We start from the raw sequence: 57,671 nt of genomic DNA, 5'->3' as shown, positions 1-57,671 counted from the left end.
TCCCTACACGGGAGAGACCGTCAAGGAATATCCGACGGCCACCGACGAACAGATTCGCGAGAGCGTTGCTCGGGCGGATGCCGCGTACGAACCCTGGGCCAGCCGCCCGCTCTCCGAACGCGTTGAAATTCTGCAGAAAGCGGCGAAGGCATTCATCGACCGCAAGCAAGAGCTCGCGGAAATCATCCAGATCGAAATGGGTAAGCCGCTGGAGCAGGGCCTGTTCGAAGCCGAATTCTCCGGTGAGATCATCGGTTATTACGCCGACAACGCCGAGCAGTTCCTGGCGGACGAAGTTCTGGAGAACCGCGCCGGAGTCGACGCGCGCGTTCGCAAGGAGGCCCAGGGCGTCATCCTCGGCATCATGCCGTGGAACTTCCCCTACTATCAGGTAGCCAGGTTCGCTATGCCGAACCTCGTCCTCGGCAATACGGTCGTGTTGAAGCACGCTCCGCAGTGCCCATGGTCGGCAAGCATGATCGCGGAGATTCTGGAAGAGGCCGGTCTGCCGCAGGGTGCGTACGAGAATGTCTTCGCTACGAACGAGCAGATCGCCGACATCGTCATTCCCTCGCCAGCGGTGCGTGGAGTATCGCTGACCGGCTCCGAGCGGGCCGGTGCTGCGGTGGCGGAGGTAGCAGGGCGCAATCTGAAGAAGGTCGTGCTGGAGCTCGGTGGCTCCGACCCCTTCCTCGTGCTCGGTGCCTCGGATCTCGACGCCGTCGTCGAAGCGGCGATCGAGGGCCGTATGGAGAACTCGGGGCAGGCGTGCAACGCTTCCAAACGATTCATCGTCGTCGACGAGCAGTACGACGAGTTCGTCGAAAAGGTGTCGGCAGCGCTTTCCGAGATGAAGGTGGGAGAGCCGGAGGACGGCGAAGCGCTCGTCGGCCCGCTCTCATCGCAGGCAGCTGCCGACAATCTGCGCACACAGGTGGGAGCAGCCGTCGCGGACGGTGCGCAGGTGCTCGCCGGTGACGTTGCGGATTCAGGCGACACAAGGGTTGCCCCCGCTCTGCTCGGCGGCATCACGGAGACCATGGCGGCATACGGCCAGGAGCTGTTCGGGCCCATAGGCCAGGTCTACAGGGCGAAGGACGTGGACGACGCGGTTCGCATCGCGAACGCGACACCGTACGGCCTCGGATCACGGATCTGGGCCGACGACCTCGACGTTGCCAGGTCTGTCGCGGCGAGGCTCGACGTGGGCATGGTGTCGATCAACGGCGCGAACGGTGAGGACTACGACATGCCGTTCGGTGGCGTCAAGCGCTCCGGATTCGGGCGTGAGCTCGGGCCCCGCGGCATGGAGGAATTCATGAACAGGAAGCTCGTCGTCGAGCCCTGAACCAACACGAGTGGTCAGGTACCCGGCCGGTCGCGTTATCCGCGGTCGGCCGGGTATCCCGCTTCTAGCCACGCATTCGTGCCACCCGTGACGTTCATGGTCACGATGCCGAGCGACTGCTCCAGGTACTCGACGACGCGCGCGCTGCGGCCACCGGACGCGCAGATGATAGCGGCGCCATCCGGAATCTCCGGGTATCGAACGGGTACCTGCGCCATCGGCATGTGCTCGGCTCGCGGTACCCTGCCGGCTTGCCACTCGTCGAGCTCCCGCACGTCGACGACAGGAACATTCGGGTCGGCGTGAAGCTCTTGTACGGTGATCTCGCGCATGGCTGCAGACTATCCGTCCATCGCGGCGAGTAGTTCGGCGTGCAGTAGTCCGTTGCTCGCAACGGCACTGCCGTGCCACGGACCTTCGCTGCCGTCGGCAGCGGTGAACGTGCCGCCCGCCTCCTGCACGATCGGAACGAGTGCGGCCATATCGTACGGCTGGAGATCGAACTCCGCGACGGCATCGATCTGGCCCTCCGCGAGCAGCATGTAACTCCAAGCGTCACCGTAGGAGCGTGCTCGCCAGACACGTCTTTGCAGCGCGATGAGCTGATCGAGTCGGCCCGCTCCGTCCCACCCTTGGATCGCATTGTAGGAGAAGGCGGCGTGCTCGAGGGTGTCCGTTCCCGAAACTCGGATGCGTCTCGGGTCGCCAGGGTTGGTCCAGGCACCTTCGCCCACGGACGCCCACCAACGCTGGCCGAACGCCGGTGCTGAACATACACCGACAACGGGCTTGTCATCCACGGCCAACGCGATCAGTGTTGCCCACACGGGCGCACCGCGCATGAAATGAGCGGTTCCGTCGATGGGGTCGATGATCCACTGCCGTGCTCCACTTCCTTCGGTTCCGAATTCCTCACCGAGGACGCTGTCTTCCGGCCGCTCTGAGTGCAACCGGTCGCGAATCGCGAGTTCAACGGCTCTGTCTCCTGCCGTAACGAAGGTGCGATCCGGCTTCGTCCAGGTCTCGAGATCCTGGCTGCGGAAGTGCTGCATCGAGATCTCGTCAGCGATGTCGGCCAGACGAAGAGCGAGCGATAAATCTTCAGCGTGCATGTTTCTACGCTACAGCTCGGAGAAGCGTTCAGGCGTACCCCACAAGCGAACTCCGCCGAGCGAACAAGCGGCACGTGCGGGCACGAAGGATGAGCCTCCAGGCGATAGGCTGACCTACGTCATGCATCGCGGCCTTTCGACCGGATCGCGGTCGTGACGGGTAGCGTGAAGCTGCTACACAGCCCGCTGTCGGCAATTTCGATTACCTTGGCAATACGAACAGCCGGGAAAGGATCATCATGGCACGTCGGATACTCACGCTGGCACTCCTCGCGGGGGTCACAACTGCCACGTTGACGGGCTGTGTATTCCTGGGCCCCTCCGACGACGACGAGCCTATTGAAACCCCTTGCTGCTCCGAGACGGAAAGCCCCGAGCCCACGGAGACCGACGAGGAGACGCTACCGACCGATCCCGTGCCGACTGAACCGGACCCCGATGGGGAAGGGCTTGAGGAGTGGCCCCTGTCGATCCCACAGCCTCCCGGTTCGCCCGTTCCCGGCTTCGATACACCGACCTTTTACATGGTTCCTGCCGACCGTGACGCGTACCTCGAATACCTCGACGAGATTCGAGAACTTCGGGACGCGGAAGAGATTCACAGCTCAACGCAGGAAACCGATGGCGCGGTATTCCGCATCGGCGAATTCGACATGATCATCGTCTTCGCCGAAGAAGGCAGTGACAGCTTCATTACGGTGATGCTTTCCTGATGGGAAGGAGTTCTGCAACACGGATGGGCCGAAGAAACAGGAAGCTGCTGCTCACAGCGTTGTTGACGGCCGTGACGGCTTCAGTATCGGGCTGCATTTTCCTGCCGTCCCTGGCGGGAGGGAACGCGCCTCCTCATGAAGCACCGGGCGAAACGGAAAGCGCCCACGACGGCGATACGCCCTCGGAATTCGAAGGGGCGACGCCCGCGCCACCGCGCGGTACGACGAGCCCCGAAGGGCAGCGGGAAGAAACCACGGCGCCAGACGCTGTCGACGACTGGCCGGAGGAGATTCCAAAGCCTCCCGGCGAGCCCTCTCCATACTCGGATACGGCGGAGTTCTATCTTGTTCCGGCAGACCGAGGGACCTTCGAAGCGTACGTTGAGGAGTTGCTGGCGCTTCCCGATGTCGAAGAGCGTGACACGAGTGACTCGAGCTATGACATCGCATGGCTCTATATAGGCGATTACGACGTCTTCGTCATGTTTCACGACGACTCCGATCAGCTGAGCGTGACGATCACGCCGAGGCGCTGAGCATCCTGCAGACAATGAGGGAGTCTCCAGGCTTCGCCCAGAACCGATCAGTACGCTTTCGTCAGAACCACAACGGCAACGGCAAGTTACTGACGCTGCGTGGTCGACACAATCACAGACGGCCATGAATCTTGATTTCGGAAGGAACGCCATGCCACGTCGAACCCTTGCAATAGCGCTACTGGCGGGGATGGTGACAGCCTCGCTTTCCGGTTGCGTATTCCTCCCGAATCTTCTCGGCGACGATAGGCCGGACGATTCGGAGATCACAGAGACCGACGATCAGAACAACGACGACTCCGACCCGGACGACTCCGAATTCCCCGATGTCGATCTCGTGCCGTCGCCCCCGGACGACGACCGTGACGATAACGACGATCAGACCGACGATGACAACAACGATGACAACAACGCCGACAGCGGGGAGTGGCCGGACGAGATTCCGAAGCCTTCCGGAACCCCCATCGAGGGTGAAGACGGCACCGATTTCTATCTCGTTGACGGTGACCGTGACTTCTACGAGGACTACGTTGACGAACTGCTCGACGTTCCCGGCGCGACCCTCGACTACCAGGATGAGGATGAGCACTTCAGCACTTCGATCACCATCGGAGACTACTGGGTGTTCGTCATGTACCACGAGGACTACGAATGGGTGAGCGTCTCCATCTACTGATGGCCGGGGCGAGGTCAGAGTTCGTAACGCTCTGACCTCGCCTGCACCAGGGTCGCCAGCATCGACTGCATACTGGCGACGAGATTCGCATCCGCTTCGCCACTCGCGGCGGCTTCGGCCATTGCGCAGTCGGGCGCATCCTCAAGGTGAGTGCATCCGCGGGGGCAACGGAGCGCGAGCCCTGCGAGAACTGGGAAGGCTGCGATGACGCTGTCGATGTCGACGTGGCCCAGCCCGAACGAACGCACGCCGGGGGTGTCGATTATCCATCCGTTTCCCAGGCGATAGCTTGCCGTCGAAGACGAAGTATGCCGTCCGCGTCCCGTCACTGCGTTGACGTGTCCGATGGCTCTGTGCGCATCGGGAACCAGCGCGTTGACCAGCGTAGACTTGCCGACCCCCGAGTGGCCGATGGCGACGGAGATGTGGCCGTCGAGTCGTGCTCGGAGCGCCTCAAGAGGAGGGTTGGCTGACGACGACGTGAAGGTCTCGATTTCCAGGCCCTCGAAGTGCGCGAGCAGCGGTGCCGGATCCGCCAGATCGATCTTGGTTACGACGAGCACAGGAGTTATACCTGCGTCGTACGCCGCCACGAGATAACGATGGATCAGTCTGGGGCGAGGAAGGGGATCGGCGGCCGCTGAGACCATGAGCATCGTGTCTGCATTGGCGACGATAACGCGCTCGAAGTCGTCGGCGTCGTCTGCGCTCCTGCGCAGCAGGGTTTCCCTATCCCTGATGCGCACGATTCGGGCGAGAGTTCCGGAGTCTCCGCTCGTGTCGCCGACGACGTCCACCCGGTCGCCTGCCACGATGGCATCGTTACGCAGCTCCCTCGCTCGAGTACAGGTGGTCGTCCGCTCCTTCAGTGTGCCCTCCCGAACCACGACGGTGTAGCGGCCGCGATCGACACTGGTGACGAAGCCGATCTCGGCGTCTTCGTGGTCGGGGCGCTGTTTCGTCCTCGGTCGATTGGCTTTCGGATTCGGGCGCTCTCGCACCATCGACTCGTCGTACTCCTCGTACGGGTCGTCGTAGTCGCTCAGCCAGCTCACCGGACCATGGCCCCCCACAGTTCCGCGAACTCGGGGATCGTCTTCGACGTCGCGTCTATGTCGTCCACTTCGACGTCCCACAGCAAGCCGAGCAGCGCGCCGGACGTCGCGATGCGGTGATCGGCGAAGGCCTCCCACTCCGCTCGGCCGGAGGGGAGACGCTCCATCGGATACACGGTGATCGCATCGTCGGTGACTTCGCACCGTGCACCCATCCGGGTCAGATTGGCTCTGATGGCTTCGAGACGATCGGTCTCGTGGCCGCGCGTGTGACCGATGCCGGTAATCGTCAGAGGTGCATCGCAGATCATGCCGAGCACCGCGATCGTGGGCGATAGCTCGCCGGCGTGACCCATTTCGATCGCTCCGCCTCTGAAGCGTCTTCCTCCGAGTGCGCCGGCGCCGCCCGAGACACTGCATGACGAATCGACGTGGACGTCAGCCCCGAGCCCGCGCAGAAGATCAGGCAGCAACGCTCCCACCTGCGTTGTCTTCTCCGGCCAGTGCCGCACCGAAACGTCACCGCCGGCGACAAGGGCGGCCGCGAGGAATGGCGCAGCATTTGACAGGTCGGGTTCGATGCGAGTGTCGCGTGCCCCGATCGGCCCTGGCTCCACTCTCCACGACATGTCGCCGATTGCGCTCGCGTCGACACCGCGATGACGAAGGGCCTCGAGCGTCATCTCGATGTGGGGGAGCGACGGTAGCCGATCTCCGCTGTGGGTGATGGTGAGCCCGCGTTCGAACCGGGGAGCCGCCAGCAGCAGAGCGGAGACGAACTGGCTGGAGCGGGATGCGTCGATCGTGAGCGAGCCGCCAATGAGCCCTCCCGAACCCTGCACCGAGAAGGGCAGCGCATCGCGGCCCTCGTCTTCGACGATCGCGCCGAGCGCGCGCAGCGATTCGATGGTTTCGCGCATCGGGCGCATGCGAGCGTGCGGGTCGCCATCGAAGTGCACCGTTGCCGACGATAGGGCAGCGACGAACGGCAGGAAACGCATTGCAGTACCCGCTAGCCCGACATCGATCGAGATCGAACCGCCCGCGGCTCCCGGGGTGATGATCAGGTCGCTGCCGTAGGCGCCATCGCCGGCAACCGGCTCGATCATGGAGCCGAGCGCGCGAAGGCCCTCCACCATGAGCTGCGCATCCCGTGAATGCAGGGGGCGCAGGAGGCGGCTGGGGCCGTCGGCAAGAGCTGCCAGCACCAGTTCGCGGTTGGTGAGCGACTTCGAACCTGGCAGGTCGATCTGGGCGTCGAGAGCCGTTGTCGCGCGCGGCGCAGACCAGGCATTTGAGAGCGGAGCATCCATCACTCTCCAATCTAGTCTGGTTCGTGACTTCCTGTTGATGGACTGTGTGCACGGGAATGCCCGCGCGAACTGCGCTGTTGCTCCCAGCAGGAGGGATGCATGACAACACAGCTGCGCGAGAGATCTCTAGACTCGATATCGATGACCAGCGAAGATAAGCGTGCTCGCTTCGTCGACGAGGCACTGCAGTACACGGACGCGCTGTACGCCGCGGGTATGCGCATGACGCGCAATCCGGCGGATGCGGCAGACCTCGTGCAAGAGACGTTTGCGAAAGCCTATGCCGCTTTCGACTCATTCACACAGGGAACGAACCTCAAGGCGTGGCTGTATCGCATACAGACCAACACCTACATCAATCAGTATCGAAAAGCCCAACGAGAACCGAGACAGAACGCGCTCGACGAGATGGAGGACTGGCAGGTCGGGGATTCCGATTCGATAACGGCCTCTCACTCGCGCTCCGCAGAGGCCGAAGCGATCGATCGGATGCCGTCCGGTGTCGTCAAGGATGCGCTCCAGTCGCTTCCGGAAGACCGCAGGATGGTTGTGTATTGGGTGGACGTCGAAGGCCTTTCATACGCAGAGACTGCAGAGATCATGCATACCCCGGTTGGAACGGTAATGAGCCGCCTGCATCGCGGCCGTCGCCAACTACGCGAACTGCTCGCGGACTACGCGAGCCAGCAGGGTATGACTACGAAGGAGACCGCATGACCACCGAGGCCCAGCAGGCGCCAGATCAAGCTTGTGAGAAAGCCCGTCGGGAGCTGGAAGAGTACATGCACGGCGAGCTGTGCGCAGAAGACGCGAGCGACATCAGGGCGCACTTGGACGGCTGCCAGGAGTGCCGGGACGAGCACACGGTTGGAGTGACGCTTTCGAACGCCCTCAAGGGGGCGTGCAAAGAGGCGGCTCCCGAGCAGCTGCGCGACCGCATCCTCGATGCTATTCGTGAGGCGCAGGCCGGCCACAGCTAACGACACTCGCACAATCTCGACAGCGCCTTGCCTCGAGCACCTTTGTGCTCGGACATCTCCGGCGTCCCTCTTCCCGCCCTCTCAGGTAGTAGCACTTCTCGGTCTATGCATGGCGACACGCCGGTATAGCGCGTTCATTCCATGTATAGACCGAGAAGTGTGCTGAGAACAAAGGGGAGGAGGATTGCGTCGCCAGCGAGCTAGGAGAGCGCTTCGTCGAGGATCTGCACCAGCTCTGCTGCCGAGCGTTTCGGTGAACCCGTCGCGGGGCTCGCAGACGGTGCGCGACCGACACCCCGCAGCGTGCGACCGTGGAGGTGCTTCGGCAGGTTGTGGTGAATGAACGGCCACGAACCCTGGTTGAGCGGCTCCTCCTGCACGGCAATCAGCTCCGCGTTCGGGTACTGGTCGAGGATCTCGTTGATGCGTTCGACATCCAGCGGGTAGAGCTGCTCGAGTCGGACGATCGCGACGTCGTCGAGCTCGCGCTTCGCGATCTCCTGACGCAGGTCGTAGACGATCTTTCCACTCGCGATCAGTACGCGACGTATGCGTTCCTTGTCCTGGACACCACTGTCATCGAGAACGGCTTCGAAGCGTCCGGACGTGAACGCGTCAACGGGGCTCACGGCATCCCGCAGTCGCAGCATCGCCTTCGGGGTGAAGATGATGAGCGGTTTGCGAGGACGCGCGTATGCCTGACGACGCAGCAGGTGGAAATAGGATGCGGGCGTCGAGGGGCGCGCGATCGTCATGTTCTGTTGCGCCGCGAGCTGCAGGAAGCGTTCCAGGCGACCCGATGAATGATCGGGGCCGGCGCCCTCGTAGCCATGGGGGAGCAGCAGCGTGAGGCTCGACTCCTGTTCCCATTTCTGCTCGCCGGCGGCGATGAACCCGTCGATGACTATCTGCGCACCGTTCGCGAAGTCTCCGAACTGCGCTTCCCAGAGAACCAGGGCCTCCGCATTTTCTACGGAGTATCCGTATTCGAAAGCCATGGTCGCGTATTCGCTCAAGAACGAATCGTAAATCGAGAGCCGGCCCTGCGATTCACCGATGTTGGCAAGCGGCAACCATTCCTGACCGTTCGCCTTGTCGTGCATGACCGCGTGGCGCTGCACGAATGTTCCACGCCGCGTGTCCTGACCGGACATGCGAACGGGCTTCCCCTCCATCAGGAGGGACCCGAGCGCCAAGAGTTCGCCGTACGCCCAATCGATGTTCCCGTCCGAGCTCATCTGCACGCGTTTCTTCAGCAGCTGTGCGACCTTCGGGTGCACCGTGAAGCCCTCCGGCGGATTCGCGTGGGCCTTGGCGACGGACTCGATCGTCGACACGGAGACGCCCGTGTCGTCGGGTGCTCCAGTCAGCGGCGTTTCCGGTGTGGAGGTGACGACAGGCATGGATCCTGTCGTGGCCTCGTGGGTCTCCTGGAACGCTCGCTCGAGCCGGTCCTGGAAGTCGGCCTGCGCCTGCTCGTACTCTTCCACCGTGATGTCGCCGCGACCGACGAGGTTCTCGGCGTACAGGGTACGGACGGAGCGCTTCGCCTCGATGAGCGAGTACATGAGCGGCTGCGTCATCGTAGGGTCGTCGCCTTCGTTGTGGCCGCGTCGACGGTACGAAATGAGGTCGATGACGATGTCGCGGTTGAACTCCTGGCGGTACTGGAAAGCCAGTTCCGCAACGCGCACGACGGCTTCTGGGTCGTCGCCGTTGACATGGAAGACGGGGGCCTCGATCGCCTTCGCGATATCGCTCGCGTAGGTGGAGGAGCGGCCGTCCTTCGGGGGCGTTGTGAAACCGACCTGGTTGTTCGCGATCAGGTGGATCGTGCCACCCGTGCGGTAGGGACGCAGCTGCGACATCTGCAGCGTCTCGAAGACGACGCCCTGACCGGCCATGGCAGCGTCACCGTGGACCAGGATCGGGAGGACGGAGAACTGCCCGTCGCCGAGGCTGTCCTGCTTCGCTCTGACGATGCCCTCGAGCACGCCGTCGACGGCCTCAAGGTGCGAGGGATTCGCGGCGAGGTAGACGGGAATCTGCGCACCGGATGCACTCGTGAAGGTGCCCTCCGTGCCCAAGTGGTACTTCACGTCACCGGAGCCGTTGTACGAGGCGGCGCCCTCGAACTCCTGGAAGATCTGGGCGTACGTCTTGCCCGCGATGTTCGAGAGTACGTTCAGTCGGCCGCGGTGGGGCATCCCGATCGCGACCGAGTGCAGGCTCTGCTCCGCGGCGCCCGCGAGGACGGCGTCGAGGAAGGCGATCATCGACTCGGTTCCTTCGAGACTGAATCGTTTCTGCCCGACGAACTTGGTCTGCAGGAACGTCTCGAAGGACTCGGCCTGGTTCAGTTTGCCGAGAATCCGCATCTGCTCATCGTGCGTCGGCTTGACATAGGGCACCTCGAGGTGCGCCTGGAACCACTTGCGCTGGGCAGGATCCGAGATGTGCATGTACTCGACACTCGTCGTGCGGCAGTACGTGTCGCGGAGGACACCGAGAACGTCGCGCAGCAGCGCCTGACGCTTACCACCGAACCCGCCGACCACGAACTCACGGTCGAGGTCCCAGAACGAGAGCCCGTGGTGCTCGATTTCGAGGTCGGGGTGGGTGCGTTGCACGTACTCGAGCGGATCGATGTCGGCCATGAGGTGACCGTTGGTGCGGTAGGCGCCGATGAGCTGGCTCACGCGAGTCTGCTTGGAGAGTTCGGTGCTGGGCTCTACGTTGACGTCCGTCGTCCAGCGGATGGGCTCGTAGGGGATGCGCAGGTCGGCGAAGATATCGCGGTAGAAGTCCATCTCACCGATGAGCATTTGGTGGACGATCTTCAGGAACTCGCCGCTGCCGGCTCCCTGGATAACGCGGTGATCGTAGGTGGACGTCAGCGTAATCGTCTTGCCGATACCGGAATCTGCGAGACGCTCTGGCGATGTTCCCTCGAACTCGGCCGGGTAATCGAGAGCACCCGCACCGATTATGCAACCCTGCCCCTTCATGAGCCGAGGAACAGAGTGCACAGTGCCGATTCCACCGGGGTTCGTCAGCGAGATCGTGGTGCCCGCGAAGTCGGCAGCCGACAGCTTGTTGCCGCGAGTGCGCTTGACGACGTCCTCGTACGCGTTCAAGTAGTCCTGGAAGTCCATGGACTGCGTTTTCTTGATGCTGGGCACCAGCAGCGCGCGCGAGCCATCGGGCTTGGGGAGATCGATCGCGATGCCGAGGTTGACATCCTGGTGCTGCACGAGCGTCGGCTTGCCGTCCACAACGTCGTACGAGACGTTCTGGCTCGGGAAGATCTTGAGCGCCTGGATGAGCGCGTAGCCGATGAGGTGCGTGAACGAGACCTTGCCACCGCGAGTGCGGCGCAGATGGTTGTTGATAACAATGCGGTTGTCGATCATCAGTTTCGCGGGAATCGTGCGAACGCTGGTCGCGGTCGGGACCGTAAGCGATTCGTCCATGTTCGCCGCGAGGGTCTTCGGCAGACCTCGCAGGGGAGTGCGAACCGGCTCATTGGCCTGATCGCCGTCCTTCGAAGAGTCCTTCTTCGCCTTCGCCTCGGCCGGGACGGGGGTAGGGCGAGCCGGCTGCTTCGTCGTCTTCGCGGCGATTGTCGATGCGCCCGTGGTCTGTTCGCTGCTCTGCTGCTGCACCGGCTGCTTTTCCTGCTTCGCTGCCGGCTGGGTCGACTTGGCAGGAGCGCTCTCGGCGGGAGGGGACGGCGGTTTCGGGGCGGTAGGGGCGGACTTCGCAGGCGTTGCACCCTTGGATGCGGAAGCGGGCTCGGTCGGCTCGCTCTCGCCTGAACCGCCCGATCGTTCCGCCGCGTATCGTTCGAGAATCGGCCACCAGGACTTGGCAACCTTGTTCTTATCCTGTCGATACAGTTCGTACTGCTCGTCTACGAGCCATTCGTTGGCACCGAACTCGTTCGAGTCTGCGGGGCTAGCCACGTTTCGATCGCCTCTTTCGCGTCGCTGTTGAAGTCATCGCGCGTCTCACGATGTCACAGGCATTAAGCATAACCGCTTTGGGAGACCGTTCGCGGCACGCTTATGCCGAGCTCTTCGAGGTCGACGCCCGCCGCTTCGACGGCGAGCATCATGACCTCGCGACGCCACACGACACGGGGCTCGAACCGTAGCTCCATACCCGCCTCCTTCGGCGTGCGGTTGCCCTTCTTGCCGTTGCATGTCACGCACGCCGTGACGGTGTTGAGCCAGCTGGAGTCGCCGCCCCGGGAAACGGGAAGGACGTGGTCGATCGTGTCTCCCGTTCTGCGGCAGTAGGCGCAGCGGCGGCTGTCACGCTCGAGCACTCCGCGACGCGACCAGGGCATCCTGTCGTACAGGCGTGAGTGCGGGATGGCGACGTACTCGTTGAAGACGACGACACGGGGGACGGGAAGCTCTACGCTGTTCGAACGGATGGTCTCGTCAGCTGCCAGCATGATCTGGGCTCGCTCTTTGAGCACGAATGCGACGGCGCGCTTGAGCGATGCGACACCGATCGGTTCCAGCGTCGCATTGAGCACCACCACTTTGGCCGTCACCGTAGTCTCCCTTCATAGAGGACCACCGCCAACCAGTCTCTCATTACTCCGTGAACGAACGGTGAAGTGTGCGATCGTTGCACAGGCGTGTCGCGCTGTACCGTAGGAATCATGCGCTTTCTTGCCGATCGTCCCGCCCACGATCTGACCTACTCTGACGTCTTCCTGGTGCCGTCGAAATCGGATGTGGGCTCACGGTTCGCCGTCGATCTCGCGCCCGACGACGAGACGGGCGCGACTATCCCGCTCGTGGCCGCAAACATGAACTCGGTGACCGGCCCGAGGCTGGCTGCGACGCTCGCCAGACGAGGCGGTCTGGCGGTCCTGACCCAGGACTACGACGAGTCGGCCACGTTCGACTCGATCTCGTGGGTGAAGGAGCAGCCGATCGGACTCGAGTCCCCCTTCATTGCAACCGCGGACGAGTCCGTGCAGCAGGTGCTGCTGCGCCTTCCAGCCGTCGAAGGACACATCCTCTGCATCGAGGATGCCGAAGGGGGCTTCGTCGGCGCGATTCCCGCCCAGCGACTCGGTCACGCCCTCGCGGACGCACGCGTCGGAGATCTGCTGCACGGGCAGCTGACACCACTCGAAGAATCCGATGTCGCCGATGCACGCTCCACGTTCTCGAAGCTCGATGAACTCGAAATCGACGCGGCTCCCGTGCTGCGAGACGGTGCGCTGGTGGGCGTTGCCTCTCGACGCGGAGCGCTTCGCCGTGACATCTACTCGCCGGCTCTGGATGGCAACGGTCGGCTGCGCACCGCCGTGGCAGTCGGCATCAACCGCGACCCCGGCTCACGCGCTGCGCGACTGGTGGAGGCCGGAGCCGATGTCATCGTCGTCGACACCGCCCACGGGCACCAGGAAGGCATGCTCAGCGCCGTTACGGCAGTTCGCGAATCCGTCGGCGACAGCGTCCCCATCGTCGCGGGCAATGTCGTTTCGTCCTCCGGCGTCACCGACCTCGTCGCAGCGGGCGCGAACATCCTGAAGGTCGGGGTAGGTCCGGGCGCAATGTGCACGACCCGAATGATGACGGCCGTCGGGCGTCCGCAGTTCTCGGCCGTTCTGGAGACCAGCGAGCGAGCGATAGAGCTCGGGGCTCGCGTGTGGGCAGACGGCGGTGTCCGGTACCCGCGCGACGTTGCGCTCGCACTCGCCGCCGGAGCATCCAGCATCATGGTCGGCTCATGGTTCGCAGGAACCATCGAAGCTCCCGGTGTTCTGGAGCGGGATGCGGACGGCAGGCTGTACAAGGAGAGCTGGGGGATGGCCTCGACCAAGGCGGTGCGTGCTCGTTTCGGAGCGCTCGATCCGTTCGAGCTCGCGCGCAAGACGATGTTCGCCGAGGGTATCTCCTCTTCGAGAATTCTGGTCGATCCGCTACGCCCGGGGCTCGAAGACCTGCTGGACATGATCACGACGGGCGTTCGATCTTCCTTCACCTACGCGGGGTCGCAGACGATCCCGGAGTTCCGTGAAAGGGCCATCGTCGGCATCCAGTCGGCTGCCGGCTATGAAGAAGGCAAGGCGCTTCCCGTTTCGTGGTGAAGTGGCGGTAGGATGCTCTTCGTGAACGACTGCCATCATAGTCCTTGGCCAATCGCCGCATGAGCGATTGGCTACTCCTTGGAATCGGCATGCTGTTGTCGCTCGGCACCGGCATCTTCGTGGCGAGTGAATTCGCACTCGTCAACCTCGATCGCAGCGAGCTGGAAACGCGCAGGAAGCGCGGCGAACGCGGGCTGCACCAAACGATCGCCGCCCTCGGTCGAACGTCGACGCACCTTTCCAGCGCCCAGTTGGGGATCACCCTCACGACGCTGCTGACAGGAACCACGTTCACCCCGGCGATCGAGAATCTCGTGGGCCCGATGCTCGTGGACTTCGGGCTTCCGGAAGGCTCGACGCTCATCATCTCGAGCATCCTGGGTGTTGCGCTCGCGACGCTCTTCTCGATGCTGTTCGGTGAACTGCTGCCGAAGAACATGGCGCTCGCGATCCCGCTTGCGACAGCGAAGGTCGTCGCGCCACTGCAGCGCGCGTTCACCTTCGTGTTCAAGCCGGCGATCCTGATGCTCAACGGCTCCGCGAACGCGCTGCTGCGCGCTGTCGGTATCGAGCCGAAGGAGGAACTGTCGAGCGCACGAACCCCGGAGGAACTGGCTTCCCTCGTCCATCGCGCGGCGATGCAGGGGTCCCTCGACGCGAACGCGGCGACGTTGATCTCGCGCACACTCCGGGTGTCCAACCTTTCGGCTGACGAAGTCATGACGCCTCGTTCGCGCATGGAGTCGATCGACCGCGAGTCGACGGTTGCCGATCTGATTGCGCTGGCGCGGACGACCGGGTTCTCCAGGTTTCCGATCATCGACGGCGATCCAGACGAGATCACGGGTATCGCACACCTCAAGAAGGCCGTCGGCGTACCACGCGAGAAGCGTTCCGAGGTGCCGGTCCAGGCGATCGCGACTGAGCCCGTCCGTGTCCCCGAGTCGCTGGAAGTGTCCTCACTGCTCGGAGATCTCAAGGAACGCGGGTACCAGCTCGCGATCGTCATCAACGAGTACGGCGGAACCGCTGGCCTCGTGACGCTGGAGGACTGCGTAGAAGAACTCGTCGGCGAAGTGAGCGACGAACACGACAGGATGCGCTCCGACGTCGTGCACGGGCCTGGCTGGATCACCTTCCCCGGGCTCTTGCGCCCTGACGAGGCGGCCGAACGCGCTGGCGTATTCATCCCGGAAGACTCTGACTACGAGACGGTCGGGGGCTTCATCATGTCCTCGATAGGGGATATTCCCGAAGTCGGCGACTCGGTTGAACTCGAACACGGCACGCTCGTCGTCGACAGGGTCGACGGCCGACGGGTCGACCGCGTGCGCTTCATCGCGCGCCCGATCGAAGAGGAGGCGAAATGAGCGACTGGATGGGTGTCGTCTGGCTCGTAGTCCTGCTCGGCTTCAACGCGTTCTTCGTCGGTGCGGAGTTCGCGGTCATCTCTGCCAGGCGAGCCCAGATCGAGCCTCGCGCGAACAAGGGCAGCAAGGCCGCGAAAATGGCGCTGCAGGCGATGGAGAGCGCCTCGCTCATGCTCGCGATGTGTCAGCTGGGCATCACGGTGTGCTCGCTTCTGATCCTGTATATCTCCGAGCCCAGCATCCACCACCTGCTGGAGGTGCCGCTGTACGCGCTCGGCTTGCCGCCGGAAGTCATCACCGTTGCCGGCTACGTCATAACGCTCGTGCTCGTCACGTACCTGCACGTCGTGTTCGGAGAGATGGTGCCGAAGAACGCGTCGTTTTCGATGCCGACGCGGTTTGTACTGCTGCTGGCACCGCCGCTGCTGTGGATCTCGCGTATCTTCAAGCCGATCATCGGGCTCCTCAACGGCATTACGAACGGCATGCTCAGGCTCATGCGCATCGAACCGAAGTTCGAAGCCAACTCGGCCTTCACGCTCGATCAGGTCGAGACCATTGTCGAGGAGAGCAAGCGAGAGGGTCTGCTGTTCGATCCGACGGGCGCGTTGGCGAAGACGTTCGAATTCACGAGCAGGAAGGTCGCCGACGTCGCGCTGCCGCTAGCCGACATCGTGACGCTGCCACTGGATGCGACAACGGAAGATGTCGAAGCAGCCGTGCGTGAGCGTGGTTTCTCCCGCTACGTGTTCGTCGATGGTGCGGGGGATCCCGTCGGCTACCTCCACATCAAGGACGTGCTCGGGACCAAGGATGAAGCGAGCGGACTGCCCGTGCAGGGCAAGCGCATCCGCCGACTCGCTTCGCTCTTCGAAGAGAGCGAGCTCGAAGATGCCATGCAACTCATGCGCTCCTCCGGTGCTCACGTCGCCAAGGCGTTCAATGCGGAGGGCGAGACGACCGGGCTCCTCTTTCTCGAAGACATTCTCGAGGAGCTGGTCGGTGAGGTGAGAGACGCCACGAGGAGGCTGCGTTGACCGGCGGTGCCTATCGCATCGCCTGGTTCGAGCACGTGCTCATCTGGACGATGTTCGCGGCGACGCACGCGTGGCTCGCGTTCGCGAACCTGGTCGTTCGGCCGGGTACCTTCGCAGATGTCAGTGGTGTCTATCGCTACTGGTTCCAAATGGCCGGCGAGGGGCACGTTGTCGGCATCGACGAATCCTGGGTGTACCCGTTGCTGGCCTGGATTCCCATCGGTTTCGCAGGTGCAGCCGGCGCCGGGCCCTACGGTTTTCTCTGGCTCGCACTGGTCATTCTGCTGAATGCCGTGGCAGTGTTCATGCTGCTGCGTATGAAGAACGGTATGACGCTCGCGTTCCTGTTCATCTGTCTGATGTTCCTCATAGGGCCCGTCGCGGTCGGGAGACTGGACACGATAACGGTTGCGATAGCGGTTGTCGCGATCTGCCAGATCTGGGAGGGCAGAGTCGGGCTCGCGGCTGTTCTGTTCACGGTGGGCGCCTGGATCAAAGTGTGGCCCGGTGTGCTGTTCATCGCGCTCCTGGTGGTTCGCGCGAAGACTGCCTGGAAGAAGATCTTGCTAGCGGGAGCAGTCGTCTCAGCGGCTGTTGTGACCGTTGGTTTAGCACTGGGAAGCGGCGCGAACGTGTTCTCGTTCGTCTCACAGCAGGGCGCTAGGGGGCTGCAGGCGGAGTCCGTCTTTGCGACTCCCTACTTGTGGCTCGTCCCGTCCGGTGCGGCAACGGTCGATTTCGATGACGACATCTTGACCTTCCAGGTGTACGGCCCGGGAGTGGATACCGTCGCGGCGGTCGCGACACCGCTCCTCGTCGTCGCCGTCGCTGCGATCGTGCTGTTGGCATACCGTGCCGTTCGCAGAGGAAGCGATCAGCTCGACGTGTTCGTGCTCGCGTCCTACGCTCTCGTGCTCGCCGTGATCGTCTTCAACAAGGTCGGCTCGCCTCAGTTCTTCACCTGGCTGACTCCGGTCGCCATCCTGTTGGCGCTGCGCAACTTCCGTAGGCACACCGTCGAAATCCTGTTCATCGCTGTTGCAGCCTTCTTGACGCAGCTGGTGTATCCCTGGGCATACGGGTCCGTGCTCGGAGCCGAACCGACGGGCCTTGCGATCATTTCGATCAGGAACCTGATCGAGATCATGCTCATGATCGCCGCTGTCGTAGCGCTTATGAGAATACGGGCAGCAGGCGAAGGGCCTTCGCAACCTCGTCGAGCTCGATCAAGAACGCATCGTGCCCGTACGGAGACTGCAGCAGATACGGTTCCGCACCGGTCACAGACAGAGGCAGCGCCCGAGTGATCGCCCGCTGCCCGGCCAACGGGAAGGTGCGATCGGTGTCGATGCCGAGTACGAGTGTCGGCATATCGAGGACGCTGAGCACCTGCGGCAGCTCATCCCGGTCGCGCGTGACGTCGTGAGAAGACATCGAGTGAACGAGGGTTCGGTAACTTCCCGCGTCGAATCTTCTCGTGAACCTGTTGCCATGGACGTCCAGGTACGACTCGACCTGGAACTTGCCGCCGTGGGCGGGCCGGATGTTCGACTGCAGCGTGCGTCCGAAACGATCATTCACTTCGAGTTCACTGCGATAGCTGAGCATCGCGATGCGCCGAGCGAGCGCCAACCCCCTGTGCGGGCCGTGACCGTCGGGTAGATCGTAGAAGTCACCGCCACGCCAATCCGGGTCGCGTTCGATGGCCTCGATCTGCAACCGGCCGTACGCCACTTGATCTGCTGCCGTGGCGGCCGGGGCAGCAAGAACGGCCAGCGCCCCCGTGCGTTCGGGGGCTGTCACGGCGAACTCGAGTGCGTGCATCCCGCCCATGGAACCGCCGATGACGGCCGCGAATCGGTCGATACCGACTGCGTCCGCGAATGAGAGCTGAGTCGCAACCTGGTCACGGATGCTGAGGTAGGGGAACCGAGACCCGAAAGCGGACCCGTCAGGAGCGAGGGACGCGGGGCCGGTCGATCCCTGACAGCCGCCGAGCACATTGGGCGCTATGACGAAGAATCGGTCGGTGTCGATAGGCAGCCCTGGACCGACGACACCCGGCCACCAGCCCGCAGTCGCGTGCCCGGGGCCGGCATCCCCGATCACGTGCGAGTCGCCCGTGAGCGCGTGGAGAATGAGCACGGCGTTGGACCGCTCTTGATTCAGTGTTCCCCAGGTTTCGTAAGCGATTGTCGTGGCCGGCAGCCGCGCGCCCGATTCGGTTTCGAAGGCGCCGAGGTGAGCGAACTGCCGCGTGCCGACGGGGTCGCCGGGAAGCCACGCACCCGTGGTCGGAATCAGCCCTCGCTCTTCCCGGAAGGCGGGGTCGATAGCCTGCAGCAACTGTGTGTCGTCGCTGCGCTGGAAATCCACGGGTGCGTTCCCTCCTTAGTCGTTCTTCGCCCGCGAGGCTGCTGCGAGCCCCAATTCTAGGTCGGCGATCAGGTCGTCGACGTGCTCGATGCCGACCGAGAGGCGAACGAGCCCCGGAGTCGCGCCCGCAGCGAGTTGCTGCTCCGGCGTCAGCTGACTGTGCGTCGTTGAGGCCGGATGAATGACGAGCGAGCGAACATCGCCGATGTTGGCGAGGTGGCTGAACAGCTCGAGCCCCTCCACGAACGCCTTGCCGGCGGGAACGCCGCCGGACAGTTCGAACGACAGCACTGCACCTGCACCCCTGGGGGCGAGTTGCCGACCCAGGTCGTGCCACGGGCTCGAAGGAAGCCCGGCATAGTTCACACTCTGCACTTCCGGCCGTGCCTCGAGCCACTCGGCAACGCGCTGGGCGTTCTCCACGTGGCGTTCGATGCGGAGCGAGAGCGTCTCGATGCCCTGCAGCAGCTGCCAGGCGGAGTCGGGTGAGATCGCGGCTCCCGTATCGCGCAGCAACTGCACGCGCGCTTTCATGATGTATGCGATCTGGTCGCCGAGTGCTTCTGTGAATACCACCCCGTGGTAACTCGGGTCTGGTTCGTTGAGGCCGGGGAAGCGGTCGGACTTCGACCACTCGAACTTGCCGCCGTCGACGATTGCGCCGCCCAGCACGGCTCCGTGTCCGCCGAGGAACTTCGTCGCCGAATGCACAACGATGTCGGCGCCGTGCTCGATCGGGCGCAGCAGATACGGCGTCGCGATCGTGTTGTCGACGATCAGGGGGAGCCCTGCCGAGTGAGCGACGTCGGAGACGCCCTTGATGTCGAGGAAGTTGACTTTGGGGTTACCGATCGTCTCGGCGAAGAACAGCTTGGTGTTGTCACGCACGGCCGTGCGCCACTGACCGAGATCATCCTGGTCATCGATGAAGGTGACCTCGATGCCGAGCTTCGGAAGCGTGTGAGCGAACAGGTTGTAAGTGCCGCCGTAGATTGCGGCGGAGGAGACGATGTGGTCGCCTGCCTGCGCGATATTCAGAATCGCGTAGGTCTCCGCGGCCTGTCCGGATGCGACCAGCAGGGCTGCCGGGCCTCCTTCGAGTGCTGCGATGCGCTGCTCGACGACGTCCTGGGTCGGATTCATGATGCGCGTGTAGATGTTGCCGACCTCGGCGAGGCCGAACAGGTTCGCCGCATGCTCCGTCGAGCGGAACGTATACGAGTTCGTGCGATACACGGGAGTGATTCGTGCCCCCGTCGTAGGGTCGGAAGTCGCGCCCGCATGAACCTGCAGGGTCTCGAATCTTTGAGCGTTGGCGGTCATAGTGAGCCTTTCTGTTCGGCGTAGCCGTGTGTGACCGAGCGTAGGCTCACCGGTGCGAGTCGGGCAAGGACGACCGACACGTTCCGTAACAATGCGGGTAGCGGAAGCGGCGCATGCGAGGGGGCACAGCGGCGTTGGTTCGTGATTGACTGACTGCATGAGTACATCCATTGTCATAACGGGGGCCTCAAGCGGAATCGGGAAAGCTTGCGCAGTTGCCGCTGCCGACCGCGGCTGGCGAGTTCTCGCTGTCGCGCGAAGGGAAGAACGCTTGCAGTCACTCGCGGAAGCGATCGGCTGCGAGACTTTGGTCGCGGACTTGACGAGAGCCGAAGACGTGTCACGGCTGGCGACCGCCGCAACCGAATTCGGTGCGGATACGCTCGTGAACGTCGCGGGAGGTGCGAAGGGCCTCGACCCCGTCGAGACGACGAGCGACGACGACTGGCGCTGGATGTTCGAAGCGAACGTGCTGGCAACCAAGAACGTTACGGCCGCGCTTCTGCCGCAGCTGCGGCGATCGACGGAGGACGGATCCTACGCAACCGTCATGACGGTGACGAGCATCGCGGCCACGATGCCCTACAGCGGCGGGTCGGGGTACAACGCTGCGAAGGCCGCTGAGAAAGCCATGACGGACGTATTGCGGTTGGAAGTCAGTGGCGAACCCATCCGGGTCATGGAAGTGCGGCCGGGCCTCGTGCAGACAGAGGAGTTCGCGCTCGTCCGTTTCGCAGGCGATCAGGAACGGGCCGCGAAGGTCTACGAGGACGTGCAGGATCCGCTTTCGGCCGAGGATGTTGCCAGGGTCATGACCGATCTGCTCGCGCTTCCCGGCCACGTTTCGGTCGATGAGACGACGATCAAACCCGTTGCGCAGACGCACGCATGGATTCTGCACAAAGGACGGTTGAGGGCCAAGTAACAGGAACCGGGGTCGGGCGGCGTTACACTGGAGTTGTGAGCAAGACGAAACCTTTCGTACTGCAGGTCAGAGACCTCGTCCGTAAGCCCGGTTACTCACGGGAACTCGAGTTGACGGTGCCATTCGGTGAAGTCGTCGGCGAAGGGATGGCGACGGTAAGCGCCACCCGGGATGTCGAAGTTCGAGGGATGCTGGAGAGCGTGCACGAGGGAATCCTCGCCACCGGCTCGGCAACAACCGTCGCCGACGCTGAGTGCTCCCGGTGCCTGGATCCGACGACACTCGACGTGCAAGTCGACTTTACGGAACTCTTCGCGTATGATCGGTCGGAGGATTCCGAGGTGTTCGTTGTCGGCGATTCGATCGATATCGAACAAATCGTGAGGGACGCGGTAGTGCTCGCGCTACCGTTTCAGCCGGTGTGTCGGCCGGATTGCGCAGGGCTCGATCCCGAAACGGGTGAAAAGCTTGTGCCCGGCACAGCGAGGAAGCCCGAGGAGCAGATTGATCCCCGATGGGCCGCCCTGCAGGAATTTCAAGCCCAAGAAGACGTGCCCGCCGATAGCGCGGGAGATGCAACTAAGGAGTAAACATGCCAGTTCCCAAGCGGAAGAAGTCGCGTGCGAACACGCACGCTCGCCGCTCGCAGTGGAAGGCCACGCCTCCCGCACTGGTGAAGACCGTCGAGAACGGCCGCACCGTGTACAGTCTGCCGCACCGCGCGAAGGTCGTCGAGGACTCGGCCGGGACCCCGCTGTTCCTCGAGTACAAGGGCCGCAAAGTCGCAGACGTCTAAGAACAGCGTGACCGACAACAGGTCATTGAACGAGAAGCTCGGGGTGGAAATCGACCCCGAGCTTCTCGCATTGGCGCTCACGCACACTTCGTGGGCGTACGAGAACGGCGGCGCGCATAACGAACGCCTCGAGTTTCTCGGCGACACGATCCTCGGGCAGGCGATCACGATCGAGCTGTTCCGCAGATTCCCGGACCTGGACGAGGGCGAATTGTCGCGGAGGCGGGCGGGAGTCGTGTCCGGGTTCGCGCTTGCGGAAGTGGCGCGCGGTATCCACCTGGGAGCGTATATTCGGCTCGGTAAGGGAGAACTGAAGACCGGTGGCAGTGACCGCGAGTCGATCCTTGCCGACACGATGGAGGCGGTCTTCGGTGCCGCGTACCTCTCCGTCGGTCACGAGCAGGCAGAAGCGCTCGTGCTGCGACTCGTGGGCCCATTACTCGAGGACACCGAACGCTTCGGCGCCGCTCTCGACCCGAAGACTTCGCTGCAGGAACTCGCCGACCGGCTGCACAAGGGCGCTCCCGTCTATACCGTCGAAGCAGAAGGGCCGGACCACGCGCGTCGATTCGGTGCAACTGTGAAGCTCGACGGGGTAGAGGTTGCTTCAGGGGAGGGTTCTTCGAAGCGTCAGGCGGAGATGGCGGCCGCCCTTGAAGCCTGGAAGCGGCTGCGGGCGTCGAATGCCTGAGCTCCCCGAAGTTGAAGTCGTCAGGCTGGGGCTGCTGCCGGCCGTGACCGGTGCTCGCATTCTGTCGATCGAGGTGTTCGACGAGCGATCGATCGGCCGCCACGATGGCGACAGCGCGCACTTCGAGGCCTCCTTGGTCGGCAGGAGGATGCTCGAGCCGCGCAGGCGAGGCAAATTTCTTTGGGTGCCGCTCGAGGGCGCAGAGGCGCTCGTCGTGCACCTCGGCATGAGTGGCCAGGTGCTGGTGCGGGAAGTCGGAGCGATACCTGATCGACACGTACGAATCAGGTTCGTGGTGGAGTCTGCCGATGGTCGTGAGTACGAGATCCGGTTCGCTGACCAGCGGATTTTCGGTTCTATGGCCGTGCGCGCGCTCGACGCCGATGGGGTTCCCGATCAGGTTGCGCACATCGCCCTCGACCCGATCGATGACGCGTTCGACCCGGCATCGGTGGTGGCTGCGCTTCGGAAACGCTCCCAGGGCGTGAAGGCCGCGTTGCTCGACCAGCAGTTGATCAGCGGTATCGGCAACATCTATGCCGACGAAGCGCTGTGGCGAGCGCGCCTCCACTACCTGACACCCGGAAAGCGAGTGTCGAAGCAGCGTGGGCTCGAATTGCTCGCGCACGTGCAAGACGTCCTCGACAGGGCGCTCGTCGAGGGCGGCACGTCGTTCGACACCCAGTACGTGAACGTCAATGGCGAGTCCGGCTACTTCGCGCACTCGCTGAATGCCTACGGTCAGCATGGCAAGCCGTGCTCGCGCTGCGGCGCTCTCATCGTGCGCGAGAAATGGTCGAACCGTTCGAGTCACCGCTGCCCGAAGTGCCAGCGGCCGCGCTGAGAAGGAATCTTAGTGCGAGGCAGGTGGTTCTCAGTTACACTGGAGAAGCGGCGGGCAGTAGCCCTCAGAGCCTGGCAGTCTTCCGGACGGTACGACGAGCCAGGCTCACGCATATCTACAGGCGGAATACACGTTCTCCGATGAGAGGTGCCGTACGGCGAAGCCAGTCGCCACCGTTCGAATAGCTCCACGCGACAGCATCGCTCACCCAGAGCAGTGGTTGCTCTCTTGGTGTCACGTGACTGTATTTGAAGGCTCGCGGTCTCTGTTTTCGCAGAATTCCCGCGATGATTCGTTTGTCCGCGGCAATGAGTGAATCATCTCGTTCGATGTAGAGACTTTCCACCTGGCTGTTCAGGAGCTCGGCCGTCAGCGAAGTAAAGCAAAGAGGGCGGGCTTCTTTGTCCGATAGGCCCTTCGCGATCCACACAGCTGCACGCAGATCGAGCTCGCACATCCGAGACAGAATCTCTTTGCGTCGGCTTTCGCGTTCGCTCTTGAAATGAAGCCGACGTTGCCCCGACTTCAGCAGCGATCGTAACGCCTTCTCCGACCCATGGATCGACGCAGGTGAGGCTGCGGTGGCTGCGACGATGTATCCGCGAGATTTGGACTCGTCGATGAATACACGATCACCAGATGTGAAAATCATGGACGGAACAGGTATCTACTGTTGATCGAGATAATGGGCAAGTTTGAGTTCGAGCTCAATGAGCGAGCCCATCATCGGGCGAGAGATGGTCTGGAGCATGCCGGGAGATGCGCCTGCAGTGTTGGCGTGGGGGCGGCGTTCTCGTCGTTCATGCACTAAACGTACCGCGCACCACCGACGTTAGAGCTCGGATGGGGATCGAACACTTTTGTCGCGCCCGACGGTTAGCGGAAGAGTCGGCGCAGCAGTTTCCTGCGGCCCTCGCTGTGCGGCGGATAGATCAACTGCAGCGTATCCAGCCGCGTTGGCTTGGCGAGCACGCCCTTCTCGTGCGTGAATGCCTCGAACGACTTCCTGCCGTGGTAGGCGCCCATCCCGCTTTCTCCGACGCCTCCGAACGGGAGGGACGGAACTGCGGCGTGCGCGAGCGACACGTTGACACCGAGGGCTCCCGATGTGGTCTCCTGCTGGAATCGGCGAACGACCGCAGTATCCTCCGCATAGACGTAGAGCGCGAGCGGCTTCTCCCGCTCGGTCACGAACGCGATCGCCTCGTCAGCGTCGGCGACATCGACGAGCGGCAGAATGGGGCCGAAGATCTCCTCGGCCATGACGGCGCTCTCAGGGGCGACATCGGTGAGCACGGTCGGTTCGATACGCAACTCGTCACGGTTGATACCGCCGCCGACCCGGCGGGTGCCGGAGCTCATGAGACCCCTGAGTCGATCGAAATGCCGCTCGTTCACGATCGTCGCGTACTCGGCATTCGTTGCGGGCGCAGTGCCGAGCTGCTCGAGCACCGCCTTTCGCAGCTCCTCGACGAATGGCTCTCGTACGGACTCGTGCACGAGCACGTAGTCGGGCGCAATGCACGTCTGACCGGCATTCATCGTCTTCGCCCACGCAAGCCTGCGTGCCGAAACGCGCAGGTTCGCCGAAGCATCGACGTACACGGGGCTCTTGCCGCCCAGCTCCAGCACGGTCGGGGTGAGGTGCTTCGCAGCGGCGGCCGCGACGATGCGGGCAACACGACTGTTGCCGGTGTAGAAGATGAGATCCCAGCGCTGTTCGAGGAGCGCCGTGGTTTCGTCGACAGCACCCTCCACGACCCGCACCGCGCGAGAGTCGAGATAGATAGGAGCCAGCCGGGCGATCAGTTCACTGGTTGCGGGGGCGAGTTCACTCGGCTTCACAACGGCGGAATTGCCGCCCGCGATCGCGCCGACCAGCGGTGCGAGGGCGAGCTGCAGCGGATAGTTCCACGGCGCGATAACCAGAACGGCACCCAGGGGGTCACGTACGGTGTGCGCCCAGGCGGGCTGCAGGGTCGCGGGAACCGGCTTAGGATGCGGCAGCATCCAGTGCCAGAGATTGCGCTTTGCGAGACGGATCTCCTCGAGAACGACCGAAATCTCGGTGATGTGCGCCTCGAGGTCCGACTTGCCGAGATCCTTCGCAAGTGCCTGCTCCCAGAGCGTGATGTTCTGCGACAGCATGCCGGCCAGCCCGTCGAGCTGATCGAGTCGCCAGCGGCGAGAACGCCAGAATCCGGGCGCTCGGCGAGCGCGGAGTTCGTCGGCCAGGGTTCGGAAGTCGGTCGTGGTCATGCATCCATTGTGCCGCGCGTGGCTATGCAACGGCGCAGAAATCCCAGCAGCCGGTCTGGAGTCCGTGACACCCAGAAGCCCGGGATGCGGAAAGAGGGCGAGAGAAGCACATTCGGGACACTCCCAAACGCGCTTCTTTCTCCCCTAAGTCGTGCCGCCGGACACCTGGCTCTCAACGTCGAGCCGCAGCTGCCACACGACGGTCCAGGTGACGACCTCGAACCCGACCGCCTCGTTGACGCGGATCATGTGCCGGTTCTCTTCCGCGTTCATCGTCGTGATGCGGTCTGCGTGCGGCACGTTGTCGCGCAACTGTGCAATGCCCGCCAGCTTCAGCAATTGCCCGAGCCCGTGCCCCCTGTGCTCGCGCAGCACGATCAGATTGTGCTGCCTCGCGCACGGATCACCCGCGATGACCAACTGGGAGTAGCCGACGAGCTGACCGCTTTCTTCGTGCTGCACAGCCGCTGCGAACATCCGACGCTCGGAACCGATCTTGAAGCGTTCGAACTCGGCCAGACGTTCGTCGGACCACGTTTCGGGTTCGAGTTCGAGATCACCGGTAGGAGAGTCGGTCGACATCCGCTCGTGGAGGGTTCGCATGTCGGCACGGTAGGAGGCAGGGGTTTCGCCCTCCCACGTGACGACTCGATACCCGTCTGAACGCTGCTCAGCCTGTCCAAGTCGCGTATCGATATCCGTCAGCGAGTCGAGATCGAGTCGCGAGTAGCGGTACACCTGCGAAAGGGATGCGCCCCGGCGAATCCAGGCCACGGACTCCGGGTCATCGCGCATGACCCCGCCGTATCCGGTTGTCGCCGTGATGTCGCCTTCTCGGACGCCAACACCACCGCCGAAGATCGTTGTTCTTCCGAGCTGACCGGCACGATCCAGTGACGCTTGCACGAGCGCCTCGAACGTTTCCTGTCGAGCTCGCCCCTGCACGTCGGGATGCACGAGCAGGAGAGTATCGACGATGTCGGTTGATTCGCTCGTCGGCAGGAAGAACTCCGCATGGCCCACTAACGCTTCATCACGATAGGCAGAGATCGACTCTACGCGTTCCGAGGCCTGACCCTGCAGAGCGCTCAACACGGTCGCGGGAGTCACCGACTGGTTCCCGGACCCAAGCAACGCGCTGTTCGAGGCATCGATAAGGCGCACGGTCTTGCGGAACTCGTCGCCGCGCCGGCTGTTCTCGTCGGTCGATAGAGGCAACTCGAGCGGTTCTACGCGGATGCTCATCGCGGTGCCCACTCCTCGCGTCGCTGCCACGCGCCCTCGCCCATTACCGCTTCGAAACCGAGCGCTTCGTTGACGGCGAGCATGTGCCGGTTCTCCTCCGCGTTCCAGGTGATCACCCTGCTGCGCTCGGGATAGGTGTCGAGCAGTTGCAGGAGGTTCACGGTCTTGACCAGCATGCCGAGACGGTGCCCGCGGTGCTCGGCATGCACGAGTGTGTCGTCCTGATAGACCTGCTGCCCCGCTTCCGGGACGGCGAGGGTCGAATAGGCAACCGCCACGCCGTCGGCACTATAGGCGACGGCCCGCAACAGGTCGCGTCGCTGCCCCTCGATGACGGAGCTCTCGATTTCCGCGAGCCGTTCCGCGTCCCACGTCTCGGCCACGACGTCGAGTCCGGCAGCCGGGGCGTCCGTCGACATCCGCGCCTGCAGAGCAGCAAGGTTGGCGAGCTGATCGGCAGGAGTGAAGCCGGTCCAGACGCGAACGGTGTAGCCGGATGCGCGCGCGGAGGCTTCCCGGCGCATGCGTTCGAACGCCGAGCGGTCGTCGCTGCCGAACGTCAGAACACTCGTTCTCTCGATCTGTTCGAGTGAGAACCCGGCACGGTGCAGGAAGCGCACCTCGTCACTGTTCGCGGGAATCTCACCCGCTCCGTTCGGCGGGGAAATCTGAGGGCCCGACGCAGGTCGATGCAGCTTCCACGTCTGTGTCGTCGCGCGGCCCTCCTCGCGCAGAAGCTCGTTCACGCGCTGCAGCAACGCTGTTCCAACGCCATTTCTGCGGTGGGGTTCGTCGGTGTAGATGTCGGCGTACGCGGGTGCATCCAGTTCGTGCAGACTGACGTCGACACGTGCGAAACCGGCGATGCGGCCTTCGAGCAGCGCAACATGAATGTGCTGGCGCTCTTCTTTGTTTCGCCTAATGTAGCCGTGTGCGGCGGCGTACGTGACGTCGAAGTCCCTCGAGCCGTTCCAGGTAGTGCGAAAGACCGAGTTGCGCACATCAATGTACTCGCGGAAGCGTTCGGCGGCCGCGGAACCGTCGTCGATGCCCTCTGGAATCTCGAGGGGGACGATGTCAATGTTCATCATTCTCCGCCGCTCTCGACCACGATCTGTGTTCGGGCAGCCTTGCAGAATACACGCCAAACGACGTCTCCGGGGTAGATTCGTACAGGAAGTCGCTAGTGGCGAGGAGTGTCGTGTACCTGAAATCCCTGACCGTAAAGGGCTTCAAGTCGTTTGCGCGCGCGACCACCTTCCAGTTCGAACCGGGTGTCACCGCAGTCGTCGGCCCCAACGGGTCGGGGAAGTCGAACGTCGTCGATGCGCTCGCATGGGTCATGGGCGAGCAGGGAGCCAAGACACTGCGCGGCGGGAAGATGGAAGATGTCATCTTCGCGGGCACCGCAACGCAGGGGCCGCTGTCGCGCGCTCACGTCGAGCTGACGATCGACAACTCCGACGGCGCATTGCCGATCGAGTACAGCGAAGTGCAGATTTCTCGAACCCTCTTCCGGAACGGAGGCAGCGAATACGCCATCAACGGCGAGGGCGCCAGGCTGCTCGACGTGCAGGAGCTGCTGAGCGACTCCGGCCTTGGTCGCGAAATGCACGTCATCGTCGGCCAGGGGCAGCTCGACAACGTGCTGCAGGCGACCCCGCAGGATCGCAGGGGGTTCATAGAAGAGGCGGCGGGCATCCTGAAGCATCGCCGTCGTAAAGAGAAGACGCTGCGGAAGCTCGACGCGATGCAGCAGAACCTGACGAGGCTGCAGGATCTCATAGGGGAGATCAGACGCCAACTGAAGCCACTCGGGGCGCAGGCGGAAATCGCGCGAGAAGCGCAGACGGTGCAGGCGGAGGTCCGCGACGCGAAGGCCAAGCTCTATGCAGACGAGGTGCTGCGGTTGCGTACGACACTGGAATCGGCATCGAAGACGGAATCGCAGCGCAAGAACGAGCGACTGGTGCTCCAGGAGCAGCTCGACCGCGCGCAGCTGCGAGCATCGCGCATCGAGGAGTCGATGGTCGGTGACGAAGTGGATGCGGCACGCAAGATCTCGCACGCGTTGGAAAGCGTCCGCACGCGGCTGCAGTCACTCGACACCCTCGCGCACCAGCAGCTCGCCCTGCTCGCCGAGCCGGATGCGGAAGAGCAGGACGAAGATCGCATAACGCAAGACGCCGTCGATGCGGCGTTGCAGGAAGCTCGTGACCTTGCCGAGCAGGTGACGTCTGCGCAGCAGGAAGTCGCTGCGCAGGCGACGACGGTGGCGAAGGCGAAGGCGAGCCTCGACGCGCTCGACGAAGAGATCGCCCAGCAGTCTGCGCTCGTCTCGAAGCACGATCTCGCGCTCGCGGCGAAGCGCTCCGCCGTCGAAGTGGCCGAATCGTCGCTGCTGGCGCGCAAAAACGACAGGGAACGGCGGGAACAAGCCTGGCAGAACGCGACCGAGAGGCTCCGGGAAGCGAGGGAGGCACTCGATTCACTCGGAGACGACGAGACGGAACAGCAGGACACCGATGCGCTCTCGCTCGCATACCGGGAGGCCGACGAGGAGGCCGTGCGCTTGCAGACAGAACTCGACCGGCTGCGAGAGGCGCTCCACGGCAAGGAACGTGAGCGCGACTCCCTCGCGGCGAGAGCGCAAGCACTTTCGCACGCTCTCGATGCGAAGAGCGCGGCCTCGAGCATCCTCGAAGCGGAGCTGCCGGGGGTCGACGGCATTGTGTCCGAGCGCATCAGCGTCAAGAAGGGGTTCGAGGCCGCCGTCGCAGCAGCCCTTGGCTCGCTCGCGGAGGCGGTGCTCGTCGACACACGGGAGAACGCGATTCGCGTCGCAGAGTCGGCTGCCGGCGAAGATCTCGGAAGAGCGCAACTCGTGATTGCGGGAGCGCCGTCCATGCTGAGCACAGCGCCGAAGACCGTGCTCAAGCACGCCTACGATGTCTGCGACGCCCCCGAGGGGATCCGCGGGTTGCTCGCCTTCACCTTCATCGCCGACGATCTGCGGCAAGCAGCCGAGGCAGGGCCGGAACTCACGAGGCTCGAACTCGGCGGGCCCATCACGATCGTGACACGCGCGGGCGAGGTGTTGACCGAGCATACCCTCACGGGTGGTTCCGGTGAGGACACGTCACGTATCGAGCTCGCTGCCGATCGCGACGAAGCGCAGCACAAGCTCGACGCGATCGCGGTCGAGATCGAAACCGATGCGGGAGAGGTCGACGACGTGCGACACGCGCTGCAGAACGCCAAGCGTTCCGCGCAGGATGCGTTGGAGTCGCTGCGAGCGCACGATGCGGAAAGCGCGGCAAGGGGGCAGGAACGCAGCAGGATCCGCGCTCGGCACGAGTCTGCGGCCGCCGAGTCGGAGCGCGCGGAGGCGGCCCTGGAGGAATCCGCGTCGAGGGTGACGTCGGCGGAACGAGAGGTCGAGCGTGCCAAGCGAGAGTTCGACGAGTTCGACAGGGCACCGCGGCCGATGCTCGATGCGTCGGCGCGGGATGGCATGCTCGTAGAGCTCGAGGAAGCCAGGGCGGACGAAACCGAGCTGCGCATCCGGTTGGAGACGGCGCGTGAACGAGTGAGGGCTGAGCGCGATCGCGCGACATCACTCGAGCGAGAGATGCAAGCGCAGCGAGCGAGGGCGGATGAACGCGCTCGCAGGGCCGTCATCCGGAGTCGGCGACGCGAACGTGCAGAGCGCGTAACGCGAGCACTTCCGGCCGTGTTGAGCTCGATCGACGAGTCGCTTTCGGAGGCACGTCTCGATCTTGCGCACAAGGAGACGGCGAGAAGGCAGAACTCGGAGGCGCTCGGCAAGCTCCGGCAGGAGCAGACGGAGCTGACGGAGCGGATTCGCGAGCTCACGGATCGCGTGCACGACATCGAAATGCAGAGCTACGAGCAGAAGCTGCAACTCTCGAACCTCATCGAACGTTCCGCGAGCGAACTAGGCCTCGACGAGCAGGAGCTGCTGGCCGAGTACGAACCGGGCGAGGACTTCGATCGCGACGCCGAGCGCGCTCGGCTGAAAGACGCGGACAGAAAGCTCGCGAAACTCGGCAGGGTGAATCCGCTCGCGCTGGAAGAGTTCGCTGCCCTCGAGCAACGGCACACTTTCCTGAACGAGCAGCTGCACGACCTGACACAGACGCGCGCCGACCTCGAGCAGATCATCGCGGATCTGGACGTCACGATGCAAGACATCTTCGCGACCGCGTTCGAAGACACGAAAGCGGCGTTCGACGAGGTGTTCCCGAAGCTCTTCCCCGGTGGAAGGGGCTCGCTTGCGCTCACCGACCCCGAAAACCTGCTCGAGACCGGCATCGAGGTTGCCGTGCGCCCCGCCGGGAAGAAGATCGATCGACTCTCCCTTCTTTCCGGCGGTGAGCGTTCGCTCGCAGCGGTCGCGTTCATGGTGGCGATCTTCCAAGCCCGGCCCAGCCCGTTCTACATCATGGACGAGGTCGAAGCCGCACTCGACGACGCGAACCTCGGCCGGCTCCTCACGGTCTTCGAGCAGTTGCGCGAGACGAGTCAGCTGATCGTCATAACGCACCAGAAGCGGACGATGGAGATCGCGGATGTCCTCTATGGCGTTTCGATGCGAGAGGACGGGGTCACCCAGGTGGTCGGGCAGCGCACGAAGCGCGAAGAAGAGCCGGCCTGAGCCCGCGGATGATCGACTTCGGCAGGCTCCGTCGCGCACCGGACATCGAAGCCTCGAACCTGGCGGCGTACGATGCGACCGACACCTACCTGCTCGACTTCGCGGCGGAGCGAGGGTTGCTGAGCGGCGCGATCACCGCACTCGGCGATCGGCACGGCGCGCTCACCCTCGGTGCACTGAGCGGGGGAGCGGAGCACGTGCGCTCGCATCAGGACTCGATCGTGCACGAGCGTGCGTTGCAGGGCAATGCGGTCACGGTGGGCTTCTCGAGCGATGCGTTCGACCAGTTGCCGCTCTCACCCGAAGTCGTGCGCGACGCCCGCACGGTGCTGATGCAGCTGCCGCGAGGGCTCGATGCTCTCGATGAGCTGGCCGCGACCGTCGCGGTTGGCGCGCATCCCGACACGGTGCTGATCGCCGGCGGACGGGTCAAGCACATGACGCACGCGATGAACGATGTGCTGCTGCGCTATTTCGACACTGTCGAACCGCAGCACGCTCGGCGGAAGTCCAGGCTGCTGGTCGCGATGGGACCCAAGCGCGATGCGGCGGTGCAGTGGCCGAAGCGACAGCACCACGCACGGTTCGATGTCACGCTCGTGGCCCACGGCGCTGTGTTCGGCGGTGCAGCGCTCGATCCGGGCGCAGCGACGCTGCTTGATCACATCGACGAGTTCCCCGACACTCCCACCGCGATTGACCTCGGGTGCGGCAACGGCATCCTCTCGGTCGTGCTGGCGAAACGTCGGCCCGATGTGCATGTCCTCGCAACGGATGTCTCGAGCGCGGCCACTACATCCGCGAGGCTCACCGCCGTCGAAAACGGTATGCAAGATCGCGTGGATGTGCGCCGAGCCGACGGGCTCGAAGGCATACCCGTTGGCAGCGCACCGCTCATCATGCTGAACCCGCCGTTCCACCTCGGCGCAGCCGTGCACAAGGGGATGGCCGAGCGGCTGATCGAGGACGCCGGGCGAGCACTCGCCCCGGGAGGTGAACTGCTGTGCGTGTGGAACTCGCACTTGCGCTACCGACCCCTGCTCGAGCGCATCGGCCGAACGCGGCAGATCGCGAGGAACTCGACCTTCACCGTGACTGCGACGCGAGCATGACGGATACGTCCAGCACGAATCCTCGTCGGCCGGAATTCACGACCGTAGAGCTCGCCATCGACAGCTGGGCGCACGCTCGACTCCGTGGTCGTGGGCGCTCGCGGTTTCGTCGGGTCGTGATCGAACTCAGCGTGTTCACGCTGAAGCAGGCGTGGGCGTGCGTTTTCGGAGCACTTTTGCTGCTCGGTATCGTCACGGTTCGCGCCTTCTGGCCGAACGACGCGCCGGTCGCGAGCAACGACGTCCTGACGCTGTACGCGATTGCGCTGCAGATCGCCATGCTGGCGTTCAAGCTCGAGACGCTACGCGAACTCTGGGTCGTGCTCCTGTTCCACGTCACAGGCACTGTCATGGAACTGTTCAAGACGGCAATGGGGTCATGGATCTACGATCCGGAAGGGCTGCTGAGGGTAGGAGGAGTGCCGCTGTTCACGGGATTCATGTATGCGGCTGTCGGCTCGTACATGGTCCGCACAATGCGCATGTTCGATCTGCGCTTCTTCCGCTATCCGCCCAGAACCCTCACCGTCGTCGTCGCCGTCCTCATCTACTCGAACTTCTTCACGCACCACTTCGCGTTCGACTTCCGGTGGATTCTCCTGGCGGCAGTACTCCTGATCTGGGGCCGGTGCACGATGTACTTCAGAATTCACAGACGACGTTTCCCCATGCCGATTCTCGTCGCTTTCGGGCTCGTCGCCGTCTTCATCTGGATCGCGGAGAACCTCGGCACTTTCGCCGGTGCGTGGCTGTATCCGAGTCAGCTGGACGGCTGGGAACCGGTGTCCCTCCAGAAAGTCACCAGCTGGTTCCTGCTGATGATCATCTCCGTCGTGCTCGTCACATTCGTCCACCGGCCCCGAGAGCCAGACTCATAATCCCGACTCCCAGCATTAACCTCGCTGAACACTTCTCGGTCCATGCATGGAACGAACGCTCCATATCGGCGTGTCGCCATGTATAGACCGAGAAGTGTTACGTAGGAACTAGGGTCGATCGGTCTCGTCGAGATCTTGGCGGATGATTCGATTCGATTCCCGATCGAGGTCGGCGTCCAACGCATTGAGCAATTCGTCGCGATTGAACTCCTCCGGGTCGGCCGTGTTGCCTGCCGAGTCGACGATCTTGACGTCATCGCCCGTGCGGTCGAGCTGCAGGGGGCGCGCAAAGGACGTTCCGCGCGCCGTCACCAGCTGGTAGTGACCCGACTCGTCGAGTTCCGCCTCCACCGGGCCCACGACGGGCAGCTCTGAGCGCTTGCCCTTCATACGGTCTCGCAGCGTCTTCAACAGCGAGGCCACGACCGACACCACCATGGCGACCAGAATGACCACGAGCGAGTGCCAGGTCTCGATGTGCGGGACCCAGCCGATGGGCTCGCCACCATTGAGGAAGAACAGGTCGTTCGCCTCCATTGCGTGGAAGACGAGCTTGACGCCGATGAAGCCCAGAATGGCGGCAATGCCGTAGTGCAGGTACACGAGCCGATCGAGCAGACCACCGAGCAGGAAGTACAGCTGCCGCAGCCCCATGAGCGCGAAGATGTTACATGCGAAGACGAGGAACGGATCCGTCGTCACCGAGAAGATCGCCGGGATCGAATCGATCGCGAACAGCAGATCCGTCGTGCCCAGTGCGATGATCACCATGAGCATCGGCGTGAAGTAGCGGTGCCCCTCGTACTCGATGCGCATCTTGCCGCCACGCCACTCGTCGGTCAGGCGAATGCGCTTCCTGAGCATCCTGGTGAAGAGATTGTCCTTCTGGCCATCCTCATCGTCGCTGCCGAACGCCTGCTTCCAAGCGGTGTAGATCAGCCATGCCCCGAAGATGTAGAACACCCACGAGAGGCGCTCAACCAGCTGGACACCGACCAGGATGAAGATACCGCGCAGCACGATCGCGATCATGATGCCGATCATCAGCACGCGTTGCTGCATTTCACGAGGAACGGAGAACCTGGCCAAGATGATGATGAACACGAACAGGTTGTCGATCGAGAGCGAATACTCGAGCGCCCAGCCCGTTATGAACTGGAAGCTCCGCTCCGTATCGCCCATGAGGAACAGCACTCCGGCGAAGAGCAGCGCCAGCGATACGTAAAAGACGACCCAGCCGGTCGCCTCCTTCATGGAGGGAACGTGCGGTCGCTTGACCACAAGAAGAAGATCAAAGATCAGAATGCCTACGAGAATCGTCATGGAGACGATCTCGAAGATCACGTATGAGTCCACAGGTGTCCTTTACGAGTTGAGAGGTTGACGGTACTCGACCGTCTCTCCCGCAAGACACAGCTTGCCGCAACATCCGGCCAGGCCTCGACGCCGTGCGTGATGACGAATGTTGCGAATGGGATACTCCCCGTCGCGAAGTCGAGTGTAGCGGATCACAGCGGGTAAAACACTCACCTACGATGGATCCATGGCACAAAAGTGGTCACTCACCGGCGCACTGCGCGGAATGTTCGTTCGCGAAACCATCACGGAAGAAACCTGGGACGACCTGGAAACCGCACTGATCACGGCAGATTTCGGCCCGGACATCACCGAGTCGCTCATCGACGATCTGCGCGAGGATGTCGAGCGCTACCGGACCGAGGACCCGAAGGATCTCCAGCGGATGCTGCGGGAACGACTCGAGGAGCGCTTCGCCCAGTACGACCCGACCCTGAACTTGAAGGAGCGCCCCGCCGTCATCCTGGTCGTGGGTGTCAACGGAGTGGGCAAGACGACGACCATCGGGAAGTTCGCGAAATTCCTCACGGGGCACGGCCAGTCGGTCATCGTCGGCGCTGCCGACACGTTCCGCGCGGCAGCCGTCGAACAACTCGCGACGTGGGCGGAACGAGGCGGCGCCGACATCATCAGACCGGAACGCGAGGGCCAGGATCCTGCGTCCGTCGCCTTTCAAACCGTCGATGCAGCGAAAGAGCGCGGCATCGCCATGTGCCTCATCGACACCGCCGGAAGGTTGCAGACCAAGGGCGGCCTGATGGACGAACTCGGCAAAATCCGTCGTGTCGTCGAGAAACAGGCGCCGGTCTCCGAGGTTCTCCTCGTGCTCGACGCGACAACGGGCCAGAACGGCGTCTCCCAGGCAGAGGCCTTCATTCAGCACGCAGGCGTAACAGGGCTCGTGATCACCAAGCTGGATGGCAGCGCGAAGGGCGGCTTCATCCTCGCCGTCCAGGAGCGCACGGGGATTCCCATCAAGCTCATCGGCCAGGGAGAGGGCATCAACGACATGACCGGCTTCACGCCGCATGTGTTCGTCCAACAGCTCGTCGGCTGACGCCGACTCGCGTCGGTAGCCGCGTCCGAGACGGACGCGGCGCTGGCGTCGCTGAGGCAGTCCGAAAGGACTGCCTTTTTTGGCGCTCCAGCGCGGGCAGTCGCACGGACGCTTTGCGTCCGTAAGGAGCTCCAGCGCGTACCCGGAGCCGCCTCGTTGGGCGACTTCCGGTCACCGAGACGGTGACGAGCGCTGGGTGCGAGTGGCAACCAGAAATGATTGCCACGACGGACGCACCGCGCTAGCGTCGCGCGAACGCGTTGCGTTCCCTTTGGAGCTCCAGCGCGTCCAACAGCTCGTCGGCTAGCGCCGACTCGCGTCGGTAGCCGCGTTCGAGATGTGGCTACGCGCTAGCGTGCGTCGGTGCTGTCTACGTAGATGAGCCGATGCCGGATGCGACCGAAGTCGCCGGTGATGACCGTGCGGTTACCGCCCCGCACCCAGATTCGACCCTCCGCGTTCGCCCACACGGGCGAGCCGACGATGCCGATCTCGACGCCCGGCAGCGGCTTACCGACCGTGCCTGGATGCCGCAGCACCTGTTCGGGCGTCGCGAGCGCCACCGTGCCGGTCTCGGTCATGCCGTAGGAATTCATGATGACGGGGCCCCAGAGCTTGTTCATCCGCTCGACGAGTTCGGGCTCGAGCGGCTCGGAACTGCAGACGATGCGGCGAAGCGGCGGCGCGGGTCGTTGGCTCTCCTCGAGCAGGGAAGCCATGTGCTCGAACTTCGAGGGCTTTCCCGAGGCAACCGTGATGCGCTCGTTCAGCATGAGGTCGAGCAGCTCGGAGGCATCGCTCGACGGTGCGTAGACGAGTTTCGCACCGGTCAGCAGACAGGAGGCAAGGAGCTGGAGCCCGTGTCCGTGCTGCAGGGGAGTGCACGCCAGCACACGGTCGCGCTCGCTGATGCCGATCCGGCGGTGCAGGGCGGTGAGCTGTACGACCCCGCCGAATCCGATCGGTTTCGTAACATGGGCCCGTGGAACACCGGAGCGACCGCTCGAGAGCAGAATGATTCTCGAACGACGCTTGGTTCTTCCGAGATTCGTTCCAGATGCTTCAGCGAGCTCCGAGAGTCGTGCCGTAGAAACGGCCGGCCCGCGATGCCAGTCGGGCTTGTCCTGCTCGTGCACGAGCAGTGCGTCGGCGGGAACCGAGCGTCGTAGCACTTCCGGGTCGGCACCCGGGTCGACCGGCATGACGTCCAGGCCGAGCCGGTGGGCCGCGAGCAGGGTGATCACCATGTCTTCGCCTTCTCCGACGACCACGATCATGCGCGGTCTGCGGCCAAGAACGTGCAGATACAGCCCTGCCGCGGCAGCTTCGGCAGTGCGCCACAACTGCTGGAACGTGTAACGACGATTGGCCGTCACGAGCGCGGTGCGGGAGGAGAAGCGCTTACTGGAGGCTTCCGCGAGGGTCGCGATGGACAGGCCGTGTCGACCGACGGCCGACGCTAAGTGACGGAGGCTCTGCAGGGTCATCTCAAGCACACAGAACAGCGTATCGGGCGGAGTCCGGGACGCGGTATTACGCTGAACCCGTGGATACTGCCGTTGTCGTCGCGATCATTATCGTGACCGTGCTCACCGGCACAGTGCTGCAAAGGCTCTCCGGAACCGGCGTCGGTCTCGTCGTCGCCCCGGTGCTAGCGCTGTTACTCGGGCCGGCATTCGGCGTATTCATGACCAATGTGACGACGGTCATCTCCGGGTTGTTGATCATGTTCGCGGTGTGGCGCTTCATCAATTGGCGTGCGTACCTCCTGATCGCACCCGCAGCGGCCGTTGGCGCCTGGCCCGCTGCTTGGCTCGTCGGTGCCCTGCCGACAGCCTGGCTGTCGATTCTGCTCGGTAGCCTTGTCGTCAGCGCGCTACTGCTCACGGTGTTCGCGCGCAGGATTCCGGAATGGAAATCACCGGGGGCTGCGGTGGCGGCGGGGTTCTTGGGCGGTTTTTTCAACACCACCTCGGGTGTCGCTGCCCCGGTCATGGTGATCTACTCGCGGCTCTCCAGGTGGGAGCAAGTGGGTTTCTCGGCGACCCTCCAGCCGGTGTTCATGACGATGGGCATCGCCTCCGTCGTGTCCAAGCTGGTCATGGGGGCAGTAGAGCCGGGACCAGTGGGATCATTGCATTTCGGACTACTGCTTCTGATCATTCCCTGCAGCGTTGGCCTCGGACTCCTGATCGCAACGCCACTGACGCGGGTCGTGACAGCGGCCCTCGCTCGCCGTCTAGCCATGGTGCTCGCCGCCGTCGGAGGTGTCGCAGCCATCGTTCGCGGAGCGTTCGAACTGATTGCGTAGGACACGGCAGGGAGATCGGCGGGAATTTTCACTCGCATCAGGTATGTTGGTGCGCGCATTCGATCGCATGACGGATTCAAAGGAGAACCCATGGCGAAGTCGCGCCCGGCCGGAGAACACGCGGAACATTTCTCTCCGCTACCCGAGGTCGATACCGAAGTTGATAGACGATCGCCGGGGGAGATGGCAGCAGCCTTCACAAGACGCACGGTGCGGGTCCGGTGGATAGGCCTCGCGGGAGGTCTTGCGCTGGCACTCCTGCTGTACACGGCAATGCCGGGTGAGGTCGCACACGATGCACGACTGACCGCTGCGATTGCGGGACTCATGGCTGTGTGGTGGATGACGGAGGCTCTGCCCATCCCAGCGACCGCGATCGTGCCGCTTATCGTGTTCCCTCTTCTTTCGCAGGGAACCGAAGATGCCCCCGTGACAGTGGATTCGGTTGGCGCCAGCTATGGCAACAACATCATCTTCCTGTTCATGGGCGGCTTCCTCATCGCTCTTGCCATGCAACGTTGGAACCTGCACAGGCGCATAGCGTTGCTCGTGCTGCGCGCTATGGGGGAGCGAACGGGTGCGCTCTTGGCCGGCTTCATGATCGCCACCGGCTTCATTTCCATGTGGGTCTCGAATACCGCCACCGCGGTGATGATGCTGCCCATCGGTCTCTCTGTGCTGGAACTCGTGAGCGAAGCGATGGAGCGAAAGGGTGTCATCGAGAAGGGTTCCGGAGCAGCTGGAGCCCTGAAGACGAAGTTCGGCGCCGGTCTCATGCTGAGTATCGCGTATGCGGCTTCTATCGGTTCGTTGGGGACGCTGATCGGAACTCCTCCGAACGCGCTCCTCGCTGCGTACCTCAGCCAAGAGCATGATATTGAAATCGGCTTTGGGCAGTGGATGATCGTCGGCTTCCCGCTCTCGGTGGTCATGCTCGCCTTCACCTGGTGGATGCTCGCCAAAGTACTGTTCAAGCCCGAAGTGAAAACCATCCCCGGCGGACGCGCTCTCATCAACGAGGAGGTGAAGAAGCTCGGCCCGGTTTCCATGGGAGAGATCCTTGTGCTGGTCGTGTTCTCCCTTGCAGCCGTGAGCTGGATCGCGGTTCCGCTCATTTGGGAGGACCCTCCCATCAGCGACGCCGGTATTGCATTGACAGCCGGTATTCTGCTGTTCTTCATTCCCGCCGGCGCGCAGCGGGGTGTTCGTCTGCTCGACTGGGAATCCGCGGTCAAGCTCCCGTGGGGTGTGCTGCTGCTCTTCGGAGGAGGGCTTGCGCTGTCTGCGCAGTTCTCGTCCTCGGGTCTGACGGAATGGATCGGCGATGTGTCGGCCGCGATCGGCGGTCTCCCCGTTGTACTGATGGTGGTCATACTTGCCGCTGCGATTCTCTTTCTGACCGAGATCACGTCGAACACCGCGACGGCTGCGACGTTCCTCCCCATTGCAGGAGGTATCGCGATCGGCATCGGTGTGGACCCGATGCTGCTGACGATCCCCGTGGCGCTCGCGGCCACCTGCGCCTTCATGCTGCCCGTCGCGACGCCACCCAACGCGGTTGTGTATGGAACGGGCTACGTGACGATTCCGCAGATGGTGAAAGCCGGTCTCTGGATCAACCTTTTCGGCATCGTGACGATCAGCCTCGTAACCATGACCCTTGCAGTGTGGGTCTTCAGCATCGTCTACTAGGCAATCGCATCTGCACTGATTCTCGCCTGAAGCATGTCAGACGAGAATCAACGCACTGACGAAGTCGTCCACGATTTCATCGGTAGAGGTTTCAGGGTCGATGGAGGATGTGAGTCGGTCGAACACGAGCCCCTCGATGGCGTAGTGGAGCAGCGCAATCTCGCGGCGTCCGCCCGGAAGCCCGGCAGCCTCATTGAAGGTTATGTCCGCCTCGAAGCCTGCCCTTTGCCAGGCTGCGAGCGGCGCTGCGAGGTTCGGTTGCCTTACCGCGGCTAAACGTAACTCGTACAGTGCGAGCGTCACCTCTCGGTTCTCCAGAAGACGACGAACGATGTCACGGATGTACGCGGCGAAGAGAGTTCGATTAGGAGGGATGCCGCTGCGGGCTGCCAGGTCTTCCTCGGTCGGCGCGAGGCGCTGTCCGATCCTGTCGAAGATGCCTTGGATGAGTGCATCGCGGCTGCGGAAGTAGTTCGATGTTGTTCCTGTCGGGACATCGGCCTCTGCATCGACAGCGCGGTGCGTGAGTCCCCTGGAGCCCTCTCTGGCGAGTACCGCAACGCCGGCGTCCGCAAGCGCAATTCGTCGTGCCTCGTTTCTTGCCATGACACCAGACTAGCCAAAGCACAACACCTGTTGTAGATTACAAGCACTGCATCTGTAGTGATTGGGGAGATGATGCGTGAACTTACCTATTACGTTGCGGTGAGCCTAGACGGTTTCATCGCTGGTCCGAACCACGAGTTCGACAGGTTCGTCTTCGAAGGGGACCATGCGGAGTGGCTCTGGAACAGGTATCCGGGAACAGCTCCGACTGCGATGGCTGATGCGGCCGGACTATCTGTAGACGGTGGCCCGTTCGACACCGTGCTGATGGGGTGGAACACCTACTCGGTCGGGCTTCCGGACTCCCCGAGCCCGTATGGTCATTTCCGTCAAATTGTGTTCTCGAGGAATCGTGCGCCACTCGCAGGGTCCGACGGCGTTGAATTCACCGATCGAGACCCGGTCGAGATGATTCGTGAACTCAAGCAGATGCCAGGAGAGGGAATCTGGTTGTGCGGCGGCGGAAAGCTGGCCGCAGCGCTCGTCGACGAGATCGACCGTTTCGCATTCAAACTCAATCCCATGCTGTTCGGCGATGGTGTCCGCGTTTTCGGCGACCGCAGCTATATGCCGGCAGCGGTGGAGCGAACGGACACCAGGGCGTTCCAGTCGGGAGTGGTGCTGGCGGAGTACTCGCGCCGCAGGTAGATCGCCGGTCGTCGGCTGAGGTGCCGCGCTGGTAGAATCGGGCCACCATGGCTGCATTCGGATCACTCTCCTCCCGCCTTACTGAGACGCTCGCAAAGCTTCGATCGAAGGGTCGACTGTCTGCGAGCGACGTCGACGGGACGGTGCGGGAAATTCGCCGTGCGCTACTCGAGGCGGATGTCTCGCTCGACGTCGTCAAAGAGTTCACTGCGAATGTGCGCGAGCGAGCCCTCGGCGCCGAGGTGTCGAAAGCGCTGAACCCGGCGCAGCAGGTCGTCTCCATCGTCAACGATGAACTCGTGCGCATCCTCGGCAGCGAGCAGCGCCGGCTCGAATTCGCGAAGCAGCCGCCGACCGTCATCATGCTCGCCGGGCTGCAGGGTGCTGGAAAGACGACGCTGGCAGGAAAGCTCGCGAAGTGGCTGACGGGGGAGGGTCACACTCCGCTGCTGGTCGCAGCCGACCTGCAGCGTCCGAATGCAGTGAACCAGTTGCAGGTTGTCGGTGAGCGCGCCGAAGCAGCGGTGTACGCGCCCGAGCCCGGCAACGGAGTCGGTGATCCCGTCAAGGTGGCGCGCGACGGTGTGAAGCTCGCGAAGCAGCGTCAGCACGATGTCGTCATCGTCGACACCGCTGGCCGTCTGGGCGTCGACGCCGAGTTGATGAAGCAGGCCTCGAACATCCGCAAGGCCGTCAACCCCGACGAAGTGCTGTTCGTGATCGACTCGATGATCGGACAGGACGCAGTTGCGACTGCGAAAGCCTTCCAGGAGGGCGTCGACTTCACGGGCGTCGTGCTCACGAAGCTCGACGGTGACGCCCGTGGTGGTGCTGCCCTTTCGATCCGTGGCGTCACCGGTAAGCCGATCATCTTCGCTTCCAATGGAGAAGGGCTCGACGATTTCGAACCCTTCCATCCGGACCGCATGGCGAACCGCATCCTCGACCTCGGTGACGTACTCACCCTGATCGAGCAGGCGCAGAAGGCGTTCGACGAGGAAGAGGCGAAGAAGAGCGCTGAAGCGCTCATGAACGACTCGTACACGCTCGAGGACTTCCTCGGCCAGCTGCAGCAGATGCGCAAGGCCGCGAACTTCAAGAGCATGCTGAGCATGCTCCCCGGGGCCAATAAGCAGATGAAGGAAGCGCTCGAGAACTTCGACGAGGGGCAACTCGTGAAGTTCGAGGCGATCATCCAGTCGATGACCCCGCAGGAGCGACGCCAGTCGAAGATCCTGAACGGCTCACGGCGACTCCGTATCGCGAGGGGCGCGGGCGTGACGGTGACCGACATCAACCAGTTCATGAAGCAGTTCGATCAGGCATCGAAGACCGCACGAACCATGGCCAAGGGTGGCATGCCGAATATTCCCGGCATGGGCCCCGTTCCTGGCGCTCATGGCGGCAAGAGCCAGCGCGTCAAGAAGCAGCAGAAGAAGGTCAAGGGCAAGCGCTCCGGAAATCCGGCGAAGCGTCTCCAACAGGAAGCGGCGGCCGCAGATCGGGCCAAGCAGCACTCCGGTAGCGCGTTCGGCGCCGGCCAGGAAGAGAGCCCGAACCCCTACAGCGAGCTTCCCGACGCCGAGCAGGACACGCTGCAGCGGATGCTCGGCAATCGCTAACTGAGCATAGAGGAGGGGAGCCGGGACGAACGTCCCGGCTCCCCTCCTCTTCGTGCTACTGCACGTCGTCGTCGACCCAGTCCATCGACTTCGTAACCGCCTTGCGCCACAGGCGCAGCTGACGGTCGCGTTCCGAGGAGTCCATGTTCGGCTCCCAACGACGGTCCTCCTGCCAGTTGGCGGAGAGCTCGTCGAGGCCGTTCCAGAAGCCGACCGCGAGTCCCGCCGCGTAAGCGGCACCGAGGGCGGTGGTCTCTGCAACCACCGGACGAACAACGGGAACACCGAGGACGTCTGCCTGGAACTGCATGAGCGTGTCGTTGACGATCATGCCGCCATCGACCTTCAGCTCGGTGAGATCGACTCCGGCATCCGCGTTGACGGCATCCAGCACATCCCGTGTCTGGTATGCGACCGACTCGAGCGCCGCACGCGAGATGTGGTTCTTGTTCGAGTAGCGGGTGAGACCGACAACGGCGCCGCGAGCCTCAGGACGCCAGTACGGCGCGAAGAGCCCAGAGAACGCCGGAACGATGTACACGCCACCGTTGTCGTCGACCTGCTTGGCAAGATCTTCCACTTCGGGAGCCGAACCGATGATGCCGAGCTGGTCACGCAGCCACTGGATGAGCGAACCCGTCACGGCGATGGAGCCTTCCAGCGCGTAGCGGGTCGGCTGATCACCGATCTTGTAGCCGACGGTCGTGAGCAGACCGTTGTCGGAATGGACGATCTCTTCACCGGTCTGGAAGATCAGGAAGTTGCCCGTGCCGTAGGTGTTCTTGCTTTCACCGCTCTCGAAGGCCGCCTGTCCGAACGTGGCCGCCTGCTGATCACCGAGAATTCCGGCGATCGGCGTCTCGCGCAGCAGCGACGAGTCTTTCGCCTTGCCGTAGACCTCGGAAGACGAACGAATCTCCGGCAGCATCGAACGAGGTACACCGAAGGCCTCGAGGATGTCGTCGCGCCACTCGAGCGTTTCGAGGTCCATGAACATGGTGCGGGACGCGTTGGTGACGTCGGTAGCGTGCACGCCGCCGTCAACGCCGCCCGTCAGGTTCCACAGTACCCACGTGTCCGTTGTACCGAAGAGCAGGTCCCCGGCCTCGGCCCTCTCGCGTGCGCCATCGACGTTGTCGAGGATCCACGCGATCTTGGTGCCCGAGAAGTAGGTTGCGAGGGGGAGGCCGACGATCGGCTTGAACCGGTCGTTGCCGCCGTCCGCCGCTAGCCGGTCCACGATCTCCTGCGTGCGCGTGTCCTGCCAGACAATGGCGTTGTACACGGGCTCGCCGGTGTTCTTGTCCCAAACCACCGCGGTTTCGCGCTGGTTCGTGATTCCGACGGATGCGATGTCGTGGCGGGTCAGATCAGCGCGGCTCAGCGCGAGGCCGATAACCTCTTGCACGTTGCGCCAGATCTCGACGGGGTCGTGCTCGACCCAGCCTGCCTTCGGCAGAATCTGCTCGTGCTCCTTCTGCCCGGAGGAGACGATGCTCCCCTTGTGGTCGAAGATGATCGCCCTGGACGACGTGGTTCCCTGGTCGATGGCGATGATGTAATCAGGCATTCTGTTCTCCTTTGAATTGCTTGCTTCTTATGCGCCGAGCCCGAGCAGGACAGGGGCTGCGAACGCCGCGAGGCTGCCGCCGATCATCGGTCCGACGACGGGAACCCACGAGTACGACCAGTCGCTGGAACCCTTGCCCTTGATGGGGAGGATAGCGTGGGCGATACGGGGCCCGAGGTCACGGGCCGGGTTAATGGCGTAACCCGTCGGGCCACCGAGCGACGCACCGATCGAGACGACGAGCAGCGCGACGGGCAGGGCGGTGAGGGGTCCGAGGGCTCCCGGAACACCGACGTTGATCTCACCGTAGTCCGCAAATGCGAAGATGATGAACACCAGCACGAACGTTGCAATGATCTCCGTTAAGAGGTTGTGCCCGTACGAACGGATCTGCGGCCCGGTCGAGAAGACACCGAGCTTGTTCGCCGGGTCCTCCTCCTCGTCGAAATGCTGACGGTACGCGACCCACGTGAATATGGCGCCGACTACGGCACCGGTGAACTGCGCGGCCATGGCTACGAGGAACATCGGCAGCGTGATCGTGCCGGCGATGAACAGACCGATGCCGACGGCCGGGTTGATGATCGCACCCGAGTAGGCGGAAGCCAGAACACCGGCGAATACCGCCAGGCCCCAGCCCCAGTTGATCATGAGGAACCCGCCGCCGAAGCCCTTGTTCTTCGTGAGTACGACGTTTGCTACGACACCGCAACCAAGCAGGACGAGCATCCCCGTTCCGACGAATTCGGACAGAAAATACAGCCCGAGGTTTACTTCTTCCATGTGTCTTCATTGACCTTTCCTGTGCCTGGATTCCGCTTGGCACACTGTGGGGAGAATCCGCCTTCCGGCGGTTTGCTGCGCTAGTTGCGAGCAAGCGTTTCGAGCGACGTGCCGTGCGCGTCGTCGAGGTATTGCACTGTCCTTTCGATTTCCTGTTGCTTCCGAGTCTCGCCCCAGTTGAGCATGGGTGCAAGAGCATCGGCGATGCGGGTGATCACATCGAAGCCGGCGTCGCCGGTAAAGGCGAGGCTCGTTCTGCGGAGCACGACATCCGTCAGGCGAACGACGAGCTCGTTGTGCACCATCCACTCGAGTTCGCCCGTCGAGAGGGTGGCTCCGGCAAGGGGCCGGTCACCGCACTGTTCGATGTGCTTCCACACATCGGCGGCGCGAGTGCCGTAACGGGCGAGGAGGGCGTCGGCTCTCGAGCCCGACCCGGAGAGGTGGCGTTGCTGCCACCGACTCCGTGCCGCATCCGTTGCCGGAAACCCTGTTCCACCGCCGATGGTCATGCCGGCCGTTGACACCGTCCTTCCTCGTCCGAGCACGGCGAGAACGCGATCGGCGAGCGCTTCTCCAAGCGCCCTGAACGTCGTCCACTTACCGCCGACGAGGCTCAGGATCGGCACGCTTCCCGACTCGTCGAGCTCGATTCTGTAGTCGCGCGAGACGAAGCCGGGCGCAGTGTCCTCGTGCCGGGGGAGCGGCCGTATGCCCGAGAAACGGAACACGATGTCCTCGCGGCTCACCGTCAGCTTCGGGAAGACGTGCGCGATGAGATCGAAGAAGTAGTCGACCTCCTCTTCCGTGCATCGAGCCGGCTCACGGGGGTCGGCCTCGATGTCGGTCGTACCGACCAGAACGCGCCCCTTCAGCGGGTAGATCAGGACGATGCGACCGTCCGAGTGCTCGAAGAAGATCTCGCGGCCCTGCGTGGCGCGCAGGAGTTCGGGATGGTCGAGCACGATGTGCGAGCCCTTCGTGCCGCCCATGAACCGTGTCTCGCGGTCGAGTGCTTCGTTCGTCAGATCGGTCCACGGGCCCGACGTGTTCACGATGACGTCGGCGGCGATACTGAACTCTTCGCCGCTTTCGCGATCACGCACGAGCACTCCCGTGTCGTCGCTGCCGATCGCTTCGACGTAATTGAGGGCGAACGACCCCGCATTGCTGGAGCGAGCATCCTGCAGCACGTCGAGCGCGAGGCGTTCCGGGTCGTGCATCGATGCGTCGAAGTAGGTCGCCGTGTACTTGATGTTCTCATCCAGCTGGGGGAGCTCTTGCAACGAGCGTCGGCGCCCCAGGAACTTGTGACGCGGCACAGAGCCTCCGTCACGGGAGAACAGGTCGTAGATGGTGAGCCCGAGCTTGATGAGGACGGCGCCGCGCTCTTTCGGCTTGCCGGTTCTGTGGGTCAGGAAGCGCAGGGGCGCCGACAGGATGCCGGAGAACGTCGAGTAGATGGGCACGGTCGTCCGCAGCGGCTTCACGTAGTGGGGCGCGGACTTCAGCAGAGCGTTGCGCTCCTGCACCGATTCGCGGACGAGACGGAACTCGCCGTTCTCGAGATACCGGATTCCGCCGTGGATCATGTGGCTGGACGCGGCGGATGCGCCCGAGGCGAAGTCGGAGCGTTCGACCAGCACGGCATCCACACCCTGCAGCGAGAGATCACGGAACAACGCGATGCCGTTGATGCCGCCACCCACGATCAGGACTGTCGTGCGTTGCGCTTCGCGGACGGCACGCAGCTCTTCGCTTCGTAGGGCTGAGCGTGTGGCCTCGGTCATCGTTGAACTCCAATCCTGCTAGCACCAGCATCGGCATTGGAAGTAATATTGCGCAAGCTTGCTGCACAAACGTGCAGTTTCTAACGGGAGGTGCGTATGCGGAGCAAACGGCAGGAAGCCAAAATGCGCGCGGCGCTCAAGGCTGCTGAACTCTACTATCTGCAGAGCTGCACGATGGAGACGATTGCCGCAGACCTCGATATCTCGCGTTCCTCGGTCTCACGCTTGCTGCAGTTCGCACGCGATACCGGCCTCGTCGACATTCGCGTGAACTCTCCTTTCGAACGTGCGGGGCTGCTGGAGGAGAAACTGCGCGATCGGTTCAAAATCGCTGCGCACGTGGTGTCGATGCCCGAGGGCACGACGGACGTTGAGCGCATGGAGCGCGTTGCTTTGGTCGCGGGGCCGCTCATCTCGCAGTTCATCGAATCGAACATGGTCGTCGGCGTCGCCTGGGGTTCCACGATCGGCACCGTGAGCCGAATGCTCACCCCGAAGGAAACGCAAGGCAGCACGATTGTGCAACTCAACGGAGCCGGGAACACACGCACGAGCGGCGTCGACTACTCGAGCGAGATTCTGCAGCGGTTCGGAACCGCGTACGGAGCGCAGGTCGAGCAGTTCCCGGTGCCGACGTTCTTCGATGACCCGGCGACACGTGAGGCCATGTGGCGCGAGCGCAGCACCCGCTGGATTCTCGCGATCCAAGACAAGATGGACGTCGCCGTCTTCAGCGTCGGATCGCCCGCTGCCGAGGTGCCGAGCCGAGTACACGCGGGCGGGTACCTGAACAGAGACGACTACGCGAGCCTTCGCCAGGACGGCGTTATCGGCGATGTCGCCACCGTGTTCTTCAGGGCGGATGGCAGCTGGAAGGATGTGCAGCTCAACTCGCGAGCGACGGGCCCGGGAATGGATCGCTTGCGTCGCGTGCCGAGACGGGTCTGCGTCGTGACCGGGCAGGCGAAACTCCATGGGCTGCGGGCGGCGACCGGCGCGGGCATCCCCACTGACATCGTGCTGGACGAGTCGCTGGCGAGAGGGCTCTTGGAGTTTCGATAGAGGTCGTCTCAGGACCGGAATTCGGCTGCGAGGTGATCGACCACGGCCACGGAACGCGCGCATTTCGCCCATCGCGCTATCGACGGAAGAGTGGATGCCGGAGATCAGTTCGACAGTGCTGTTGCAGAACTCACCCTGTATGCGGGAGTCGTCGATGCTCTTGATCGGATCGGGGGCGCGCGAGACCAGATCGCGCGACGTCGGGTCGACGACATGCAACTCCCACTCGGTGCCCACCGTGCCGGCAGCGCACTCCTTGAACTTCACTCTGTGAGGGCAAACCAGCGAACACGGCTGCGCGTAACAAACTGCCACGAATTTGTGTCAGAATAGACCGTTGTAGTGCGTCGCGCCCGCCCTCTCTCGGGGTGCGATACACATCCCAGGTTTCCCGCAACACCGACCCCCACGGTGCTCAGCGGGTACAGCAAACTCGATACCAAATTACGGAGAAACGTGGCAGTCAAGATTCGCCTCAAGCGGTTCGGAAAGATCCGCGCACCCTTCTACCGCATCGTCGTCGCCGACTCGCGCACCAAGCGCGACGGCCGCGTGATCGAAGAGATCGGTAAGTACCACCCCACCGAGAACCCCTCCTTCATCGAGGTCAACTCGGAGCGTGCACTCTACTGGCTGGGCGTCGGCGCGCAGCCGAGCGAGCAGGTCACCGCGCTGCTGAAGCTCACGGGCGACTGGGCCAAATTCAAGGGCGAGGCCGACACCGAGTCGAAGGTGCAGCAGCCCGAGGGCAAGAAGGAATTCGTCGTCGACGCGGCGAAGAAGGCCGTGCTGAAGCCCAAGGCCGAGCCGGCCAAGGAGGAAGCACCCGCCGAGGCCCCGGCCGAAGCCGAAGCACCCGCAGCCGAGGCAGAGGCTGCAGCCGAAGAGTCGGCGGAGTAATCATGCTGCGGGAGGCACTCGAGCACCTCGTGTCGGGCATTGTGCACCGGCCCGAGGATGTACGTGTAGCCTCCCGCACCACCGATCGCGGTGAGATGCTCGAGGTGCGCGTGCACCCGGATGACATCGGCCGCGTTATTGGTCGGGCCGGTCGAACAGCGAAAGCGCTGCGCACGGTTGTGACCTCACTGGCAGATGGGCGCCGCGTCCGCGTCGACGTGGTGGACACCGATCGCTAGAAAACCCGGCCAGCGCACCCAGCTCCGCGTTGGCCGATTGACCAAGGCTCATGGCCTTAAGGGTGGGCTGAAGATCGAGCTGTACACGGATGACCCCGCGCGTCGTTTTACGCAGGGAGCCGTGTTCTCATTGCAGGTGCCCGCCGGGAGCAAATGGCACGGCAAAACCATTGAAATGCGTGAGTTCCGCATTTTCAACAGCAATCCCGTCGGGTTCTTCCGCGGCGTGGATGATCGCACGGAAGCGGAGACGCTCGTGAAGGCCATCCTCTGGGTAGACCAGGATGCGCAAGAGCTGCCAGAGGAGAGCGATGCCTGGTACGTGCATCAGCTGTCTGGTTTGAACGTGATCCGTGACGGCGAACAGATCGGCATCGTTGCGCGTGTGGACGCGTTCCCGGCTCAAGACCTGCTCGTTATCGACGTGCAGGGCACCGAGTTCATGCTGCCCTTCGTGAAAGCGTTCGTTCCCGAAATCGATCTGCAAAAGGGCACCGTCACGATTACGCCGCCGCAGGGGCTGTTCGAGGAGCTCCCGGAGGATGCCGAACCGGCAGACGAGTGACATGCGCATAGACATCGTCACGATCTTTCCCGAGTTCTTCAGCGTGCTCGATGTCTCGCTCGTGGGAAAGGCGCGTGAGCGCGGCCTCATCGACATCGCAGCGCACGATCTACGGGAGTGGACGCACGACCGGCACCGCACGGTCGACGACACACCGTACGGTGGCGGCGCCGGCATGGTCATGAAGCCGGAGCCGTGGGGGGAAGCGCTGGATGCGCTGCTGGCTCCCGAGCGGGCCTCCACGCTCGTACTCCCGACGCCGGCCGGCAGACCGTTCACGCAGGCCGATGCGGAGGAACTCGCCGGTCGTGAACACCTGGTGTTCGCGTGCGGACGGTACGAAGGCATCGACGCCCGCGTGGCCGAGTATGCCGCTGACCGGGCGGAAGTGCGCGAGATCTCCCTCGGCGACTACGTGCTCAACGGCGGAGAAGTCGCCTCACTGGCAATGATCGAGGCCATCACGAGGCTCGTGCCCGGCATGATCGGGAACCCGGAATCGCTCAGCGAGGAGAGCCATGAGGACGGTCTTCTCGAGTACCCCAGCTATACGAAACCCTCGCAGTGGCGCGGACTGGAAGTTCCTGCCGTGTTGCGCAGCGGCGACCATGGAGCCATCGCCGCCTGGCGACACGAGCAACGCCTGGAGCGAACACAGCGCGTTCGACCCGACCTCCTGCCCGACTAGGACGTTACCCTCGTAGCATGGCCATTCGTCGCGCGCTGTACTGGGTGTTCATCGTGAGCATCGTCTTCATGCCTGGCTGGGTCATGTTCGGAAGAACCTTGTTCGGCGCGCCCCTCGGCACTGCGCTACTGCTCTTCACCCTCCTGGCACCGGTATTCGCTATCGGTATTGCCGTCGTGGTGGGTATGACAACGCTGCGCCGCGACGTCCGAAAAACGAAGGCTGTCACGTGGCCGGACGCCGCCTGGGTCGGCTCGTGGTTGTCGCTGTTCCTGCTGTACGGGTTCTTCGTCGTCGTGGAGGGCTCCGAGGGTCCTGCGAGCGCACTGAGCTCTGTAGCGGGTGACGGAGCATTACCGGTCTCGAGTGCGCTGTCGGCCATCGTCGGTCTCGCGGTTCCCGTCTATGGTGCAGTCGTGCTGTGGAAGCAGATCCGTGCGTTCGCGAGGGACACGCAGCGTCGACTGCAGGATTACGCCGAACGTGTGCAGGAGGAGGCGCAGGGGACCAGGCGGCCCATCCAGATGGATGCGACCTTCGAGAGCACGGATGGCCCGCAGAGTGGGCAGCGCATCATCGTCGAGGACAACGACGAAGATCGCTGACGCCTCTCTGGTTTCGCGATGCCGGAACATATGGCAAGATAGATAGCTGTGCCATGCGCAGTCTCTGCCGCGGGGGAGCATGGAGCTGGCACATTCTCAACGACAACGAACGAGCAGCCGACCAGCGGCGACTGCAGAGAGCGACAACGCTATGCACATTCTTCAGGACCTTGACGCTCAGAGCCTCAAGACCGATCTGCCCGACTTCCGCGCCGGTGACACCGTCAAGGTGCACGTGAGCATTATCGAGGGCAGCCGTTCGCGTATCCAGATCTTCCAGGGCGTCGTTATCGCCCGGCAGGGACGCGGTGTTGGTGAGACCTTCACGGTTCGCAAGCTGTCATTCCAGGTCGGCGTTGAGCGTACGTTCCCCGTGCACTCGCCGAACATCGACAAGATCGAGCTCGTGAGCCGCGGCGACGTTCGTCGCGCGAAGCTCTACTACCTGCGTGACCGCGTCGGCAAGTCTGCTCGCATCCGCGAGAAGCGCGAAAACTAAGCACGTTCTTGCAGGGCGGGTGGTCGGTTGATCACCCGCCCTTCGTGCATCTCGGTGATGCTCACTGCGCTCACCGGTCTTATGGATATGCTTGCCTAGGCATGCAGGGGGTTCGATGGCAGAGACAGCAGCTCGACACGCGGAGAAGTCTTCTCCTTCGAGCTTCGGCAAGAGCGCACTACTGCTGCTTCGCGACCTCGTTGTCGTCTTTCTCCTTGCGGTACTCATCTCGTTCCTGGTGAAGACCTTCCTGCTCAAGCCGTTCTATATTCCTTCGGAGTCGATGGCGAATACGCTGCAGGTCGACGACCGCATCGCGGTCAGCCTGCTGACGCCGGGCCCGATCGATGTGCAGCGGGGCGACATCATCGTCTTCGAGGATCCAGGCGGCTGGCTGCATTCGCCTCCTGCGGAATCGCCGGGAGGCGCTGCAGGGTTCTTCAGGGACACGATGGTGTTCATAGGGCTTGCGCCTGACGAGTCGCACGGCTACTTGGTGAAGCGCGTTATCGGGCTGCCCGGCGACACTGTCGAGTGCTGTAACGACTTCGGACAACTCGTTGTCAACGGTGTACCGATCAACGAGCAGTACTTGCAGCTCGATCAGGAGGGTCTGCCGGCCTCCGGGATCGAATTCAACGTGACCGTTCCGGAGGATGCCTACTGGGTTATGGGAGACAACCGGTACCATTCGGCCGACTCTCGTTCGCATCAGGACGGCCCGCATGACGGTTTCGTCCCGCACGACAACCTCGTCGGCAGAGCGATCGTGATTACGTGGCCCATGGATCGATGGTCGTGGCTGGACAATCATTCGGGGACGTTCTTGGGTGTCCCAGACGGTACGCCGTGATCTATCCCTCGCTGGATGTCGAGAGCGAGATTCTGCGCCAGTGCGATTTCGTCATCGGCATCGATGAAGTCGGGAGGGGCGCGATCGCTGGGCCGGTAACGGTTGGCGCAGCCGTGCTCACAGCAGAGCACACGACGTGGCCGGAAGGGTTGCGGGACTCGAAGACGCTCACTCAGCGTCGCCGTGAGAGCATTGCTCCGCAATTGCGGGAGTGGGCGACGGTCGGCTTGGGCTGGATCGACGCCGACAGAATCGATGACGCCGGTATCGCAAAGTGCCTTGCGGATGCTGCGGTCCTCGCCATCGAGGACCTGCAGAGTCAGGGAGTCGATCTCGGTCGCTGTCACGTTCTGCTCGATGGCAGTCACGACTGGTTGAGTGACGTGCTGCCGACTCCCATGCCGATTACCGTACGTGCAAAGGCTGACCGCGATTGTGTCTCGGTTGCGGCGGCAGCCTGCTATGCGAAAGTCGCGCGCGACGCGTACATGCAGGATGCGTCACTGCGCGAGCCCCACTACGCCTGGGAATCGAACAAGGGGTACGGAACCGTAGCGCATCTCGCCGCAATTCGCGAGCATGGAGCCAGTGTGCTGCATCGCCAAACCTGGCTGCACTGATCGCTGCTGCTCTGTGCGGGCAGGGTACTCACGACAGGGTCGTTGCGCCAGAAGACCCGGCTCACCGCAAACACATGTTTCGGGGGTCTAGTATGGCCACGCAATAGACGGACCGAGCGTTACGGCGTGATTAGGGGGAACAGGTGGGCATTGGCGCCGAAGATTTGCGAGAGTTGAATGCATTGGCAGCGCGCGTTCGACTCGCCACGGGAGACTCGCTGTCATCCGCAATAGAACGGATGAAGTCGGTGCAAGAGCGTCACGGTGTTACTCCCGAGCAGTTCGTCGAAGACCGTCTCTATTTGATCCCGACTGACAAACTAGACGAGTTGGATGGAAAGGACCGGTTTGTTCTGCTGGCAGCAGAGAAGATGCAGGTTTCCTATGGTCGAGCGCTGGCGACCATGTATGACCTGAAGAATCAGTACGGCATAACCTTCAGCGAGTTCAACCAGCAGAAATTTTTTGCTTACAAGACCGCTCGAGCACGTCGCGTAGCCGTGCGTCGATACATCGAGCGCGAAGGTGAGCAAGTTCAGAAGGTCTGCCACGAGACAGGTTGGTCACCTGAAGTGGCCGAGGAAAAGATGCGTGCGGCTAAGAAGAAGTGGCCGACAATAGATTTTCGCAAGTACGCCGGGTACGGCTTCTTCGCACAGACCGATAAAGAGATAAGCGAGAGGGTTCGCGGCTGGAACACGACGGCCAAAGCGAATCGTAAATCGGTGATGGAAGAAACCGGATGGAGTGAGCAACAAGTTCGCGAGCATATGACTCGGTTCCAAATGGTGTACGACATCATTCCGGCCTATTACATGTGCTATCGCGGCTGGGAGCTCTCCGATGAGCAAATCGACGGTTACGCGCGTCAGAAGCTGAGTCAGCGGCTCTCCAATCGATTCAACGTGAAGTCCGACCTCGAACTCCTTGGCCAGAAGGACATCTTCGATCACGTGTACTCCGAGCACGTCAATCGGAAGTTCTTCGTGAATCGCGACGGCTCAACCCTGGAAGACTTTCTCGAGTTCGCTGACGGCATCGACGAAGCGTTCTGTAAGCCGCTCCGCTCTGGCGGCGGTCTCGGAACCTTCAAACTCGACCTCAAGGTGGGACGCGAGCAGCTGACGGCACTGTACAACGACCTCATGTCGAAACCGCTGGTGCTCGTCGAGGAGTCGGTGCAGCAGCATTCTGAGTTGAATGAGTTCTATCCGCATTCGGTGAACACCGTGCGTGTCGTCACATTGCAGGACGAAGAGGGCGTTCACATCATCTCGACCGGCATCCGGTTCGGAGGCGACAGCATTACCGACAACTTCAGTGCTGACGGTTTTGTCTGCGATGTCGACAAAGAGACGGGCGTCATCGTGACTCCCGGTGTGAATAAGAAAGGCGTTGTCGCGGAATCCCACCCGTACTCGAACAAGCGTTTTGTCGGTGCGCAGGTTCCGCACTGGGATCAAGTCCTGAAGATCGCCACGGAGGCAATGTCGGTCCTGTCTGGCGTGAACTTCGTAGGCTGGGATGTCGCGATCAGCCCCGACCGAGTCAGCCTTATCGAGGGCAACTCTGCTCCCGACCTCGTGCTGGTTCAGGCGCCGTACGCTCCGCAAAAAATCGGCAAGCGATACCTGTTCGATCCATTCCTGAGTCGGAAGACGAAGTATCCGGCGGAGGCATCAGGCGTCACGCCAGAATCGCTAGGAATAAGCACGGCTTCGGCCGCCGGCGCTGCAGCACCGACGGGATCTGTCGCTCGCGAAGATTTTCGGGTGGATGTGGTCGGAGGGAAAGGCACGATTAGGAAGTACCTGGGCAGTGAGCAGACGGTGCAGGTTCCCGCTGAAGTCAATGGCGTGCCGATAATCGCAATCGGGCCGGGGGCTTTCGAGGCAAACACGACGGTCCGAAGAGTTGTGCTTCCGAACGGACTTGAACGGATGGGGCGTCGCGCTTTCGCTAATACGCCCGGGCTCGTCGAGATCGAGCTTCCGGAAACCCTACGGGAGATCGGAGATCGAGCATTCGAAGGCACCTCTTCACTTGAACATGTAGAACTTCCCGATGCACTTACCGAACTCCGGCCCGGTACTTTCCGTAGAGCCAAGCGATTGCAATCCGTTGGTCTGCCGTACGGATTAACTCGGATAGGCAAGGAGTGCTTCAAAGAGTGCGAGTCACTCCATGAGCTCTACTACTTCTCCAAGCGCGGCATCAGCGATGTCATGACCAGCGATCGAGCCTTGCGTGAAGACGCGCTCCCGAATGAGATCAAGTTCGTTGGCGCCGGTGCGTTCAGCTTCTGTCGTTCATTGACGAGAGTAGACGTGCCCTACTTGGTACAGGACATCGCTGCCGAAACGTTCTTGGGTTGCCGCTCGCTTTCACATGTTGGTCTGCATAATCAGCTGAAGTCAATCGGCAAGAAAGCGTTCCGGGGTTGCGTCGCTCTGAAGGAACTGCACGTACCGTTCACTTGCAAGAAGTTCGGCAAGAGGGCGTTTTCGCAGAAGACTCTGGTACGTGCGGGCAAGACCTCGCCAGCGGTAAAATACGCCGAGGAAGCGGGATACAAATGGGACGCGTACTCGTATCGTGGATCTCAACTTGTGAGTAGTTTTGATCCGGCGCAGCACACTCCAGGATCCGAAAGTGACTTCTTCACGATGGAAGACGCCGCGGCCGTCATAACTCGTCACGAGTTGCGGCATCCTTCCTATATCGAACGTGAAAGGTCATCCGAGCCTTCGCTCGGTGACGTACCGCGAGCCAGGTTCTCGTTCGAGGACGGCATTTATCGAAGCGAGTCGCAGTCAGGCGATACCTGTCGCATCATGATGGTCGGCGATCTTATGGCCAGAAGGCGGCAGCAGGAGGTCGCGTTGCGTGAGGACGGGTCGCCGTTCGACTTCAGCTTGCAGTATGTGCGGAATCTCTTCCAGGAAGCGGACTTTGTCACCGGCAACCTCGAGTCGACCGTGAGCTCTTCCGCTCCCTACACTGTCCAGCGAGAGCACGTGAACGGGCGCCCGCATCTGAATGCACCGCGATCGTTCTTGGCGGCCCTTCGACGATCCGGGTTTGACGCGGTGACACTTGCCCAGAACCACATTTACGACACGGGAACTCGCGGTGTGCTCGAGACTCTGAGCGCGGCAAATCAGTGTCAGCTGATACATACCGGGGCATTCGCCTCGCCAGAGGATCCGCGATACGTCGTTGTGGAAATCAACGGCATAAAGGTCGGGCTAGTCGCATACTTGGACAGCGCCCGGCAGATGATGAAGAAGGCGAACTTCACGAAGCGTGGGCGAGACGTCATGTTCCCGTACTTCGATCCTGAGCGTGTCGCTGAGGACATCCGTGCGGCCCGGGAATCCGGCGCCGAGTTCATCATCGCCAGCTGTCACTGGGGACGTGAGTACACATCGAAGATCACCAGTCGTCAGCGTGAGTTCGCGCAATTGGTAGCCGACGCTGGTGCCGACTATATCGTCGGAGCCCATTCGCATTGCATTCAGCACTACGAGATTCTGCACGATGCTGCAGGACGCAACGTGCCCTGCCTGTGGTCCGCGAGCAATTTCGTGTCCAACATGAACATTCAACCGCCCATCACGCGTGACAGCCTTGTCATCGATTTGACGCTCAAACGCCAGGAGGACGCAAGCGTCACGTTGATCGATGAGAAGTACCACCCCTGCCGCATCATGAATCTAAAAGACGGTGAAGTGCGCAACTGCACTGTTGTTCCAACGAGCCATCGGTTCAATATGGAAGATCTCGATCGGCGATTGGATGAGGCACGAGAACGGATCATCGAGGCCGTGGGAGAGGGCATCCAAGCTGCAAAGTAGTGGCCCGGTTGGGCTCGAAGTGCAGGAGGCTCGTAGGATTAGGGTGTGGAGCCAGAAGACATCGATGATTACGACCGCGAAGTCGAGCTGCAGCTGTTTCGCGAGTACCGCGACGTCGTCGGCATGTTCCAGTACGTCATCGAGACTGAGCGTCGGTTCTACCTCGCGAATGATGTGAAGCTGACACGACACGACGCCGGAGCAGACTTCTACTTCGAGATCGAGCTCACCGATGTGTGGGTGTGGGATATCTATCGTGCCGACCGGTTCGTGAAGAGCGTTCGCGTCCTGACCTTCAAGGACGTCAACGTCGAGGAACTCCAGTCGAAGGACTTCGAATTGCCGAAGGATCTCTCGCTCGACGAGTAGCAGTCGAAGCGCGCCCAACAGGTCAGTTTTCTCCACAGCGGGGGCCTCCACGCTCACGTCCGGGCCGGGCGTGAGCCCATGCTGGCGGGGTGGACGCAAGAACGACACTCGGACAACTCGGTGAGGATCTCGCCGCCCAACATCTGCGCTCGCGGGGATTCTCCGTGATCGAGCGCAACTGGCGGTGCCCCTCGGGCGAACTGGACATCATCGCAAGGCGCGGGCGAGGCTTTGTCTTCGTCGAAGTCAAGACTCGTCGCAGCACTCGTTTCGGGCACCCTCTCGAAGCGATCACGCCGGACAAGGCGCTTCGATTACGAACCTTGGCCCGGGCCTGGATGCGGGAGCACGATGCGTCAGGGCCGATCCGTATCGATGCGGTGGGCATCCTGATACAGGGCTCTGCCGTAGATCGACTCGATCACGTTGAGGGCATCGCATGAGACTCGTAGGGAATACCCACGCGGTAACACCGAAGGGCATGGGCGGCGTCATCGTCGGCATTCAAGTTGATATCGCCCCGGGCCTCCCGCGCGTCCACGTCGTCGGTCTCCCGGATGCTGCCATTGCGCAAGCGAAGCACCGCACCTGGTC

Annotated in this window: 51 protein-coding genes and 1 pseudogene (1 of these 52 running past the window's edge); 35 read left to right on the top strand and 17 right to left on the bottom strand. The window is 62.8% G+C overall.

All coding sequences use genetic code 11. The features are described from left to right. Window positions 1–1,348, top strand: partial view of an aldehyde dehydrogenase family protein gene (locus Q0O95_RS01725; protein WP_293694719.1) — the 3' portion only. It extends 23 nt beyond the left edge of the window; 1,348 of the gene's 1,371 nt are visible here — the last part of the coding sequence; its start codon lies off the left edge, out of view; the stop codon is at window positions 1,346–1,348. Window positions 1,349–1,383: 35 nt separating this feature from the next. On the opposite strand, the gene Q0O95_RS01720 is transcribed toward Q0O95_RS01725, so the two are convergent. Further along, window positions 1,384–1,680, bottom strand: coding sequence for a rhodanese-like domain-containing protein (locus Q0O95_RS01720; RefSeq protein WP_293694717.1), 297 nt, complete (start codon window positions 1,678–1,680; stop codon window positions 1,384–1,386). A gap of 9 nt (window positions 1,681–1,689) precedes the next feature. After that, entirely contained in the window at window positions 1,690–2,460 is a 771-nt protein-coding gene (locus Q0O95_RS01715; RefSeq protein WP_293694716.1) for an inositol monophosphatase family protein, read from the bottom strand. Between the two features lie 239 nt (window positions 2,461–2,699). Between Q0O95_RS01715 and Q0O95_RS01710 the strand changes: the two genes are divergently transcribed. The 3 genes from Q0O95_RS01710 (at window position 2,700) to Q0O95_RS01700 (ending at window position 4,385) form a co-directional block, all read left to right on the top strand. Beyond that, window positions 2,700–3,173 (top strand): hypothetical protein, encoded by a 474-nt coding sequence (locus Q0O95_RS01710; RefSeq protein WP_293694714.1) that lies wholly within the window; start codon window positions 2,700–2,702, stop codon window positions 3,171–3,173. 23 nt (window positions 3,174–3,196) lie between these two features. Next, window positions 3,197–3,709 (top strand): hypothetical protein, encoded by a 513-nt coding sequence (locus tag Q0O95_RS01705; RefSeq protein WP_293694712.1) that lies wholly within the window; start codon window positions 3,197–3,199, stop codon window positions 3,707–3,709. Between the two features lie 151 nt (window positions 3,710–3,860). After that, complete coding sequence (locus Q0O95_RS01700; protein ID WP_293694711.1) at window positions 3,861–4,385, top strand: hypothetical protein; 525 nt, start codon at window positions 3,861–3,863, stop codon at window positions 4,383–4,385. Between the two features lie 14 nt (window positions 4,386–4,399). Here the strand turns inward: Q0O95_RS01700 and rsgA are convergent, their stop codons facing one another. Next, window positions 4,400–5,440: a ribosome small subunit-dependent GTPase A gene (rsgA, locus tag Q0O95_RS01695; RefSeq protein WP_293694709.1), complete on the bottom strand. Its 1,041-nt coding sequence runs from the start codon at window positions 5,438–5,440 to the stop codon at window positions 4,400–4,402. Continuing rightward, on the bottom strand, window positions 5,437–6,753 hold the full coding sequence (gene aroA, locus Q0O95_RS01690) for a 3-phosphoshikimate 1-carboxyvinyltransferase (protein ID WP_293694708.1): 1,317 nt from the start codon (window positions 6,751–6,753) through the stop codon (window positions 5,437–5,439). The genes rsgA and aroA overlap by 4 nt, the downstream gene beginning before the upstream one ends. A gap of 141 nt (window positions 6,754–6,894) precedes the next feature. Here aroA and Q0O95_RS01685 point away from each other — a divergent pair, with 141 nt between their 5' ends. Further along, window positions 6,895–7,470 carry a sigma-70 family RNA polymerase sigma factor gene (locus tag Q0O95_RS01685; RefSeq protein ID WP_293694707.1) on the top strand — a complete coding sequence of 192 codons (576 nt, stop codon included), beginning with the start codon at window positions 6,895–6,897 and terminating at the stop codon, window positions 7,468–7,470. Beyond that, a complete protein-coding gene (locus Q0O95_RS01680; protein WP_293694706.1) occupies window positions 7,467–7,733 on the top strand; it encodes a zf-HC2 domain-containing protein in 267 nt (88 codons plus the stop codon). The genes Q0O95_RS01685 and Q0O95_RS01680 overlap by 4 nt, the downstream gene beginning before the upstream one ends. Window positions 7,734–7,933: 200 nt before the next feature. On the opposite strand, the gene Q0O95_RS01675 is transcribed toward Q0O95_RS01680, so the two are convergent. Further along, complete coding sequence (locus Q0O95_RS01675; protein WP_293694705.1) at window positions 7,934–11,698, bottom strand: multifunctional oxoglutarate decarboxylase/oxoglutarate dehydrogenase thiamine pyrophosphate-binding subunit/dihydrolipoyllysine-residue succinyltransferase subunit; 3,765 nt, start codon at window positions 11,696–11,698, stop codon at window positions 7,934–7,936. 62 nt (window positions 11,699–11,760) lie between these two features. Further along, on the bottom strand, window positions 11,761–12,297 hold the full coding sequence (locus tag Q0O95_RS01670; protein ID WP_293694703.1) for an HNH endonuclease: 537 nt from the start codon (window positions 12,295–12,297) through the stop codon (window positions 11,761–11,763). Window positions 12,298–12,408: 111 nt separating this feature from the next. On the opposite strand from Q0O95_RS01670, the gene Q0O95_RS01665 reads away from it, so the two are divergent. The 4 genes and pseudogenes from Q0O95_RS01665 to Q0O95_RS01650 form a co-directional block, all read left to right on the top strand. Further along, window positions 12,409–13,851 carry a GuaB1 family IMP dehydrogenase-related protein gene (locus Q0O95_RS01665; protein WP_293694701.1) on the top strand — a complete coding sequence of 481 codons (1,443 nt, stop codon included), beginning with the start codon at window positions 12,409–12,411 and terminating at the stop codon, window positions 13,849–13,851. 59 nt (window positions 13,852–13,910) lie between these two features. Next, the gene (locus Q0O95_RS01660; RefSeq protein WP_293694700.1) at window positions 13,911–15,221 is read left to right on the top strand and encodes a hemolysin family protein; all 1,311 of its coding nucleotides are present in this window, start codon (window positions 13,911–13,913) and stop codon (window positions 15,219–15,221) included. Continuing rightward, complete coding sequence (locus Q0O95_RS01655; RefSeq protein WP_293694698.1) at window positions 15,218–16,258, top strand: hemolysin family protein; 1,041 nt, start codon at window positions 15,218–15,220, stop codon at window positions 16,256–16,258. The genes Q0O95_RS01660 and Q0O95_RS01655 overlap by 4 nt, the downstream gene beginning before the upstream one ends. Before the next feature lie 50 nt (window positions 16,259–16,308). Beyond that, window positions 16,309–17,166 (top strand): annotated as a pseudogene (locus Q0O95_RS01650) (glycosyltransferase 87 family protein); the annotation flags it as partial. Window positions 17,167–17,431: 265 nt separating this feature from the next. Here Q0O95_RS01650 and Q0O95_RS01645 read toward each other — a convergent pair. Both Q0O95_RS01645 and Q0O95_RS01640 read right to left on the bottom strand, forming a co-directional pair. Then, window positions 17,432–18,604 (bottom strand): homoserine O-acetyltransferase, encoded by a 1,173-nt coding sequence (locus Q0O95_RS01645; RefSeq protein WP_293694736.1) that lies wholly within the window; start codon window positions 18,602–18,604, stop codon window positions 17,432–17,434. Window positions 18,605–18,649: 45 nt separating this feature from the next. Continuing rightward, complete coding sequence (locus Q0O95_RS01640) at window positions 18,650–19,957, bottom strand: bifunctional o-acetylhomoserine/o-acetylserine sulfhydrylase (RefSeq protein WP_293694696.1); 1,308 nt, start codon at window positions 19,955–19,957, stop codon at window positions 18,650–18,652. A 157-nt stretch (window positions 19,958–20,114) separates the two neighbouring features. On the opposite strand from Q0O95_RS01640, the gene Q0O95_RS01635 reads away from it, so the two are divergent. Genes Q0O95_RS01635 through mutM form a run of 5 tightly spaced genes read left to right on the top strand, consistent with a single transcriptional unit; the run spans window position 20,115 to window position 23,213 of the window. After that, the gene (locus tag Q0O95_RS01635) at window positions 20,115–20,882 is read left to right on the top strand and encodes an SDR family NAD(P)-dependent oxidoreductase (protein WP_293694695.1); all 768 of its coding nucleotides are present in this window, start codon (window positions 20,115–20,117) and stop codon (window positions 20,880–20,882) included. Window positions 20,883–20,917: 35 nt separating this feature from the next. After that, complete coding sequence (locus tag Q0O95_RS01630) at window positions 20,918–21,472, top strand: DUF177 domain-containing protein (RefSeq protein WP_293694693.1); 555 nt, start codon at window positions 20,918–20,920, stop codon at window positions 21,470–21,472. A gap of 2 nt (window positions 21,473–21,474) precedes the next feature. Beyond that, on the top strand, window positions 21,475–21,678 hold the full coding sequence (gene rpmF, locus Q0O95_RS01625) for a 50S ribosomal protein L32 (protein ID WP_293694691.1): 204 nt from the start codon (window positions 21,475–21,477) through the stop codon (window positions 21,676–21,678). Between the two features lie 7 nt (window positions 21,679–21,685). Next, entirely contained in the window at window positions 21,686–22,369 is a 684-nt protein-coding gene (gene rnc / locus Q0O95_RS01620) for a ribonuclease III (protein ID WP_293694689.1), read from the top strand. After that, the gene (mutM, locus tag Q0O95_RS01615; RefSeq protein ID WP_293694687.1) at window positions 22,362–23,213 is read left to right on the top strand and encodes a bifunctional DNA-formamidopyrimidine glycosylase/DNA-(apurinic or apyrimidinic site) lyase; all 852 of its coding nucleotides are present in this window, start codon (window positions 22,362–22,364) and stop codon (window positions 23,211–23,213) included. The genes rnc and mutM overlap by 8 nt, the downstream gene beginning before the upstream one ends. Before the next feature lie 876 nt (window positions 23,214–24,089). On the opposite strand, the gene Q0O95_RS01610 is transcribed toward mutM, so the two are convergent. The 3 genes from Q0O95_RS01610 to Q0O95_RS01600 all read right to left on the bottom strand — a co-directional run bounded on the left by Q0O95_RS01610 (window position 24,090) and on the right by Q0O95_RS01600 (window position 27,805). Beyond that, window positions 24,090–25,472, bottom strand: coding sequence for an aldehyde dehydrogenase family protein (locus tag Q0O95_RS01610; protein WP_293694685.1), 1,383 nt, complete (start codon window positions 25,470–25,472; stop codon window positions 24,090–24,092). Window positions 25,473–25,616: 144 nt separating this feature from the next. Continuing rightward, window positions 25,617–26,717 carry a GNAT family N-acetyltransferase gene (locus Q0O95_RS01605; protein WP_293694683.1) on the bottom strand — a complete coding sequence of 367 codons (1,101 nt, stop codon included), beginning with the start codon at window positions 26,715–26,717 and terminating at the stop codon, window positions 25,617–25,619. Then, window positions 26,714–27,805, bottom strand: a complete 1,092-nt coding sequence (locus Q0O95_RS01600; protein WP_293694681.1) for a GNAT family N-acetyltransferase — start codon at window positions 27,803–27,805, stop codon at window positions 26,714–26,716. Before Q0O95_RS01600 ends, Q0O95_RS01605 begins: the two co-directional genes overlap by 4 nt. A gap of 113 nt (window positions 27,806–27,918) precedes the next feature. On the opposite strand from Q0O95_RS01600, the gene smc reads away from it, so the two are divergent. From smc to Q0O95_RS01585, 3 genes are read left to right on the top strand one after another with little or no spacing between them, the layout of a single operon-like run. Continuing rightward, complete coding sequence (smc, locus tag Q0O95_RS01595; protein WP_293694680.1) at window positions 27,919–31,395, top strand: chromosome segregation protein SMC; 3,477 nt, start codon at window positions 27,919–27,921, stop codon at window positions 31,393–31,395. 8 nt (window positions 31,396–31,403) lie between these two features. Continuing rightward, a complete protein-coding gene (locus tag Q0O95_RS01590) occupies window positions 31,404–32,507 on the top strand; it encodes a class I SAM-dependent methyltransferase (RefSeq protein ID WP_293694679.1) in 1,104 nt (367 codons plus the stop codon). After that, a complete protein-coding gene (locus tag Q0O95_RS01585) occupies window positions 32,504–33,385 on the top strand; it encodes a DUF817 domain-containing protein (protein WP_293694677.1) in 882 nt (293 codons plus the stop codon). Before Q0O95_RS01590 ends, Q0O95_RS01585 begins: the two co-directional genes overlap by 4 nt. Window positions 33,386–33,493: 108 nt before the next feature. Here the strand turns inward: Q0O95_RS01585 and Q0O95_RS01580 are convergent, their stop codons facing one another. Beyond that, a complete protein-coding gene (locus Q0O95_RS01580; RefSeq protein ID WP_366516423.1) occupies window positions 33,494–34,741 on the bottom strand; it encodes a TerC family protein in 1,248 nt (415 codons plus the stop codon). 187 nt (window positions 34,742–34,928) lie between these two features. On the opposite strand from Q0O95_RS01580, the gene ftsY reads away from it, so the two are divergent. After that, window positions 34,929–35,798 carry a signal recognition particle-docking protein FtsY gene (gene ftsY / locus Q0O95_RS01575; RefSeq protein ID WP_293694675.1) on the top strand — a complete coding sequence of 290 codons (870 nt, stop codon included), beginning with the start codon at window positions 34,929–34,931 and terminating at the stop codon, window positions 35,796–35,798. Window positions 35,799–36,148: 350 nt separating this feature from the next. Here the strand turns inward: ftsY and Q0O95_RS01570 are convergent, their stop codons facing one another. Continuing rightward, window positions 36,149–37,285 (bottom strand): AMP-binding protein, encoded by a 1,137-nt coding sequence (locus Q0O95_RS01570; protein ID WP_293694734.1) that lies wholly within the window; start codon window positions 37,283–37,285, stop codon window positions 36,149–36,151. Window positions 37,286–37,344: 59 nt separating this feature from the next. Here Q0O95_RS01570 and Q0O95_RS01565 point away from each other — a divergent pair, with 59 nt between their 5' ends. After that, a complete protein-coding gene (locus Q0O95_RS01565; protein WP_293694673.1) occupies window positions 37,345–38,109 on the top strand; it encodes a TSUP family transporter in 765 nt (254 codons plus the stop codon). A 90-nt stretch (window positions 38,110–38,199) separates the two neighbouring features. Further along, the gene (locus Q0O95_RS01560; RefSeq protein ID WP_293694671.1) at window positions 38,200–39,801 is read left to right on the top strand and encodes a DASS family sodium-coupled anion symporter; all 1,602 of its coding nucleotides are present in this window, start codon (window positions 38,200–38,202) and stop codon (window positions 39,799–39,801) included. A 36-nt stretch (window positions 39,802–39,837) separates the two neighbouring features. Here Q0O95_RS01560 and Q0O95_RS01555 read toward each other — a convergent pair whose 3' ends face one another. Continuing rightward, window positions 39,838–40,407, bottom strand: coding sequence for a TetR/AcrR family transcriptional regulator (locus Q0O95_RS01555; protein ID WP_293694669.1), 570 nt, complete (start codon window positions 40,405–40,407; stop codon window positions 39,838–39,840). A gap of 69 nt (window positions 40,408–40,476) precedes the next feature. On the opposite strand from Q0O95_RS01555, the gene Q0O95_RS01550 reads away from it, so the two are divergent. Together Q0O95_RS01550 and ffh are read left to right on the top strand one after the other, a co-directional pair. Beyond that, on the top strand, window positions 40,477–41,055 hold the full coding sequence (locus Q0O95_RS01550; RefSeq protein WP_293694667.1) for a dihydrofolate reductase family protein: 579 nt from the start codon (window positions 40,477–40,479) through the stop codon (window positions 41,053–41,055). A gap of 47 nt (window positions 41,056–41,102) precedes the next feature. After that, a complete protein-coding gene (gene ffh / locus Q0O95_RS01545) occupies window positions 41,103–42,677 on the top strand; it encodes a signal recognition particle protein (protein WP_293694665.1) in 1,575 nt (524 codons plus the stop codon). 55 nt (window positions 42,678–42,732) lie between these two features. Here ffh and glpK read toward each other — a convergent pair whose 3' ends face one another. The 3 genes from glpK to Q0O95_RS01530 form a co-directional block, all read right to left on the bottom strand. Next, on the bottom strand, window positions 42,733–44,247 hold the full coding sequence (gene glpK, locus Q0O95_RS01540) for a glycerol kinase GlpK (RefSeq protein WP_293694664.1): 1,515 nt from the start codon (window positions 44,245–44,247) through the stop codon (window positions 42,733–42,735). Window positions 44,248–44,274: 27 nt separating this feature from the next. Continuing rightward, window positions 44,275–45,030 (bottom strand): MIP/aquaporin family protein, encoded by a 756-nt coding sequence (locus tag Q0O95_RS01535; protein ID WP_293694663.1) that lies wholly within the window; start codon window positions 45,028–45,030, stop codon window positions 44,275–44,277. Window positions 45,031–45,110: 80 nt separating this feature from the next. Then, on the bottom strand, window positions 45,111–46,820 hold the full coding sequence (locus tag Q0O95_RS01530; protein WP_293694662.1) for a glycerol-3-phosphate dehydrogenase/oxidase: 1,710 nt from the start codon (window positions 46,818–46,820) through the stop codon (window positions 45,111–45,113). Window positions 46,821–46,916: 96 nt separating this feature from the next. Here Q0O95_RS01530 and Q0O95_RS01525 point away from each other — a divergent pair, with 96 nt between their 5' ends. From Q0O95_RS01525 to Q0O95_RS01470, 12 genes are all read left to right on the top strand, one after another. Next, the gene (locus tag Q0O95_RS01525; protein WP_293694660.1) at window positions 46,917–47,882 is read left to right on the top strand and encodes a sugar-binding transcriptional regulator; all 966 of its coding nucleotides are present in this window, start codon (window positions 46,917–46,919) and stop codon (window positions 47,880–47,882) included. Window positions 47,883–48,338: 456 nt separating this feature from the next. Continuing rightward, on the top strand, window positions 48,339–48,782 hold the full coding sequence (gene rpsP / locus Q0O95_RS01520; protein ID WP_293694658.1) for a 30S ribosomal protein S16: 444 nt from the start codon (window positions 48,339–48,341) through the stop codon (window positions 48,780–48,782). Between the two features lie 2 nt (window positions 48,783–48,784). After that, complete coding sequence (locus Q0O95_RS01515) at window positions 48,785–49,021, top strand: RNA-binding protein (RefSeq protein WP_293694656.1); 237 nt, start codon at window positions 48,785–48,787, stop codon at window positions 49,019–49,021. Beyond that, a complete protein-coding gene (gene rimM, locus Q0O95_RS01510) occupies window positions 48,978–49,586 on the top strand; it encodes a ribosome maturation factor RimM (RefSeq protein ID WP_293694654.1) in 609 nt (202 codons plus the stop codon). The genes Q0O95_RS01515 and rimM overlap by 44 nt, the downstream gene beginning before the upstream one ends. 1 nt (window position 49,587) lies before the next feature. Next, entirely contained in the window at window positions 49,588–50,274 is a 687-nt protein-coding gene (trmD, locus tag Q0O95_RS01505; RefSeq protein ID WP_293694652.1) for a tRNA (guanosine(37)-N1)-methyltransferase TrmD, read from the top strand. 17 nt (window positions 50,275–50,291) lie between these two features. After that, the gene (locus tag Q0O95_RS01500) at window positions 50,292–50,879 is read left to right on the top strand and encodes a hypothetical protein (protein ID WP_293694651.1); all 588 of its coding nucleotides are present in this window, start codon (window positions 50,292–50,294) and stop codon (window positions 50,877–50,879) included. Window positions 50,880–51,030: 151 nt separating this feature from the next. Beyond that, a complete protein-coding gene (rplS, locus tag Q0O95_RS01495) occupies window positions 51,031–51,378 on the top strand; it encodes a 50S ribosomal protein L19 (RefSeq protein WP_293694649.1) in 348 nt (115 codons plus the stop codon). 115 nt (window positions 51,379–51,493) lie between these two features. Next, window positions 51,494–52,231 (top strand): signal peptidase I, encoded by a 738-nt coding sequence (gene lepB / locus Q0O95_RS01490; RefSeq protein ID WP_293694647.1) that lies wholly within the window; start codon window positions 51,494–51,496, stop codon window positions 52,229–52,231. Beyond that, window positions 52,228–52,851, top strand: a complete 624-nt coding sequence (locus Q0O95_RS01485) for a ribonuclease HII (protein WP_293694646.1) — start codon at window positions 52,228–52,230, stop codon at window positions 52,849–52,851. Before lepB ends, Q0O95_RS01485 begins: the two co-directional genes overlap by 4 nt. A gap of 239 nt (window positions 52,852–53,090) precedes the next feature. Continuing rightward, window positions 53,091–56,708 (top strand): CapA family protein, encoded by a 3,618-nt coding sequence (locus tag Q0O95_RS01480; protein ID WP_293694644.1) that lies wholly within the window; start codon window positions 53,091–53,093, stop codon window positions 56,706–56,708. A gap of 45 nt (window positions 56,709–56,753) precedes the next feature. Further along, window positions 56,754–57,077 (top strand): DUF2469 domain-containing protein, encoded by a 324-nt coding sequence (locus tag Q0O95_RS01475; protein ID WP_293694642.1) that lies wholly within the window; start codon window positions 56,754–56,756, stop codon window positions 57,075–57,077. A gap of 89 nt (window positions 57,078–57,166) precedes the next feature. Further along, a complete protein-coding gene (locus Q0O95_RS01470; protein ID WP_293694640.1) occupies window positions 57,167–57,520 on the top strand; it encodes a YraN family protein in 354 nt (117 codons plus the stop codon). Window positions 57,521–57,671: the final 151 nt, after the last annotated feature.

This window comes from uncultured Agrococcus sp. (genome assembly GCF_945915485.1).
In the GTDB taxonomy this organism is placed as follows: Bacteria; Actinomycetota; Actinomycetes; order Actinomycetales; family Microbacteriaceae; genus Agrococcus.
The sequence above is the reverse complement of the archived record's forward strand: the minus strand, read 5'-3'. Positions and strand labels throughout refer to the sequence as shown.

Bases quoted from the DNA above. Each gene is read 5' to 3' on its own strand.
- Q0O95_RS01720 (WP_293694717.1), bottom strand. From the start codon at position 1,680: ATGCGCGAGATCACCGTACAAGAGCTTCACGCCGACCCGAATGTTCCT.
- Q0O95_RS01715 (WP_293694716.1), bottom strand. From the start codon at position 2,460: ATGCACGCTGAAGATTTATCGCTCGCTCTTCGTCTGGCCGACATCGCT.
- Q0O95_RS01710 (WP_293694714.1), top strand. From the start codon at position 2,700: ATGGCACGTCGGATACTCACGCTGGCACTCCTCGCGGGGGTCACAACT.
- Q0O95_RS01705 (WP_293694712.1), top strand. From the start codon at position 3,197: ATGGGCCGAAGAAACAGGAAGCTGCTGCTCACAGCGTTGTTGACGGCC.
- Q0O95_RS01700 (WP_293694711.1), top strand. From the start codon at position 3,861: ATGCCACGTCGAACCCTTGCAATAGCGCTACTGGCGGGGATGGTGACA.
- aroA (WP_293694708.1), bottom strand. From the start codon at position 6,753: ATGGATGCTCCGCTCTCAAATGCCTGGTCTGCGCCGCGCGCGACAACG.
- Q0O95_RS01685 (WP_293694707.1), top strand. From the start codon at position 6,895: ATGACCAGCGAAGATAAGCGTGCTCGCTTCGTCGACGAGGCACTGCAG.
- Q0O95_RS01680 (WP_293694706.1), top strand. From the start codon at position 7,467: ATGACCACCGAGGCCCAGCAGGCGCCAGATCAAGCTTGTGAGAAAGCC.
- Q0O95_RS01665 (WP_293694701.1), top strand. From the start codon at position 12,409: ATGCGCTTTCTTGCCGATCGTCCCGCCCACGATCTGACCTACTCTGAC.
- Q0O95_RS01660 (WP_293694700.1), top strand. From the start codon at position 13,911: ATGAGCGATTGGCTACTCCTTGGAATCGGCATGCTGTTGTCGCTCGGC.
- Q0O95_RS01655 (WP_293694698.1), top strand. From the start codon at position 15,218: ATGAGCGACTGGATGGGTGTCGTCTGGCTCGTAGTCCTGCTCGGCTTC.
- Q0O95_RS01640 (WP_293694696.1), bottom strand. From the start codon at position 19,957: ATGACCGCCAACGCTCAAAGATTCGAGACCCTGCAGGTTCATGCGGGC.
- Q0O95_RS01635 (WP_293694695.1), top strand. From the start codon at position 20,115: ATGAGTACATCCATTGTCATAACGGGGGCCTCAAGCGGAATCGGGAAA.
- rpmF (WP_293694691.1), top strand. From the start codon at position 21,475: ATGCCAGTTCCCAAGCGGAAGAAGTCGCGTGCGAACACGCACGCTCGC.
- mutM (WP_293694687.1), top strand. From the start codon at position 22,362: ATGCCTGAGCTCCCCGAAGTTGAAGTCGTCAGGCTGGGGCTGCTGCCG.
- Q0O95_RS01610 (WP_293694685.1), bottom strand. From the start codon at position 25,472: ATGACCACGACCGACTTCCGAACCCTGGCCGACGAACTCCGCGCTCGC.
- Q0O95_RS01605 (WP_293694683.1), bottom strand. From the start codon at position 26,717: ATGAGCATCCGCGTAGAACCGCTCGAGTTGCCTCTATCGACCGACGAG.
- Q0O95_RS01600 (WP_293694681.1), bottom strand. From the start codon at position 27,805: ATGAACATTGACATCGTCCCCCTCGAGATTCCAGAGGGCATCGACGAC.
- Q0O95_RS01590 (WP_293694679.1), top strand. From the start codon at position 31,404: ATGATCGACTTCGGCAGGCTCCGTCGCGCACCGGACATCGAAGCCTCG.
- Q0O95_RS01585 (WP_293694677.1), top strand. From the start codon at position 32,504: ATGACGGATACGTCCAGCACGAATCCTCGTCGGCCGGAATTCACGACC.
- ftsY (WP_293694675.1), top strand. From the start codon at position 34,929: ATGGCACAAAAGTGGTCACTCACCGGCGCACTGCGCGGAATGTTCGTT.
- Q0O95_RS01570 (WP_293694734.1), bottom strand. From the start codon at position 37,285: ATGACCCTGCAGAGCCTCCGTCACTTAGCGTCGGCCGTCGGTCGACAC.
- Q0O95_RS01560 (WP_293694671.1), top strand. From the start codon at position 38,200: ATGGCGAAGTCGCGCCCGGCCGGAGAACACGCGGAACATTTCTCTCCG.
- Q0O95_RS01555 (WP_293694669.1), bottom strand. From the start codon at position 40,407: ATGGCAAGAAACGAGGCACGACGAATTGCGCTTGCGGACGCCGGCGTT.
- Q0O95_RS01550 (WP_293694667.1), top strand. From the start codon at position 40,477: ATGATGCGTGAACTTACCTATTACGTTGCGGTGAGCCTAGACGGTTTC.
- ffh (WP_293694665.1), top strand. From the start codon at position 41,103: ATGGCTGCATTCGGATCACTCTCCTCCCGCCTTACTGAGACGCTCGCA.
- glpK (WP_293694664.1), bottom strand. From the start codon at position 44,247: ATGCCTGATTACATCATCGCCATCGACCAGGGAACCACGTCGTCCAGG.
- Q0O95_RS01535 (WP_293694663.1), bottom strand. From the start codon at position 45,030: ATGGAAGAAGTAAACCTCGGGCTGTATTTTCTGTCCGAATTCGTCGGA.
- Q0O95_RS01530 (WP_293694662.1), bottom strand. From the start codon at position 46,820: ATGACCGAGGCCACACGCTCAGCCCTACGAAGCGAAGAGCTGCGTGCC.
- Q0O95_RS01525 (WP_293694660.1), top strand. From the start codon at position 46,917: ATGCGGAGCAAACGGCAGGAAGCCAAAATGCGCGCGGCGCTCAAGGCT.
- Q0O95_RS01515 (WP_293694656.1), top strand. From the start codon at position 48,785: ATGCTGCGGGAGGCACTCGAGCACCTCGTGTCGGGCATTGTGCACCGG.
- rimM (WP_293694654.1), top strand. From the start codon at position 48,978: ATGGGCGCCGCGTCCGCGTCGACGTGGTGGACACCGATCGCTAGAAAA.
- trmD (WP_293694652.1), top strand. From the start codon at position 49,588: ATGCGCATAGACATCGTCACGATCTTTCCCGAGTTCTTCAGCGTGCTC.
- Q0O95_RS01500 (WP_293694651.1), top strand. From the start codon at position 50,292: ATGGCCATTCGTCGCGCGCTGTACTGGGTGTTCATCGTGAGCATCGTC.
- rplS (WP_293694649.1), top strand. From the start codon at position 51,031: ATGCACATTCTTCAGGACCTTGACGCTCAGAGCCTCAAGACCGATCTG.
- lepB (WP_293694647.1), top strand. From the start codon at position 51,494: ATGGCAGAGACAGCAGCTCGACACGCGGAGAAGTCTTCTCCTTCGAGC.
- Q0O95_RS01480 (WP_293694644.1), top strand. From the start codon at position 53,091: ATGAAGTCGGTGCAAGAGCGTCACGGTGTTACTCCCGAGCAGTTCGTC.